This is a genomic window from Desulfopila sp. IMCC35008, from assembly GCF_010646885.2.
Taxonomy (GTDB): Bacteria; Desulfobacterota; Desulfobulbia; order Desulfobulbales; family Desulfocapsaceae; genus Desulfopila.
The window spans coordinates 1,305,172-1,362,842 of record NZ_CP050700.1 but is presented as its reverse complement, the minus strand read 5'-3'; the positions used below and the strand labels follow the sequence as shown (position 1 = coordinate 1,362,842).

51 protein-coding genes and 1 pseudogene (2 of these 52 only partly in view) are annotated in these 57,671 nt (G+C 47.3%); 22 read left to right on the top strand and 30 right to left on the bottom strand.

Annotated features, from left to right (window positions below; all coding sequences use genetic code 11):
* From GA520_RS06195 to trpB, 5 genes are all read left to right on the top strand, one after another.
* Nucleotides 1-1,617, top strand: the 3' portion of a protein-coding gene (locus tag GA520_RS06195) for a cache domain-containing protein (RefSeq protein WP_163339066.1). 339 nt of this gene lie to the left of the window's left edge; the window shows 1,617 of its 1,956 coding nt (coding positions 340-1,956); its start codon lies off the left edge, out of view; its stop codon occupies nt 1,615-1,617.
* Nucleotides 1,614-3,023: a sigma-54 dependent transcriptional regulator gene (locus tag GA520_RS06190; RefSeq protein ID WP_163339067.1), complete on the top strand. Its 1,410-nt coding sequence runs from the start codon at nt 1,614-1,616 to the stop codon at nt 3,021-3,023. The genes GA520_RS06195 and GA520_RS06190 overlap by 4 nt, the downstream gene beginning before the upstream one ends.
* 285 nt (nt 3,024-3,308) lie before the next feature.
* Nucleotides 3,309-3,920: an acetate uptake transporter family protein gene (locus GA520_RS06185; RefSeq protein ID WP_163339068.1), complete on the top strand. Its 612-nt coding sequence runs from the start codon at nt 3,309-3,311 to the stop codon at nt 3,918-3,920.
* Between the two features lie 405 nt (nt 3,921-4,325).
* A complete protein-coding gene (locus GA520_RS06180; RefSeq protein ID WP_163339069.1) occupies nt 4,326-4,859 on the top strand; it encodes a tetratricopeptide repeat protein in 534 nt (177 codons plus the stop codon).
* Nucleotides 4,860-5,387: 528 nt separating this feature from the next.
* Nucleotides 5,388-6,623: a tryptophan synthase subunit beta gene (gene trpB / locus GA520_RS06175; protein ID WP_163339070.1), complete on the top strand. Its 1,236-nt coding sequence runs from the start codon at nt 5,388-5,390 to the stop codon at nt 6,621-6,623.
* Nucleotides 6,624-6,730: 107 nt separating this feature from the next.
* Here the strand turns inward: trpB and GA520_RS06170 are convergent, their stop codons facing one another.
* From GA520_RS06170 to GA520_RS06155, 4 genes are all read right to left on the bottom strand, one after another.
* On the bottom strand, nt 6,731-7,972 hold the full coding sequence (locus GA520_RS06170; RefSeq protein WP_163339071.1) for an ABC transporter permease: 1,242 nt from the start codon (nt 7,970-7,972) through the stop codon (nt 6,731-6,733).
* A complete protein-coding gene (locus tag GA520_RS06165; RefSeq protein ID WP_163339072.1) occupies nt 7,954-8,646 on the bottom strand; it encodes an ABC transporter ATP-binding protein in 693 nt (230 codons plus the stop codon). Before GA520_RS06165 ends, GA520_RS06170 begins: the two co-directional genes overlap by 19 nt.
* Before the next feature lie 77 nt (nt 8,647-8,723).
* The gene (locus GA520_RS06160; protein WP_163339073.1) at nt 8,724-10,166 is read right to left on the bottom strand and encodes an efflux RND transporter periplasmic adaptor subunit; all 1,443 of its coding nucleotides are present in this window, start codon (nt 10,164-10,166) and stop codon (nt 8,724-8,726) included.
* Nucleotides 10,167-11,591, bottom strand: a complete 1,425-nt coding sequence (locus GA520_RS06155) for a TolC family protein (RefSeq protein ID WP_163339074.1) — start codon at nt 11,589-11,591, stop codon at nt 10,167-10,169. It lies immediately after the preceding gene.
* 296 nt (nt 11,592-11,887) lie between these two features.
* On the opposite strand from GA520_RS06155, the gene GA520_RS06150 reads away from it, so the two are divergent.
* Together GA520_RS06150 and GA520_RS06145 are read left to right on the top strand one after the other, a co-directional pair.
* Complete coding sequence (locus GA520_RS06150) at nt 11,888-12,301, top strand: hypothetical protein (RefSeq protein WP_163339075.1); 414 nt, start codon at nt 11,888-11,890, stop codon at nt 12,299-12,301.
* Between the two features lie 35 nt (nt 12,302-12,336).
* Nucleotides 12,337-14,877 (top strand): glycoside hydrolase domain-containing protein, encoded by a 2,541-nt coding sequence (locus tag GA520_RS06145; protein ID WP_163339076.1) that lies wholly within the window; start codon nt 12,337-12,339, stop codon nt 14,875-14,877.
* A 19-nt stretch (nt 14,878-14,896) separates the two neighbouring features.
* On the opposite strand, the gene GA520_RS06140 is transcribed toward GA520_RS06145, so the two are convergent.
* The 5 genes from GA520_RS06140 to GA520_RS06120 all read right to left on the bottom strand — a co-directional run bounded on the left by GA520_RS06140 (nt 14,897) and on the right by GA520_RS06120 (nt 20,508).
* Nucleotides 14,897-16,153, bottom strand: a complete 1,257-nt coding sequence (locus tag GA520_RS06140; protein ID WP_163339077.1) for a (Fe-S)-binding protein — start codon at nt 16,151-16,153, stop codon at nt 14,897-14,899.
* Nucleotides 16,150-17,571, bottom strand: coding sequence for an FAD-binding oxidoreductase (locus GA520_RS06135; RefSeq protein WP_163339078.1), 1,422 nt, complete (start codon nt 17,569-17,571; stop codon nt 16,150-16,152). The genes GA520_RS06140 and GA520_RS06135 overlap by 4 nt, the downstream gene beginning before the upstream one ends.
* A 243-nt stretch (nt 17,572-17,814) precedes the next feature.
* Nucleotides 17,815-18,669 (bottom strand): prephenate dehydratase, encoded by an 855-nt coding sequence (locus tag GA520_RS06130; RefSeq protein WP_163339079.1) that lies wholly within the window; start codon nt 18,667-18,669, stop codon nt 17,815-17,817.
* Nucleotides 18,670-18,691: 22 nt separating this feature from the next.
* The gene (locus GA520_RS06125; RefSeq protein WP_163339080.1) at nt 18,692-19,942 is read right to left on the bottom strand and encodes an NAD(P)/FAD-dependent oxidoreductase; all 1,251 of its coding nucleotides are present in this window, start codon (nt 19,940-19,942) and stop codon (nt 18,692-18,694) included.
* Nucleotides 19,939-20,508 (bottom strand): M48 family metallopeptidase, encoded by a 570-nt coding sequence (locus GA520_RS06120; RefSeq protein ID WP_163339081.1) that lies wholly within the window; start codon nt 20,506-20,508, stop codon nt 19,939-19,941. Before GA520_RS06120 ends, GA520_RS06125 begins: the two co-directional genes overlap by 4 nt.
* Before the next feature lie 175 nt (nt 20,509-20,683).
* Here GA520_RS06120 and GA520_RS06115 point away from each other — a divergent pair, with 175 nt between their 5' ends.
* Nucleotides 20,684-21,895: a sigma-70 family RNA polymerase sigma factor gene (locus tag GA520_RS06115; RefSeq protein ID WP_163339082.1), complete on the top strand. Its 1,212-nt coding sequence runs from the start codon at nt 20,684-20,686 to the stop codon at nt 21,893-21,895.
* Nucleotides 21,896-21,940: 45 nt separating this feature from the next.
* Nucleotides 21,941-23,524 (top strand): cation:proton antiporter family protein, encoded by a 1,584-nt coding sequence (locus GA520_RS06110; RefSeq protein WP_163339083.1) that lies wholly within the window; start codon nt 21,941-21,943, stop codon nt 23,522-23,524.
* A gap of 170 nt (nt 23,525-23,694) precedes the next feature.
* Here the strand turns inward: GA520_RS06110 and GA520_RS06105 are convergent, their stop codons facing one another.
* Nucleotides 23,695-24,180 (bottom strand): hypothetical protein, encoded by a 486-nt coding sequence (locus GA520_RS06105; RefSeq protein ID WP_163339084.1) that lies wholly within the window; start codon nt 24,178-24,180, stop codon nt 23,695-23,697.
* 460 nt (nt 24,181-24,640) lie between these two features.
* Here GA520_RS06105 and GA520_RS06100 point away from each other — a divergent pair.
* Nucleotides 24,641-25,960 (top strand): annotated as a pseudogene (locus GA520_RS06100) (anaerobic C4-dicarboxylate transporter).
* 198 nt (nt 25,961-26,158) lie between these two features.
* Here the strand turns inward: GA520_RS06100 and GA520_RS27095 are convergent.
* The 3 genes from GA520_RS27095 to GA520_RS06090 all read right to left on the bottom strand — a co-directional run bounded on the left by GA520_RS27095 (nt 26,159) and on the right by GA520_RS06090 (nt 31,536).
* A complete protein-coding gene (locus GA520_RS27095; protein ID WP_370362746.1) occupies nt 26,159-26,536 on the bottom strand; it encodes a PilZ domain-containing protein in 378 nt (125 codons plus the stop codon).
* A gap of 561 nt (nt 26,537-27,097) precedes the next feature.
* Nucleotides 27,098-30,676, bottom strand: a complete 3,579-nt coding sequence (locus GA520_RS06095) for a PAS domain-containing protein (RefSeq protein ID WP_163339086.1) — start codon at nt 30,674-30,676, stop codon at nt 27,098-27,100.
* 461 nt (nt 30,677-31,137) lie between these two features.
* Nucleotides 31,138-31,536 carry a site-specific integrase gene (locus GA520_RS06090; RefSeq protein ID WP_240910196.1) on the bottom strand — a complete coding sequence of 133 codons (399 nt, stop codon included), beginning with the start codon at nt 31,534-31,536 and terminating at the stop codon, nt 31,138-31,140.
* On the opposite strand from GA520_RS06090, the gene GA520_RS06085 reads away from it, so the two are divergent.
* Nucleotides 31,526-31,750 (top strand): hypothetical protein, encoded by a 225-nt coding sequence (locus tag GA520_RS06085; protein ID WP_240910197.1) that lies wholly within the window; start codon nt 31,526-31,528, stop codon nt 31,748-31,750. The genes GA520_RS06090 and GA520_RS06085 overlap by 11 nt on opposite strands.
* A 419-nt stretch (nt 31,751-32,169) precedes the next feature.
* On the opposite strand, the gene GA520_RS06080 is transcribed toward GA520_RS06085, so the two are convergent.
* From GA520_RS06080 to GA520_RS06070, 3 genes are all read right to left on the bottom strand, one after another.
* The gene (locus GA520_RS06080; RefSeq protein ID WP_163339087.1) at nt 32,170-32,433 is read right to left on the bottom strand and encodes a hypothetical protein; all 264 of its coding nucleotides are present in this window, start codon (nt 32,431-32,433) and stop codon (nt 32,170-32,172) included.
* Between the two features lie 411 nt (nt 32,434-32,844).
* Entirely contained in the window at nt 32,845-33,318 is a 474-nt protein-coding gene (locus GA520_RS06075) for a hypothetical protein (RefSeq protein WP_163339088.1), read from the bottom strand.
* Nucleotides 33,319-33,369: 51 nt separating this feature from the next.
* On the bottom strand, nt 33,370-33,663 hold the full coding sequence (locus GA520_RS06070; RefSeq protein WP_163339089.1) for a hypothetical protein: 294 nt from the start codon (nt 33,661-33,663) through the stop codon (nt 33,370-33,372).
* Between the two features lie 116 nt (nt 33,664-33,779).
* Here GA520_RS06070 and GA520_RS06065 point away from each other — a divergent pair, with 116 nt between their 5' ends.
* Nucleotides 33,780-34,058: a hypothetical protein gene (locus GA520_RS06065; protein WP_163339090.1), complete on the top strand. Its 279-nt coding sequence runs from the start codon at nt 33,780-33,782 to the stop codon at nt 34,056-34,058.
* On the opposite strand, the gene GA520_RS27090 is transcribed toward GA520_RS06065, so the two are convergent.
* Nucleotides 33,985-34,206, bottom strand: a complete 222-nt coding sequence (locus GA520_RS27090) for a diguanylate cyclase domain-containing protein (RefSeq protein ID WP_370362745.1) — start codon at nt 34,204-34,206, stop codon at nt 33,985-33,987. The two genes, GA520_RS06065 and GA520_RS27090, sit on opposite strands and share 74 nt — an antisense overlap.
* Nucleotides 34,207-34,704: 498 nt before the next feature.
* On the opposite strand from GA520_RS27090, the gene GA520_RS06060 reads away from it, so the two are divergent.
* Complete coding sequence (locus GA520_RS06060; RefSeq protein ID WP_163339091.1) at nt 34,705-35,154, top strand: pyridoxamine 5'-phosphate oxidase family protein; 450 nt, start codon at nt 34,705-34,707, stop codon at nt 35,152-35,154.
* Between the two features lie 492 nt (nt 35,155-35,646).
* Nucleotides 35,647-36,594: a CsgG/HfaB family protein gene (locus tag GA520_RS06055; RefSeq protein WP_163339092.1), complete on the top strand. Its 948-nt coding sequence runs from the start codon at nt 35,647-35,649 to the stop codon at nt 36,592-36,594.
* 140 nt (nt 36,595-36,734) lie between these two features.
* On the opposite strand, the gene GA520_RS06050 is transcribed toward GA520_RS06055, so the two are convergent.
* Nucleotides 36,735-37,082, bottom strand: coding sequence for a hypothetical protein (locus tag GA520_RS06050; RefSeq protein ID WP_163339093.1), 348 nt, complete (start codon nt 37,080-37,082; stop codon nt 36,735-36,737).
* Nucleotides 37,083-37,488: 406 nt separating this feature from the next.
* Here GA520_RS06050 and GA520_RS06045 point away from each other — a divergent pair, with 406 nt between their 5' ends.
* From GA520_RS06045 to GA520_RS06035, 3 genes are all read left to right on the top strand, one after another.
* Nucleotides 37,489-37,980, top strand: a complete 492-nt coding sequence (locus GA520_RS06045; RefSeq protein ID WP_163339094.1) for a hypothetical protein — start codon at nt 37,489-37,491, stop codon at nt 37,978-37,980.
* Nucleotides 37,981-38,284: 304 nt separating this feature from the next.
* On the top strand, nt 38,285-38,617 hold the full coding sequence (locus tag GA520_RS06040; RefSeq protein ID WP_163339095.1) for a hypothetical protein: 333 nt from the start codon (nt 38,285-38,287) through the stop codon (nt 38,615-38,617).
* Nucleotides 38,584-39,096 carry an ATP-binding protein gene (locus GA520_RS06035; RefSeq protein ID WP_205749323.1) on the top strand — a complete coding sequence of 171 codons (513 nt, stop codon included), beginning with the start codon at nt 38,584-38,586 and terminating at the stop codon, nt 39,094-39,096. Before GA520_RS06040 ends, GA520_RS06035 begins: the two co-directional genes overlap by 34 nt.
* Before the next feature lie 45 nt (nt 39,097-39,141).
* On the opposite strand, the gene GA520_RS06030 is transcribed toward GA520_RS06035, so the two are convergent.
* The 3 genes from GA520_RS06030 to GA520_RS06020 form a co-directional block, all read right to left on the bottom strand.
* A complete protein-coding gene (locus GA520_RS06030) occupies nt 39,142-39,588 on the bottom strand; it encodes a hypothetical protein (RefSeq protein WP_163339096.1) in 447 nt (148 codons plus the stop codon).
* Nucleotides 39,589-39,951: 363 nt separating this feature from the next.
* Entirely contained in the window at nt 39,952-40,524 is a 573-nt protein-coding gene (locus GA520_RS06025) for a TetR/AcrR family transcriptional regulator (RefSeq protein ID WP_163339097.1), read from the bottom strand.
* Nucleotides 40,525-40,694: 170 nt separating this feature from the next.
* A complete protein-coding gene (locus GA520_RS06020) occupies nt 40,695-41,120 on the bottom strand; it encodes a hypothetical protein (RefSeq protein ID WP_163339098.1) in 426 nt (141 codons plus the stop codon).
* A 131-nt stretch (nt 41,121-41,251) separates the two neighbouring features.
* Between GA520_RS06020 and GA520_RS06015 the strand changes: the two genes are divergently transcribed.
* From GA520_RS06015 to GA520_RS06005, 3 genes are all read left to right on the top strand, one after another.
* A complete protein-coding gene (locus GA520_RS06015; protein ID WP_163339099.1) occupies nt 41,252-42,211 on the top strand; it encodes a bile acid:sodium symporter in 960 nt (319 codons plus the stop codon).
* 4 nt (nt 42,212-42,215) lie between these two features.
* A complete protein-coding gene (locus GA520_RS06010; protein WP_163339100.1) occupies nt 42,216-43,076 on the top strand; it encodes a DUF2156 domain-containing protein in 861 nt (286 codons plus the stop codon).
* A gap of 198 nt (nt 43,077-43,274) precedes the next feature.
* Nucleotides 43,275-43,607, top strand: coding sequence for a hypothetical protein (locus GA520_RS06005; protein WP_163339101.1), 333 nt, complete (start codon nt 43,275-43,277; stop codon nt 43,605-43,607).
* Between the two features lie 200 nt (nt 43,608-43,807).
* Here GA520_RS06005 and GA520_RS06000 read toward each other — a convergent pair whose 3' ends face one another.
* The 5 genes from GA520_RS06000 to GA520_RS05980 form a co-directional block, all read right to left on the bottom strand.
* The gene (locus tag GA520_RS06000; protein WP_163339102.1) at nt 43,808-44,764 is read right to left on the bottom strand and encodes a succinylglutamate desuccinylase/aspartoacylase family protein; all 957 of its coding nucleotides are present in this window, start codon (nt 44,762-44,764) and stop codon (nt 43,808-43,810) included.
* Nucleotides 44,765-44,976: 212 nt separating this feature from the next.
* The gene (locus GA520_RS05995) at nt 44,977-45,177 is read right to left on the bottom strand and encodes a cold-shock protein (protein ID WP_163339103.1); all 201 of its coding nucleotides are present in this window, start codon (nt 45,175-45,177) and stop codon (nt 44,977-44,979) included.
* A gap of 213 nt (nt 45,178-45,390) precedes the next feature.
* The gene (locus GA520_RS05990; RefSeq protein ID WP_163339104.1) at nt 45,391-45,654 is read right to left on the bottom strand and encodes an RNA-binding protein; all 264 of its coding nucleotides are present in this window, start codon (nt 45,652-45,654) and stop codon (nt 45,391-45,393) included.
* Nucleotides 45,655-45,892: 238 nt separating this feature from the next.
* A complete protein-coding gene (locus GA520_RS05985) occupies nt 45,893-46,066 on the bottom strand; it encodes a hypothetical protein (protein ID WP_163339105.1) in 174 nt (57 codons plus the stop codon).
* Between the two features lie 395 nt (nt 46,067-46,461).
* Nucleotides 46,462-46,605 carry a hypothetical protein gene (locus tag GA520_RS05980; RefSeq protein ID WP_163339106.1) on the bottom strand — a complete coding sequence of 48 codons (144 nt, stop codon included), beginning with the start codon at nt 46,603-46,605 and terminating at the stop codon, nt 46,462-46,464.
* Between the two features lie 496 nt (nt 46,606-47,101).
* Here GA520_RS05980 and GA520_RS05975 point away from each other — a divergent pair, with 496 nt between their 5' ends.
* Nucleotides 47,102-47,470 carry a hypothetical protein gene (locus GA520_RS05975; RefSeq protein WP_163339107.1) on the top strand — a complete coding sequence of 123 codons (369 nt, stop codon included), beginning with the start codon at nt 47,102-47,104 and terminating at the stop codon, nt 47,468-47,470.
* 34 nt (nt 47,471-47,504) lie between these two features.
* On the opposite strand, the gene GA520_RS05970 is transcribed toward GA520_RS05975, so the two are convergent.
* Nucleotides 47,505-51,149 (bottom strand): DUF3683 domain-containing protein, encoded by a 3,645-nt coding sequence (locus GA520_RS05970; RefSeq protein ID WP_163339108.1) that lies wholly within the window; start codon nt 51,147-51,149, stop codon nt 47,505-47,507.
* A gap of 227 nt (nt 51,150-51,376) precedes the next feature.
* Between GA520_RS05970 and GA520_RS05965 the strand changes: the two genes are divergently transcribed.
* Nucleotides 51,377-51,997, top strand: a complete 621-nt coding sequence (locus tag GA520_RS05965; protein ID WP_163339164.1) for an RNA 3'-terminal phosphate cyclase — start codon at nt 51,377-51,379, stop codon at nt 51,995-51,997.
* On the opposite strand, the gene recD is transcribed toward GA520_RS05965, so the two are convergent.
* The 3 genes in view from recD to recC are tightly spaced (each overlapping or abutting the next) and all read right to left on the bottom strand, a layout consistent with a single transcriptional unit that may run on beyond the window.
* Complete coding sequence (gene recD / locus GA520_RS05960) at nt 51,987-53,645, bottom strand: exodeoxyribonuclease V subunit alpha (protein ID WP_163339109.1); 1,659 nt, start codon at nt 53,643-53,645, stop codon at nt 51,987-51,989. The genes GA520_RS05965 and recD overlap by 11 nt on opposite strands.
* The gene (gene recB, locus GA520_RS05955; RefSeq protein ID WP_163339110.1) at nt 53,635-57,207 is read right to left on the bottom strand and encodes an exodeoxyribonuclease V subunit beta; all 3,573 of its coding nucleotides are present in this window, start codon (nt 57,205-57,207) and stop codon (nt 53,635-53,637) included. Before recB ends, recD begins: the two co-directional genes overlap by 11 nt.
* Nucleotides 57,189-57,671, bottom strand: partial view of an exodeoxyribonuclease V subunit gamma gene (recC, locus tag GA520_RS05950; protein ID WP_163339111.1) — the final stretch only. Its footprint extends 2,640 nt past the window's final position; the window shows 483 of its 3,123 coding nt (coding positions 2,641-3,123); the start codon falls outside the window, past its right edge — the gene reads right to left on this strand; it ends in the stop codon at nt 57,189-57,191. The genes recB and recC overlap by 19 nt, the downstream gene beginning before the upstream one ends.

The following is a 57,671-nucleotide window of genomic DNA, read 5'->3' as shown; positions in this document are numbered from 1 at the left end:
CCTGACAACAAAGACTACTTCTGGATCAACGATACCCATCCGCGCATGATTATGCATCCATACCGCCCGGATCTTGAAGGAAAGGATGTCACCGATGAGAAAGACCCGGCAGGAAAGAAACTTTTCCAGGCCTTTCTGGCTACAGTCAAGGAGACCGGTGCCGGTTTTGTCAACTACCACTGGCAGTGGCAGGACGACCCGACAAGAATTTTTTCCAAAATCTCCTATGTCCAGGAATATGCCCCCTGGCACTGGATTATCGGCACCGGTGTTTATGTTGAGGATATTCATAGCCAGATAACCTCCATCACCAGGAACATGACCTTTATCTTCCTGGGAATACTTGCTGTCATAGCTCTCTTGTCCGTCTATATATTATGGCAGGGTGCTTCAGTGGAAAACAGACGCCGGGAGATAGAGATCTCGCTGATAAAAAGCGAAAACAGGTACAGGTTGCTCACTGAAACAGCCAGGGAAATGATCCTTGTCGTTGACGAAAACCTGAGAATCACCTTTGCCAATACCGCATTTTATAAAAAATGCGGCTATTCCATCCGGACTATCCAGTTTCGCCCCATATTCGACATCATACCAGACACTGACAAGCACACCCTTAAAAGCAGGCTTAGTGAAGAAAGCAGTGAAGAAAACGACTCATCCTTTCTTGAGCTCTCCTTTATCAAGGAAGACTCTGCCTCGCTCCCTATAGAGGCCACTTTTGCGGTTATGGATACCCCTGCGGGCCTCCGCTCCCTCCTCATGACAGCACGGGATATTTCAGATAAAAAGAAAGCTGAAGCTGAGGCCAAACTGAGGCAGGAGCAACTAATGCAAACGGATAAAATGGTTGCTCTCGGGACCCTGGTGGCCGGTGTCGCCCATGAGATCAATAATCCAATCTCATCGGTCATGCTGAACCTCCAGGTTTATGAACGATTCTGGGACAGCAGCCGTCCCGTTCTCGATGACTATCACCGTAAATTCGGCGATTTTGAAGTAGGTGGCATGACCTACCCCCAGCTCCGTGATCGCATGCCGAAACTTCTACACTTCTCCCAGGAGGGTGTGAGCCGGGTTCGACGTATCGTTGGCGACCTTAAGGAATTTGCCCGACAACGACCTTCCGAACAACAGGAAGCAGTAAACCTTAACGAGGTAGTACGCACCTCAGTCGGCCTGCTCTCCAGCCTTATTAATAAGGCAACATCCAGTTTTGAAGTGTGCTACGACGAAAACCTGCCGACCTTGCTCGGCAACAGCCAACGACTGGAACAGGTGGTTATCAACCTCATCATGAACGGCTGTCAGGCCCTTATGGACCGTGACCAGCTACTCAGCGTATCAACCTATTATATTGAGGAATCGGAAGAAATCATCCTTGAAGTCAGTGATCATGGCAAAGGTATGGAAGCCGATCTTCTCGAACGGATCAAGGATCCTTTTTTTACGACCAAACGAGAAAGCAGCGGAACAGGTCTGGGGCTCGCGATTTCCGATACAATTATACGGAACCATAGCGGTTGGCTCCATTTCAAGTCGACTCCAGGCAGTGGCACAACTGCTACCGTTCGATTACCGCGCTACAGACATGATGAAATTGCAGGAAGAATGATATGACTCAACAAACAATTCCCCACGACCCAATCCTGGTTATCGACGATGAAGAATCGATACTCCTCTCCATAGATACCATCCTGCAAATGTCAGGATACAACAATATACTCACATGCAGTGAAAGCAGGCAGGCCCTGGCCATTATCGAACAGCGATTACCAAGCACTATCCTGCTCGACCTTAATATGCCGCATATCAGCGGTGAAGAAATAATCGAAGGCATAGCCGCCCGACATCCCCACATCCCCATTATCGTCATTACCGGTAAAATTGACGCCGAAACAGCGGTGGAGTGTATGAAGACAGGGGCCTTTGATTATATTGTTAAACCTGTAGAGGAAGAGCGCCTGCTTGAGGCCGTTGAAAAAGCGCAGGCGGCCGTGCAAGCTGCATCAGGTGATCGCGGCAGCTATGAGGCGAATACAGTCAAACTCTTTCACCCAGAGTTGTTTGAGGAAATTATCACCCAGTGTAAAGAGATGATTGCCATCTTTGAATATATCGAGTCTGTCGGCAAAACAGATCAACCGGTGCTCATCCAGGGAGACACCGGTACCGGCAAAGAACTTATTGCCCGCTCTATTCATCGGGTCAGTGGGCGTAAAGGTGAGTTTGTGGCAGTTAATGTAGCTGGCCTTGATGACAATGTCTTTTCAGATACTCTCTTTGGCCATGTCAAGGGAGCTTACACCGGCGCTGAGGCCTCCAGGGCCGGACTCATTGAAAGGGCCTCCGGCGGCACACTCTTTCTTGACGAAATCGGGGATCTCAGCCCGGCATCACAGGTCAAGCTGCTACGCCTCCTGCAGGAAGGTGAATACATCCCTCTGGGCCAGGACAAGATCTCGTTTAGCAATGCCCGCATTGTCACTTCAACCCATGTCGAGTTATGGCAGCAACGACAAGAAGGAACCTTCCGCCAGGATCTTCATTACAGGCTGGCAACACACCGCATTCAGGTGCCGCCTCTCAATAAAAGAAAAGAGGATTTACCGCTTCTCATACACCATTTTGTAACCAGTGCCGCTGATGCTTTAAAAAAGCAGGCACCTTCACTGCCTCCTGAGTTGCTTCACCAGTTATCGACGTATCACTTCCCAGGCAATGTCCGGGAGCTCCAGGCTATGGTTTTCGATGCTGTTGCCCAACACAAGAACGGTACTCTTTCCATGGCCGTATTCCGCGAACATATGGCTCGCTCAAGATCCACCACAGAAGCAACACAAGATATTGATAATACAGGTCTCCCCTTTCGATACGCAGACCCCTTGCCAAGTATAAAACAGGCAACAACTATGCTCATTGAAGAAGCCTTGCGCCGGGCTGGCAACAACCAGTCCATCGCAGCCTCAATGCTGGGCATTTCCCAGCAAGCTCTTTCGAAGAGGTTAAAAAGCCAACATAAATAGGCACCTCAAGGGCCTACAATAAAAGTTGTAGCGACAATTTTGGTTGTGTCCACTATCTGGTTGTTAAATCGTTCTTTTGATATTAATCCGTCAATTACCACAACTTTAGTTGTAGCTCGTTACTCTCAAACAATAACATGTTTATTGATTTAATTTTAGTATGTTACGACCTTTTTATCTTCATGGCACAAACCTTGCTTTACCAATTGGCATAACCCATGTTCGTCCACCACTAACCAAACGAAAGAACAACCAACATTCCATTTTTAACCCAGGAGGAAGATAATGGCAGATTCGAAAGTAGCACTTGGAAATCCCGCGGTAGTCGGTCTTGCAGGTTTTGGTTTAACGACTCTGATACTCCAGTTTCACAATCTCGGACTGTGCGGCCTCGGCCCAATCGTAGCCCTCGGACTGATTTTTGGTGGTCTCGCCCAATTGATCGCAGGCTATCAGGAATTCAAGGTCGGAAATAACTTTGGTTACAGTGCTTTTGTTTCGTACGGTGCATTCTGGATAGCGCTCGCCATTATTCTTTTAATGAATAAATACGACGTTTATAAATCAAGCGGAACCGATGTTGGATATTTCCTCGTTGCCTGGACACTCTATACAGTTATCCTGTGGTTTGCCGCTCTGCGGATCCATGGAGCAATGGCTTCAACATTCACCCTGCTCTTAATTGGTTTTATCCTTCTTGATCTCGCCCATTTCGGTTATCCGGCGATGACCAAGGTTGCCGCTTATGTTCTTATCGCCTGTGCCTTAAACGCCTGGTACATGATGGCCCATGTCATCTATCTGCAGATCTTTGGCCGCGACGTTCTTCCTGTCGGTAAGCCATGGATCGACCCAAAACCGGTTCAGGAAGCCCAGCTGCAAACTGAAGCGAGCTGAGACACCTCGGTTAGCTTTCAGTAACAGGAAATCCCGAAAGAATGCTGCCCACCATTCTTTCGGGATTTTTTATTCCCAAAAAATATTTTCCCCGTTTTTCTGACAATAACACTCACCAAACAAATCCTTCCAGGAATTCTTTCTCACGGTAGTACCACCATACTCCCTGCTGTTTTGAGCACGGGAACAACATACGACAGCAATATAAACCACTGCACGACCATCGACTCGAAGGCGAGGTGTTTGAACCATCTCAGCTGGGGACACTAAAAACTTGCGTTTTCCAACCAATAGGTATATATACCTATTTCTATCATATTTAATTGAAAATCTGAACAGTTGGCTAACTAGCAGGATTGAAACGGAGCAACAACTTCATAACACCGCTACTCCGGAGAATGCACCTTGACCCAATCAATTATCTATCGAATCCTGCCGGCATTAGCATTCCTCCTTGTTGTCTTCATCGAAACATCTTTTGCCTCTAATACCTGTGATCCCCGACTCGTACATCGTGCCAAAACCGGTGATGTCAACGCCCAGAGTTATATTGCTCATATCTACAGCTCAGGGAAAACAGGAGAACAGGATTATAAAAAAGCGAGATACTGGTACCAGAAGGTAGCAACCCACAAGACAGCAGACGCCAAGATCAAGGGTCACGCCAACCTTTTGCTTGGACTGATGTACAACAGCGGTAAGGGGGGAACCCAGAACTATGAGCAGGCAATGAAATGCTTTCGCACCGCTGCAAAACAAGGGTACTATGACGCCCATATCTCCATCGGAAATATGTATGCCCAGGGACAGGGAGTGAAGAAGGATTACGAAAAAGCACTCTTTTGGTGGAAACTAGCCGCTGAGAATGGTCACCCCAAAGCTCCGAAACTGGTGTACCTGATGCAAAAAGAGATGGGTCAAACCAAAAAATCCGGCTAAAATTCTGCAGTTCCACAGGCATATTTTTTCACCATTCTTTTGATATGCATGATAGTGACTGGTTCTATTCATCTAATATCAGGTAAATTGTGCCATCCCTCCTTTCCCCTGTTCCCCATTTTCAACTCACCTGCCCCGAAGACAGATCAATAAATTCCCAGTTATGTGTTGCAGTATTCAGAACATACAATTATTTTCATGGTTTCTTGTATGAGGCACTTACTCTTTGATTCTCACATTACCGTTGTAAATTAATTATTGAGGTTGCCACGAGAATTACTTTCATCTCCCTTTGTGAGAGCACATATAACTGGTTCCAGGAGGTTGTCCAAGAATAGACATTTTTTCTCAGATCGAGGCATTTGAGAAATATATGCTCAGGTATATACCTGATATTCCAGGTGTTATTTTCACAAAATAACGAAGATCCAGGGAGAAAAGGTATTCCTGGACAGCCTCCTTGATTATCAATGATAATGGACACGCCATTATTATAATAACACGATCCTAAGCAGGAAAGAGGTTATCATGACAAAAGATTTTTCCAGGTACCCAGCTCAATATCCCGACTCCACAGGACATTTCGGCGATTACGGAGGATCTTATATTCCGCCGGAACTCCAGGAAGAAATGGATAAAATCACCGAAGCCTACCTCACCATAAGTAAGACACATCGCTTTATCGAGGAACTGCGCTCTATCCGTAAACACTATCAGGGACGACCAACCCCGGTATACCACGCAGACCGTCTTTCCCAAATGTGCGGTGGTGCCCAGATCTACCTGAAACGGGAAGACCTTAACCACACCGGCGCTCATAAACTGAATCATTGCATGGGTGAGGGATTGCTCGCCAAACATATGGGCAAAAAGAAATTAATTGCTGAAACAGGGGCCGGACAGCACGGTGTTGCCCTTGCTACCGCTGCCGCCTATTTTGGACTTGAGTGTGAAATCCACATGGGTGAGGTTGATATCGCCAAGGAAGCGCCCAATGTCATACGTATGAAACTCCTTGGAGCGACGGTGGTGCCTGTTTCATTTGGCTTAAAAACACTAAAGGAAGCTGTTGATTCTGCTTTCCAGGCCTATTTACAGGATCCGATCAATTCGATCTACTGCATCGGCTCGGTGGTTGGCCCGCATCCATTCCCCATGATGGTTCGTGACTTTCAGCATGTTGTCGGTGTTGAATCACGGGAACAATTCCTGGATATGACCGGTTGCCTGCCCGATGCGGTTTGCGCCTGTGTCGGAGGCGGAAGTAACGCGATGGGCATTTTTTCAGGTTTTATGAACGATCCGGTAAAACTCGTCGGCATTGAACCCGGTGGACGCTCTTTGAACCTCGGGGACCATGCGGCAACCGCTGCCTTTGGCAAACCAGGACTCATTCATGGTTTCAAGTGCTATCTGCTGCAGGATGAAAATGGTGAACCCGCGCCAGTTTACTCCATCGCCAGTGGACTGGATTATCCCGGTGTCGGTCCGGAGCACAGCGCCCTGAAGGATGAGGGCCGGATCAGCTATGAAATAATCAATGATATAGAGACTCTTGATGGTTTTTATACGTTAAGCAGGATTGAGGGAATTATCCCAGCCCTCGAAAGTGCCCATGCGGTAGCCTACTCCATGAAGCTGGCACAGGAGATGAAACACGGCTCTATCCTGATAAACCTGAGCGGCCGTGGTGATAAAGATCTCGACTTCGTCACGGAGACGTATGGCTTTAATATTGAGGAAGCGAAGAAGAGCCTCGTATAAAAAAGTTGTCTGACGACGTTACGTCACGCCCCCTACCTACTTTTCCGGATGAACTGAACATCTCTGCTCCTGCTCAGTTCATCCGGAATCTTTGCCTTAAGGGAACCTCAGGACTCTCTGAGGGCTACGGCCGGGTCAAGCCCGGCAGCACGCATTGCTGGATGCAGCCCGAAAACCAGGCCGGTCAGGACGGCTGCAAGTGGTGCAATAAACAGCGCAGTTGCAGAAAATGCCACTTCCCACCCCGCATACCTCTGGATTCCGTACGCAACAAGGAGCCCTCCCGCTGTTCCCCAGACCCCACCGGAAAGAGTCAAAAGTATAGAGTTCCAGAGGTAATACCAGACAATACGCATTCTGTCCGCACCCAAGGACATCCTTAAACCAATTTCCCTGGTCTGTTCGGAGATATTAGCAAGCATAACATTCATCACACCAATGCCGCCGACGAGCAATGAGAGTCCTGCTATAGCCCCCATTATGAGGGAGAAGAGACGCTGACTTTCACGCGCCTCACGCAGGAGGCTGACGGGAATTACCAACCGAAAATCTTCCACCTGCCTGTGGCGGGACAGGAGTTGCTTATAAACCGAGGAGCCCACCTTCAGCACCATATCCTCGCTGGCGTTTTGGAGAGTTATTACCAAGCCATCCAGCAGTCTTTGTCCTGAAACCACACGTCCATAACCCACGGCACTCTGCGGCATGAAAACACTCTTGTCAAAATCAAGCGCCGATAACCCGGTACCCTCTGTCAAAAGGCTCCCCCGTTCTTGTAATACACCAATGACGGGGCCTGCAAAATCACCGACTTTCAGAATCGCCCCTTGATGGAGCGAAAGATTTTTAGCTACAGTTGCACCAACAATGAAATAGGGTCTGGCCGTCTGCTCGTCATAGGAGGTAATAGGCCGTCCCCACTCGAAAAGCAGTTTTTCGGCAGTAAACCATTCCCAGGATACACCGAATAACGTAACAGACGCCGTGGCGGTATCGGATGCTACAACAACGTTGTCCTGCCTGATATAAGAACCTATTTTACCCCTGTCACCAAACCAGGAACGCAACCGGTCAGCATCTTCAAATGTTAATCCGATAGAGAGATTTGCGAGACTCTCTTGTTCCGACCTGGCTGCCGAAGTGGCATCTTCAATGCGCAAGGTATCAGTCCCAAGAGAGGAGATCTTGGCAAGTGCCTTTCGTTTGGCTCCTTCACTAATTGACAACATGGCGATGAGAGCAGTAACACCAATCCCAATCCCAAGGCTGGAAAGAAGCGAACGCAACGGTCGACGCCGCAACCCTTTTAACGCGTCAAGAATATCCAGTGTCAATTGCCTGTAATGCATCGGCCCTTTTCCACCAAACGTGATTTTCGCAAAACAAGTTGCGAGCTGCCAAACTGTATAGCGTCGTTATCGTGGGTAACCATGATAACACTTCTGCCCATTTCGGTCTGTTCTCTCAGCATTTTCAGAATTTTCTCAGCATTCATCGCATCCAGGCTCCCGGTCGGTTCATCGGCAAATATGATCTCCGGCTCCCTGGCCAGGGCCCTGGCAAAAACCACCCTCTGCATCTCCCCCCCGGAGAGGGTAGAGGGATACCTGTCCGTCAGATCTGAAAGCCCAACATATTCGAGCAACTCCAGACAACGGTCTGTAACAGCATCCTGATCGCACCACTCACCATAATGAAAAGGGAGCTTCACGTTCTCCAGCACGGTCTTGTCCGCCAGCAAATGAGGTGTCTGGTAAATAAAGCCAAAGGCTTTATTTCGCAATAGTGCAGCCTCCCTGTTTCCTAATGTCTCCAGACCGCGCCCATGAAAACAGACCGATCCTGTACTCGGTTTATCAAAACCGCTCAGCAGGTTCAAGAGCGTTGACTTTCCGGAACCGCTGGGCCCGGTAATAACAAGGAATGCCCCGGCCGATACCGATAATGTTACAGTATCGAGAGCCTGAACCTGTCTTTCACCAATAACAAAATGGCGACTTATTTTTTCTGCTGTCAGGATCATCTTTTCCAGCTGAAGAAATCCCGGGAATTGAGTATGCGGGATCGATAATAAATGGTCTTTTAGGGGTACGTGCTTTATCAGTAGAGTGTGGGATTAACAAGATCCCCTTCTTTCAGACCCGACAGGACCTCAACACGATCAACTCCGCGTGCACCAAGCTCCACCTGAATCAGCTCAACTGCCCCCTGGTAATGCCTTTCAACCATGGTTCTCCCTTCTTTCATCATCACTGCTCCTACCGGGACAGTCAATCCATCGACCACTGAGTGATAGGTTATTGCCGCAGTGGCGGACATGCCGACATGGATATTGTCACTCTTTTCAAGCAACTTGATTCGGGCGTAAAATCTGCGAATGTTGCTGTTCTTGCCATCGTCCTCGGCAAGCGAGGCAATCACCTCCACAACGCCGGAAAACCTGGTACCGGGAAAGGCGTCAAGTTCAACGCTGGCTGGCATCCCTTCCGCAATCTTGGCCACATCAATCTCCCGGATCTGTACTTCAACTATCAACTGAGAGGTATCTGGAACTTCCAGAAATGTCTGCCCCACCCAGACTGAATCACCAATCTGGATTTTTCTCCGTCCCGTTTCACGCGGCAGCACGGAGTAGAGTAGAATACCGTCAGCTGGAGCTTTAACTTCACAGTTTTCCAGGTCCTTTTCCGCTTTTTTTCTCACAGCCTCGCGGTTGGCGACATTTCGTCTGGACTTCTCTACCTGCACCCTCTTATTCTGGATCTTCAGCTCTGCTGTCACCTTAACCCGCTGCAATTCACTACTGGCACCATTGACCAGCAACTCCGCCTCGCGAATCATCTTGGGCCATTTATAGGTATCAAAATTGTATAATTCTTCCCTGGCCACGTTCAACTGCTCGCGGGCCGTCTCCAATTCGTCAGACGCCTTGTCCCGCTCCCGAAGAGAAGCATGTCCGCGCTTAAGAAGCACTTCCATATCTTCATAATTGCTTTTTGCCAATCGAAAGCCACGCTCGGCCTTCTTCACCCTCTGTTCCACCTGTTTTCTCTCAAGTGGACCGGCCCCTTCTTTGATGTTCTGGGCATCAATCCCGGCAATCTCAACTTTTCGCTCAGCTTCTTCTATCCGCCCTGCCTCCTCTTCCTGCTGCATTAGCAACAGCTTCTGGGCAGCAATCAGTGTCGCCTGGGCGTCACCACTGTCCCGCTCCGCCCTTGAGAGTTCATCGAGAAACGGTTTGGTATCAAACCTGGCCACTACATCACCCTCTTTGACAACACTTCCCTCCTTGATCATCCAGACTATTTTTGCCTGGTTACTGCTCACCTGTGATTTAATGGGCGAAATTTTGGCGGGCCGTACAATTCCCCGCTCGGTGATACCAACCTCAAATGATTCACGAACAACTTTTACAGGTGCAACTCCAGATTTTTCATTGGGTTCATCGGAGACGTTCATCATCACCAGGACAGAAACAACCACCAACCCGATGAGAGCCAACGACAACCAGCCGTACGTTTTTTGTAAATTAGCCAACATTTACAGTGTTTCCTCCTGACTGATCGACATGCGAAGCCAATCCGTATTGAGTATACCCATCACACTGGCGAGACTGATAGCCGCATTATTGTAGGAGACAAGCGAGCGCATTATGGAAAGTTCGGCATCCGAGTATGCGGCCTCCGCGTCGATCACATCGAGATTATCACTGAGCCCCTTTTCATAACGAATCTGGGCCAGCTCCAAAGCCAATTTGGCCTGTTCAAGACGACGAATACTCAATTGATGCTTTCTCTCCATCACCTGCAAATCGGCCAGTCCATCCCGTAATTCGCGGGAGATCTGTCGCCTTAACGCCTCCCCTTCCCTGCGCAGCTTTGACAACTCCATTTTTTTTCGTAACAACGCCGATTCCTCACTAAAGGTATCAAGCGATGACCTCATCTCAAGTTGCAGCGACCAGTTGGTCTCATCAAGTACGGCAGCATCTTCAATTGAATCACCCTCCCCCCTTTGCTCAACTGTAAAACTGAGCCCGACATCAGGCATCAGGTTGCGATCGACCTGGTATTTCTCTCGCTTCGAGATCTGGGTTCGCATTAAATACTCCTGCCAGTCGAGCCGGTTATCGAAAATAACCTCATCTACAGATTCGGTATCAGGTATGACGGGTATAATCTTCGATATTTCCTTCTGCCACGAAAGATCATCCTGCATGGATAGACGCAACAACTCCCGGAAATCATCAATTGCCCTTTCCCGCTGCCGGGTTCTCACCTGCAATTCGTTCTCCGCGGTGAGCATGGCGAGCTCCGCCCGGTACACATCCACCTTCGAGACAAGTCCGACTGATTGCCTTGAAGCAGCCGAATCCAGATGCTCCTTACTTCGATTCAGAGCTTCCCTGGATTTGATCAACAATTGATCCTCCAGCACCATTGTGTAATACTTTTTGGCAGTAGACATGATAAGTTGCTGCATCTGCTTGGCTGCAGACAGTTTTTTTTGCCGGTCCCTCAGCTCGGCGACATCCAGATCAGTCCGGTTATATTCTTTACCCCAGCGCCGGAACAATCCCTGAGACACCCGTACATAAGCCCGGGCCACATGACTGTTTTCAACTACGTAATTCGAGTCTTCATCCACCCTGTCACCCACCAGCCCGTAACTGATGGAAGCCCCTGTCTCGATCTCCTTTCGAAGTTCAAGTCCCAGTTTCTGGGAACCGGTCCCCTGGGTAAAACCGATGGACGTGAGCGGAACAATCTTGGTATCGAAAGTATGCTCGGCACTCTCAATATCCATCTGACTGAGCGTCATTGAATCACGTATATCATACGCGACATCACTTTGACGCAAGGCTGTATCTACAAAGTCGAGGAGTTCATGTTCTGTACCACTTTGCCCCGTTTCGGGGACAACTAACAAGACAACAACAGCTATAAGTAAAAGATATTTTTTCATAGTTTTGATCAGTATATTGACTTCTTCCGATAAACAGCATCAACCCGAAACAGGTAACAGTATTCCGCTGAAAAATAAAGGTGAAACCTGCACCGGTTCCTGAATATAGCGTAGAAAACAGACCAGCCTCAACCGTATCCTGATGAAAGCACCCCGATTATCATTGTTTCAGCCACCTGGATCATGGTATAAAACGTAACATACTAACACTACTACACGATTCTTTATAAACCGTACGAAGGAGTGTGTCGAAGAATTGGTATTTTGGCTCAGATCAAGACAATTGCAGAAAATCTTTGAAAAAGTTACTTACAGTCATCATCATGCTGGTTATTGTCTTTTTTTACCGGCAGGAATTGCAACAATACATCCACGCCTTCTTTTCGTCTGAAGAGGAACCTTTTGAATGGGTCCGCTTTAGAAGCGAGAATCTGTATCCACAACTGCCGACGATGGATTTCATGTCGGCGATAAATACATTACAGCACTTTGAACAGGACCTTGAGCACGAACTGGCAAAACTGGAAAAACAGGATGAGGCGGACTCACAAACCTCCCGAAGACGCCTGGAATGCGAACTTGCTGTGATCTACAGGCACACAGCCTCCCTGTACCTGCAGCAGGGAGACGATGAAAACTACATGGTCTTTCTACAGAAAACCCAGGACCAGGTTCAATTATGCAGTAACTTAAAGGATTCAGGAATGTAGTCAATAAGTCTTCCACTTTCCTGCTCAACAACTCAATGAGACATTTACGACAATTCCTCGCCTTCCATCGACTGGTTTTCCTTGTTCTCCTGGCTGTAAAACCAGCCAGTACCACGGAACTTGAGAAAATGACCTTCCGAATGGAGCAATCTTCCGATGAAGGTCAAATATGGATTGCACCGCCTGCCGAAAAAATATTCAGAGATGCCCCGGTTCCTTCCGACTCAGGTTCAGCCATCCGGATTTATTGTGCAAAAAACGAGTTCGAACCGTTCCAGGTTATCCTAAAGCCTTCTGCCTCAGGCAGTTTTATTGTCACCATGGGCACCTTCGGCTCCGGTATCAAGACAGAATTATCAGTCGTCAAATATGTCAACATCAGCACAGTTACCGACTATTTCGGCAGAACAGGGCTGAACCCTGACCCGCTATGGCCCATTGAGAACGGTGACAGCATCCCTGTCACTACAAACCAAAACACCTCTTTCTGGGTCAATGTTTACGTACCGAAGACAACCCCTGCCGGTGATTACACTACAACGATCACCATTGGTACGGTCTCGATCCCCATCCATCTTCACGTCTTCGACTTCATGCTGCCGGAAGAACTGCATGTCAAATCGCAGATGAACATCAACCACAACACTATCCTTACCCATTATGGTGTAGAAGGGACCAATGACGATTACTGGCTCTACGTCGACAAGATCAAACAATTTCTTATTGACCATCGACTTACCCCAAAATCTGTACTCTGGTCTGGTGGTATCACCTCAACCGGCGGCGGTCCTTATATCAATTATGATTGTAACGGAACCTTCACAGATAATGATGGGATATGGGGTTTTGAACAGCCTGCGGCACGATTTCTGGACGGCAGCGGCTTGATGTCAGGTCACTTTGAGTCACCGTTTAACGGTGATACCGGGTTTCCATCGTTTATGGCCGCAACGTTTCAAAATAATGACGCCTCGTCGGATCAGCGCCCATCCCCCTTCTGCGGACAAACACGAAGTGCGGGGGACTGGTATACCGCCAACAACCCGAACTCCGCCTACAACACGAAGTGGTTTGAATATATCACCGCCCTCCAGAATTATCTGCAAAGTCTCAATTACCTGGACGAAGCCTACTATTATATGGCCAATGAACCGCAGGATCAGGCAGATTACGATGCGGTAGCCTGGTATTCACAGGAGTTGAAAAATGTGGCTCCAAACCTCAAGCTGATGGTTTCGGAAGAGCCCAAACCAGAGATATACAACCACCCGGCCTTTAGCGGATCAAAGATCGATATCTGGCTGGCACACTTCGGTCTTCAATTTAATCCGGCAGTCTCCTGGGATCGGTTAACAAACCATAATGAGGAAAGCTGGATCTATTTCCTGCATGGTACCCGACTGCCGCGGTTCAACCCGATAACCATCGATCATCCGGGAATCGAGGGTAAACTTACAGGCTGGTTCCTCTGGAAATACCGGTTAAGCGGCATTGCCTACTACCAGTTTAACACCTGGACGCCCAATCCCTGGACAACACCGATGGACTATGGACAAAACGGGAATCGTTTCCTTATGTATCCGCCATCTGAGAACAGTTCACCTATCTCTTACGGTTCGAACAACCATCGTTTTGTCTCCTCTATCCGTCTTGAGATGTTGCGGGACGGACTTGAAGACTATGAGTATATGTACCTCTTGAACAACTCCCAGGCACCCTATCCCGGGGTGACAAACCAGGCGGATTCCCTGGCAGACAAGGTTATCGGGGATACAGTTGCCTATAGCCGGGACAGCGCATTTATCTATAACCTGCGTAAGGTTATAGGCCAGAAACTTGGCGGAGAGATTGCAACTATTCCCAACCTGACTCCATCCAGTGTTCATCCGCGCTCGGAAGGTGCACCGGAAGATTATTATATCAACTTCCAGAACCCGACCGGTGAACCTACCGCCACCCCCCTCATCGTCAATGGGAACACCTATATGAAGATTGGGAACAGTGAGTATAACACCACCGACGGGTATGGCTGGATACCAGCGGCGGAAGTACCGGATTCAGGCTTCTATGCCCACTGGGACCAATGGATCGACCCACAACCAAAGGAATTGCTGGGAAGTTCAGTTATAGACAGTTGGGGTCGCCACGACGTCTTTGAATTTGACCTGCCAAACGGTACCTATAACGTCACGGCTGTTGCCGGCTCACGGAGTACACCGCGATATCAGAACATCTCCATCGAAGGCGTGGTCTTCATGGAAGACGAGGAGACCAGCAACAGCTGGATAACCCGGACAAAACAGGTAACTGTCCGGGACAGGAAACTGACCATGGTTATGGGGAAATATGAGAAGATCGGCTATATCAACTATCTCGATATCGAAGCGGCAGAGGTTGCCGGAGATGTTGATTGCGACGGAGATGCCGATCTTCAGGATGTCATCGCCATACTCCGGATCACAACCGGTGAACAACCAGATATGAGCAACTGCACCAGCCTGCCGACAGATATAAACAGCGATTCACGCATCGGGATCGCAGAGGCAATATGGCTGCTGGACAATTTATCGCAATAACCCCTGACAAAAGGACAGCTTACCGCAACGCTTCCGCAACCAGATCCAGCAGATGAACAGCTTTTACCGGCAGACCGGCATGATTGATACTGTCCTGCAGCTGCATGATACAACCAGGGCAGCCGGTGACGATCTGCTCCGCACCGCTCTCTTTTAGACCGGGCATCTTGCGGGCTCCGATCTCCTTTGAGGTATCATAATGGTAGACTGAAAATGTGCCCCCCAGGCCGCAACAGGCAGAGCTATATTCCATCTCGACAAAATCGACATTGGGCAGGGAGCGCAATAATTCACGGGGTTCCCTGGTAATCCCCTGGACTTTCAAATGGCATGGATCGTGATAGGTAACCCGGGTACGTTGCTCCTTCTTTTCCATGGCGGTCAATGTCTCAAACAATCCCTGCTCTTTCAGGAAAACGCTGAAATCGACGACCTTGTTGGTGAAATCGTCATGATCACCTTTCATGGTGTGGTAATATTCCCCGATACCGCCGTTGCAGGAAGCACAGGCCGTAACGATATGACTCACCTCACGCTCCTTGAAGGCGGTCATGTTGGTATCGGAAAGCTCCTCCACCAAATCTCCGTTTCCGGATGAAAGAGCCGGAATACCGCAGCACTGCTGACCTTTTGGGGTATATACCGAAAAGCCCATACGATTGAGAATCTGAACCATCTTCTCACCGATCTCCGGATACATATAGGTGATTGCACAGCCGGCAAAAAAGCCGATAATCGGCTTATCCGGTTCCCCTTCGACGAACTCGGGGATCCGGTTAAACAGGTTCTTAAAAGCGATGGGGGGCACGGTCCGACCTTTCATGCCCGGCGCTTGAAACAGGCGCAACCGTAACCCGCTGGTTTCTGGTAGTTTTTTGAGGATCAGCGGGGAAAACATCGCCCCACCCTTGCTCAGCGTCTTCATCAGCGCCTTTGAGCCGATCACTGTCGAAACCCCTTTACCAATCCAGGAGAGACCCTGTTTATCTGCAAACTCCCTGCGTACAGCGCCCACTATCTCGTGAGTGGGAACTTTGTTCGGGCACTTGGAAACACAGGACCCGCACATCAAACACATGGACATGTCCTGTTGCAATCGTTCTTCCAGGCCGGTTTCACCATCGAGCAGTGCCGCTGCCAGGGTAATCTTACCACGTGCTACCGCACCTTCTTTTTTGGTTGCTATATAGGCCGGGCAGTGGGCCTGGCATACTCCACATTTGACGCACTCCCGGATAATCTCTTCAAAATCATGTAATGACTTATTCCTGCTCATTGTCCTGCCTGCCTTTCTGTTCCTGTCTCCGGATAGTGCTCAAGGAAAATCTTGCCTGGGTTCAGGATGTTGTTCGGATCCCAGACTTTTTTAATTCGCTGCATATAATCGATAGTGGTCCGGTCATACTCCATATTCATGAACCTGGCCTTGGAAGTGCCGATACCATGTTCGCCCGAAATAGCCCCTCGTAAGTCGACCGCCGCCTGAAATATCCTGGCCATGAGTTCTTCCACCTTTTCCTCCATGCCCTCGACAGCAAGGTCGACCATCGCGTTGACATGGATGTTTCCGTCCCCGGCATGACCGAAATTGACGATTGGGACACCATACTCTTCTGACAACGCTTCAAGGGCACGAATCATATCAGGCACCTTGGAGCGGGGTACAACAATATCCTCATTAAACTTGTCCGGGTTCACCTTCCTCAGACTCGGACTCACAATACGACGTACCTGCCAGATCTCTTCCGACTCTTCATGGGTTTCCGCAATACGGGTATCAAGAATGCCGAAAGGTTCGATAACAGATAGGATTTTAGCTGCCTGCCGGCCCAGAACATCCTGCTCGCCATCCACCTCGATGATAAGTATTGCTTTACACTCTTCGGCTATCGGGATTGTGGAGACATCGCGTATGCAGCCAATAGTTGCTGCATCCATAAATTCGAGAGTGGTCGGAATGATCTTGGCTCCCACAATGGCCGACACAGACTGGGCCGCACCATCAATAGTGGTAAACTGCACCAACATCGTTTTCTTGGCTTCCGGTTTTGGTAAAAGCTTGACAATAATCTTTGTCACAATACCAAGTGTCCCTTCCGACCCCACAAATAGTTTGGTCAGGTCATAGCCGACTACGTTCTTCAGGGTCTCGCCGCCTGTTGTCAGAACCTCGCCTGCGGGGGTCACAACCTCAAGACCCATTATGTAGTCCTTGGTTACTCCGTATTTTACACAGCGTGGTCCACCTGCACATTCTGCCACGTTACCGCCCATGGTACTAAACTCCTTTGAGGCGGGATCTGGAGGATAAAAGAGTCCCAGTTTTTCAACCTGCCTCTGCAGCTCTGCCGTGACAACACCCGGCTCCACAACCGCCACCAGGTTTTCCGTGTCGATATCAAGGATCGAATCCATCCGGGTTAAGACGAGAACAATCCCACCGTGAATCGGCAAAGTGCCACCGGTAAAACCGGAGCCGGCTCCCCGTGGTAACACGGGTATCCTGTTCTCGTTGGCAAGTTTCATAACATCACTCACCTGACCGGTGTTCTCCGCATAGACCACGATATCAGGCAGGTGTTTCTGCTGCGTGGCATCATATGAATGGGTTATCCTGTCTGCTGTGGAAACTGAGATATTCTGGACTCCCACTATCTTTTGAAGATTTTCAACTATTTGCGTTTGTATATTCATTTCTATTGATCACTTCCGGCTTGCATGACCGGTATCCGGCATTCTTCCCCGTAATATCTATTTATGCAGCTCGTTTCCAACTCCTCTTGCGAAAACCGAGCCACAGAACAGCTCAATCATCACTTCTTACGATAGTCACATGTCATCAGTACGCCATACTCAAAATACATTACCAGGACACCGGCAAGTTCTTGCCACTATCTGGTTGATCGACAGGCATATTTATGCCTGTAATTTGGAGAATCAGGAATGACCAAGAATCCTGAAGTTATGGACAGGATAGGTACCCAGCAGGACAACGCGTTTGGCAAAAAAATTGAGTTCCTCAAAGGCCAGCTGCAGTGATCTCTCATCAACATGGCCTTCTACATCAGCGTAAAAGCGGGCGACGTTAAAGTGTTCATCCACATACGATTCCAACTTCACCATCTGCACCCCGTTGGTGGCAAACCCTCCTAGTGCTTTATAAAGAGCGGCGGGGATGTTCCGAACCTCAAAGACAAAGCTTGTTATATAACGGTGCAGCCGTTCCCGCTCGGGGATATCGTTGTTTCTAGAAAAAACCAGAAATCGGGTAGTATTGTGGTTTGCATCCTGGATATCTCTTTCAAGAATTTCCAGACCATAAATCCCCGCTGCCAGCTCTGAGCCGATCGCCGCCTGGGTCGCATCCCCCCATTTTTTCACATCCGATGCCCCCTTGGCTGTATCTGCCACCACATGGCGGTCTAACCCATGCTTATCGATAAACAGTTTACATTGCGGAATGGCGTGCACATGGCTGTGAACATCGGTCAACTCTTCCATTTTGGCACCTGGCAGACCGAGCAGACAGTGACGAATCAGTTGAAAATGCTCACCGATAATAAAAAGGTCACCATTGGGAATGAGCCTGTGCACGTCGGCCACACGCCCTGCAAGTGTGTTGTCGACAGGGATCATCGCCAGGTCGGCTTCTTTGTTGCGAACGGCGCGAAACGCCGCGTCAAAAGAGACGCACGGCACTGTTTCCAACTCCGGGTATGCCTCCCGACAGGCGAGATCTGAATAGGCCCCTGCCATCCCCTGAAAGGCAATTGTCTTATATTTATTTTCCATTATTATTTTCCTTCAACATATATTACAGGACGCGGGCAGCAGCCTGCCCTGCAACCCAGCCGGTACTGAACGCCGCCTGCAGATTATAGCCGCCTGTATCGGCCTGAATGTCTAAAAGTTCACCGGCAATATATAACCCTTTCACACGTTTCGATTCCATAGTTTTCGGGTTCACTTCAGAAGTTTTTACTCCTCCCGCAGTTACGATCGCTTCTTCCCATGAGCCGTGCCCGATGATGTCAAAACGTAAATCCTTCAACCAGGTGCGCAGTCGCTTCCGCAGCTTAGCCGATAATTGACCTGCAATCTGCTCGGGAGCGATTTCCACCTCGCGCAGGCAATAGGGAACCATTTTCTGGGGCAACAATCCCCTCAGCACACTCTCCATCGGCTCTTTTGCTCGTGATTCGAGATCCCGCAACAGCCGCGCATCAAGTTTTCGATCATCAAGAGCTGGTTTCAAATCCAAATGAACCGCAACACGCTGTTTCTCCCGTATCGCATCCACCGCAAGAGTACTGAGTGTCAGGATTATAGGTCCGCCGATACCGGTTCCGGAAAATGTCAGCTCACCAAAAGCCTGGGCTTTACGACTCCCATTAATATAGAGTCTGGCCGAAATATTCCTCAGGTTCAGCTTGGCCAGCCCCCGAACCTGCTCTTTTGCCGTCTTGAGTGACACGAGGGCTGGCCTTGGAGCAATAACTGTATGCCCGCACTGTTCAGCAAGACGATATCCGTCTCCTGTTGAACCGGTCCGCGGATAGCTTCTGCCGCCCGTGGCGAGAATCACCTGCCGGGCAGAATATTCGCGTCCCCCTGCAACCACTCCACGAATTTCAGAATCATGAATCAATAACCGGGAAACCCTTTCACCTGTGTGAAATTCGACACCACAATCTTTCGCCCAATCAATAAGTACCCGTGCCACCGCCGGGGCATCATTAGCCGCAGGGAATATACGCCCCCCTCTCTCATGCTGGACAGGGAGCCCGCGAGACTGAAAAAAATCAACGAGTTCTCCTGAAAAGAACTGCTGAAAGGACTGGCGCAGGAATTTACCGGACTTTCCGAAGTGGGACATAAACTCAACAAGTTCTGCACTGTTCGAGAGGTTACACCTCCCTTTCCCGGTGATGCGGATCTTTCTGGCCGGAGTCTCCATTTTTTCCAGCAAAAGCACCTTACGACCCGAAGCTGCGGCTGTTCCGGCCGCCATAAGTCCTGCAGCACCGCCGCCAATAACAATCACTTGTCCACTTTCATCTTTCATATGGGTGCAATCCTGTATCGTTTCAATTCCGCAGCCCGTCGGGAGGCCCCGGGAAGAATGTTTTCAAGTGCTGTCCAAAAGCTGGGGGAGTGGTTTTTTATCCGGGTGTGGAGCAGCTCATGAAGCAATACATACTCAATCAGTGAATCCGGCAGCAGGATAAGCTGCCTGTTGAGACTTATATTGTCTCTGCCCGAACAACTCCCCCACCGTGTTTTCTGGTTACGAAACGTCACCTTGTTATAAGAAAATCCGTGAATAGCAGCCAGCTCGGCGAGTCGTGTTGAGAGCAACTGCTCGGCTGCGCCTTCATCAACCTTCACGGCCCGGCTTGCGGCCTTTTCCAGCTCAGCCTCAACTTCCTGCAGGTCATGAATTTTCTGTCTGATCCAATCGGCTTTCTCAAGAACAAACTGCTCCGCGTCCGTCATTGAAAACAGTGGTGGGACAGCCACACGTATCCCCTTGAAAGGGCGAATGGATATATTCATTCGTGTGGCCCGCCTGCTTTTTTCAAAGCGGACAGGGCCAATAGCGGCAATTTCTTTTGTAACGGATTGTGTCACCGAACTTCAAACTCCGGGGCTGGCTCAATATTATGCGCGATAAAACCATGCAATACACACGAACTTCTTTCTTGTCACTATTTTATTTTGGTTTCTCTGTCGATAACATATACAATCAACTAAAAAAGTTGATGCAGAAGTTTCATCATGAACAGAATTCCCATATTTCATCTATATGAAAGAACAAAAAGCGTACAAGCTTCCTGGTCTCAATGTCATAGATCTTCTTTACACAACCCCTTCAGGCATCCCTTTTAGCCGGAGAGTAAAAAGATTGCAGCTCGGTGGCCCCCTGGAAGCGAAAGTCCTGCACTGCCACGAGGAATCCGTGGCGGTGCCCTACCGGGAAATAGCGGACAATCTTCTCTCCAGGGAAGACGAGGAGGAACTGGCAAACGAAGTTCTCTACTATCGCCATAAATTTACCCGTTGTCTGATCAAATCGCGAGAATTCAGACAGGCGGCGCTCACTGTCATCCAGAATATTTACCTGTTCCAGAACCGGCACATTTTTTTTACCCCAGAGGAAAACCCAGCTCTGGAAAGGCAGCAGGCGCTAGAACTGTTTTCATCACCGGCGGCTGCACAGAATCTACCACTATCGAAGACACTTCGTCATTTGGTGCTCGCCCGGATCTGGAAGCGGATCATCGGCAATACCGACACGGATTTTTTTCATGATCCGGCTCTGCTGGAGCTTCACTCCGTTGTCGAAAACCTCAACTGCCTGCGTAATATCTATGTCCTGTTTTCAACCCGCCTTATCCGAAGACTTGCCAGAAGGGTCAATCCTCTCTATAAACAATCAATCACCTACGAAGATGCGCTGCAGATAGGCACCTTTGGCGTGGCCAAGGCCGCCTATCGTTACCACCAGTCCAGTGGCGTACGATTCTCCACCTACGCTGCGGACTGGGTCGCAAGGGAGATTCAACAACAGGCCTTAAGCGGTCGCCTTATCCGGATCTCCTCAAATGTAGTTGAGCAATATGCAAAAGCAAAGAAACTAAATGATGCAGGTCTCCTGGCCCACTATGGGCCAAGCTTAGCGGATGCCTCGACGATACTCGATGATAGCCGCGATTCGGGCCATGCTTCCGCACCAACCATTCCTCTTCATTATCCGGGGCCAGGAAACATTGTCGAAACACGGCAACAACACGAATTACTGGTAGCAGTGATCGACGCCAAACTGTCGCTGCGCAGTGCCAATATCCTGAAAAGAAGATACGGCCTCCCGCCGTTTGAGAACAATCCCCAATCCGCTGTCGAAATTGCCGAACTCTATGGTCTTACACGGGGCAGGGTCTATCAGCTGGAACAGGAAGCATTCAAGGTAATCAGGAAGGCCCTGCTGGCAGAAACCAGAGCCCCCCTCCCCCTTTGAATGAGCATTTTTTTTCTACCTTTATTTTAAGGAGAGCAACCGCAGATGGAAGCTATCTTTGTCATCGTTGCATTTCTGTTCGGATTTGCCGTACGCCAGGTAGGCCTGCCGCCGCTGGTTGGATTCCTGTGCGCCGGATTTTTCCTGAATTTGCTCGGTATCGAATCTACCGAAATCATCAGGCAATTGGCAGATATTGGCATTCTTCTTATGCTTTTCAGCATTGGCTTAAAGGTCAGGTTGAGTAAGCTGCTCGTACCACAGATTTGGGGAACTGCCGGTCTCCATATGATGACGATCACCTTATTCTTCGGACTCATTCTTTTCATAGCCGGATTATTGGGAATCCCCTATCTGACCGGTCTTTCGTTCTCGACCTATCTCATTCTCGCCTTTGCCCTCAGTTTTTCCAGTACAGTATTTGCTGTCAAGATTCTTGAAGAAAAAGGAGAGATGACGTCCAAACATGGCCGTATTGCTATTGGCATCCTGATCATGCAGGATCTGTTCGCAGTAATCTTCATTACCCTTTCAAGCGGTACGTTGCCTTCTCCATGGGCGCTTGCTCTTTTCCTCCTGCCGCTTCTGAGAAAGCCGCTGGTGGCTATCATGGATCGAAGCGGTCATGGAGAGTTGTTAGTGCTCCTGGCATGTATCCTGCCACTGGCCGGGGCCTACCTGTTTGAACTTGTAGGTTTAAAACCGGACCTGGGAGCACTTGTCTTCGGTGTGATGTTTGCCGGACATACGAAAACCGATGAGCTTGCAAAAGCGATGTTCGGCTTCAAGGACCTCTTCCTGGTCGGTTTTTTCCTGACTATAGGCATGTCCGAATTTCCTGTTTTTCCAATGATTCCCACCGCTTTTTTTCTCGTTCTGCTGGTCCTCGCGAAGGCAGCACTGTTCTATGTGCTGTTGACCCGACTGCAGCTTCGTGCAAGGACCTCGCTTTATACAACGATGACGCTTGCCAACTACAGTGAATTTGGTCTCATTGTCGGTGCCGTTGGGGTCAGCAGCGGCTGGCTGGGGAGCGAGTGGCTGGGGATTATCGCGGTTGCCTTGTCTATCTCAATGATTGCGCTCTCAATATTTTCTCCCCTTGTGCCGATTTGGTACGTGAAATTCAAGCCATTTCTCAAGTCGTTTGAAACCGATGAACGATTGCCGGAAGACCGGGAAATAGATATCGGTGAAGCAACGGTTGCCGTGTTCGGTGTCGGGCGAATCGGCACCGCTGCATATGATCAATTACGCGAACGATATGGCAAGGATGTTATCGGTATAGATTTCGACGAGGTGCGCGTGGCAAGACATCAGGCCCGGGGGCGGCAGGTCATCCAGGGCGATGCCAGTGACGATGACTTCTGGCGGCGGGGTTTTGCTGGAGACAAGCGGTTCAACCTGGTCCTGCTCGCAATGGGGCATGCATCCAATATCAAGGCAGTGAAAAAAATTAAAATACTCTCAAGCAATGAAATTGTAGGTGCTATTTGCGAATATGATGATCAGAAACCGGAACTTGAAAAGGCTGGCGTTGATTATGTTTTCAACGCATACGCTGAAGCGGGAGTCGGATTTTCCGACCATGTGTGTGGTCTGATCAAGGCCCGGGGAATACGCGTATGAAAAACGATAGCTCACCTCCATGATTCTCTCAGCCCGTACTTCACATGAGTATCTTGTTACTTCAGGAATTTTCTCAACTCTAAGGGATAATCAGAAGAGACTCACACAATAGTAACCTCTTTCACTCTCGAATTGGACCACATGCCGCTATATAAGGCGACCGCTTGTCTCTACATTGCGACAAGCAGAATCGATAAAACCATTCCTGCCAGAGCTGTGACAAGTCCCCGTTTAAACAGCCGGGTTCCCGGCCTGTACATCCAAAACGACGATATGGCTAGAAAGAGCAACATTCCTGCAAAGACTACATTAAACAGACTGCGTGCGTCTTTACTGGAAGCAATATGCAGGGTGTTGAGAGCTCTCAGGAGCACTGGTATTTCCTCATTCACATATGTCGCGAGACCGGTTTCCTTGTTATAAGACCCTTTCAAAAAACTGATGACTTTGTCATCCTGATCAACAAGAGTAATGCCTCTTAGATGCAGAGCTTTGCCAAGCTGATCGAACGTAAGGCCAGGTTCAACGTATTTTTGTACGTATGATTCGCTTTTAAGAAACCCCGTATCCCTGTAAGTCAGCACAATACCGCTAATACCGTAGATCACTGTCAATCCGATGACGAAAAAACCAATGTCGCGATGTAAAAATCTCATCCATTTATAAACTCATTTGTTAGTGACAGTTTCCATAATCTTCTCCATTTGCTTTTAGAAAAAAAAGCTTACGAAAGATACGAGAAGTCCAGCAAACTGTATGCCGTTATCAATTGCACTATTATACCCTTGATCTATTGAACTATTTTAACGCTTACCAGGTGTGAGCATCGTGCACGACCGGCTCAATTGATTCTTATGTATACAACCACTCTTCTTGACTGAAAAAAATATATACACCACACAGCGGTAGACTATTGAATTTATTCCTCAATCTGCAACATATGAAGCTTGCATATAGAATCAGGAGTGGTAGTTTTAGTGCCACATGCCGTTCCAGAATTGTCGTTCAAGACGCCTTGATCCAGGCAGAGATGAACGGCTGCCAGATATCGTTGATAAGCGTTCGGATACCATCCGTACTAACAATTTCTCACTGCTTCTATAAGGGAACAAGCCTATGTTTTGGGTACACCTTCTATTACTACTGGTGGTAATATTTATCGGTATCAGATACGGCGGAGTTGCTTTTGGACTACTAGGTGGCCTAGGTGTCTCTGTCCTTGTATTTGTTTTCGGAATTGCCCCGGGTACTCCGCCAGTCAGTGTGATGTTGATTATACTGGCTGTCGTTGCCGCATCAGCAACTCTTGAAGCCACGGGAGGACTCGACCTTTTAGTCAGGCATGCTGAGCGGTTCTTACGGCGATATCCTAACATGATCGTATATCTGGGTCCGATATGTACATATTCACTTACGGTCCTTGTTGGGACAGGACACTCCGTTTATCCACTCCTGCCAGTCATATATGACGTAGCATACAAGAAAGGAATTCGCCCGGAACGCCCCCTCGCGGTATCAACAATAGCGAGTCAGATGGGTATCACAGGCAGCCCAATAGCTGCCGCTGCAGCTGTGGTTTTGGCAACAGCGGCTGATAATCAGTTGGATATCGGACTGATTGACATACTTTAAATCACAATTCCAGCCACGTTCATCGGCGTAATGGCAGCAGCAACCTTCAGCCTCAAACGGGGAAAAGACCTTGACAAGGACCAGATATACCTCAAAAGAATGGAAGATCCTGAGTTCAGGCTGGAAGCATCAGGCGGTCATGAAATGGGCGAGACAACGGAGATAAAAAACACGGCAGCTCGGGGCCTGCTGGTTTTTCTTCTTGGTATTTTGAGTGTTATAATCCTTGCCCTCTTATCGAAAAAACTTCTGCCTGAAGGTGTCGGCATGTCCGTTGCCATTCAGTTTATGATGCTCTCTGTAGGGGCCATCATTCTTCTCTGCACAAACATCAAGCCCAAAGACATCAGCCACTCAAGTGTTTTTATCGCCGGAATGACTGCCGTTATCACAATTTTCGGTATCGCATGGCTCAGTGATACCATTATCGGATATCACAAAGAATATCTAGTGGGGCTGGTGAGCGGGATGGTGAATGTTTATCCATGGACGTTTGCAATTGCCATGTTTTTCGTTTCAATATTCCTTAAAAGCCAGGCAGCTGTGCTCACTATAATGATGCCTCTGGGCTTCTCACTGGGGATTGACCACGACGTACTTCTTGGTGTACTGCCGTCCTGCTATGCCTATTTTTTCTTTCCATTTTATCCCAGCGACCTTGCGGCCATCAGTTTTGATAGGTCCGGAACAACAGCGATCGGCAAGTACGTTCTCAACCATAGTTTTATGCTGCCCGGCTTTATCGGTGTTGGCACCGCAACGGTAATCGGCTATTGTCTCACAGTCTTTATATTTCCTGGTTAGAAGAACGATAATGTCGTGCGCTTTTCCGTTTCGTTAGGAGCTGGTTTGTCATGAGTAAACCAGCCCCGTCGTTTCCCCAGTTATAATCTCCGGCAACAGGCACTGGAAAAGTGGTTCCGACCACGAGGCAAGTTATGCCATCCAAAGCTGGCTTCTGAATCTAATTCCTTATGCCATGAGACTGGTAATAATACAAAATTACAGGGGAAGAGATCTGTTAATGCGATAATCCTTTTCGAAGACAATAGCGACACGGCCTGATTTTTCTCTACGAATCACCTTCCCTCGGAAAAGAAATTCAACCTCATCTTGGCCAAATAATTTTTGCTGATGTTGTACCCTAATGCCTATCCTTAAATTTGTATTATCTGGGATTTGGGTTGTGGAGCTGACCAAGGCTCCTCCGCAACTAAGATCATGAATAAATAGTTTATAAACAGAAGGGGGCCTTGTTGCGCTCTCACATGTGAAAGTTGCAGATTTCAATAAGGCGTAACGAGTGAATTTCCTATTTTCACGATTAGAACTAAGCACTGGCCTGAACTCCCAAATTGAACAGAAAATGTCTGAGGTCATATTAGGTGGCATGCTAAATTTTATCAATCTGGCGCAGCATGGTCAATGCCGCATTTTTTTGTCATAAAGCATATTGTGCGCAACCTGTTAGCATCACATTATATTGTTTTTTTCAAAAGATCGCATAATTGAACTTGGGCCAAACCAAATATCGATAAACCGGATTGTCAATCGGCCGGAGATATACCAGCTTTTCCTTGCCGCATTGTAAGCAGCAGCAGATATCGATGCAGAGTAAGCGAAGCATCATATCCTGAACCGTTAGTCCCGCAGTTTCCTGTGCATACTTTATGGATGTCTCCTGAGAGGCTACAGAGCCTATTCTCTGAACCGATTACTGAGGCAAATACTACCGAATAAAGCCATGTTTTTTGAAGTAAAAACTGAGGAAACAATGAAAATATAACAGCCATATATGAAAAGGAAAATAATATTTTGTTACGTATACAAGAACTATGTTGACCTGCGGTTAGAGTAAAAAACGCAGACCTTCGATGTGGCAATACTAATGGCCTGTCTCGATAGTCGCTGAAATTATCAGTGATGAAGGTTCTATGCTGATCATGTTTCTTCATCGAGCACCTTCCTGATAAGATCAGCAAGATCCTTTTTCGCCAGTGGCTTCATGGCAAACCCTTTAATTCCGTAAATTTTTGCCTTTTCTTCTGAAATCTGATTGCTGAAACCTGTGCAGAGAATGATCGGCAGTTTTGGTCGTAGCTGCAGTATACGACGTGCCAGGTCACTGCCAGTCATGCCTGGCATTGTCTGATCTGTGATGATCAAGTCGAAGCGGTCCGGTTGATTTTGTAAAATTCTCAGGGCTTGGATGCTGCTTGTCTCTACTGTCACCTTATAACCAAGGCGCTCAAGCATAGTCTTACCCATTTCCGCAAGCATCTCCTCATCGTCAATGAAAAGAATACGCTCATTACCAGGTTTGATTAATTCTAAAGGTGCCATTTCGGCAACTGGTGGAGTCATGCCTGCATAGATTGGAAGGTACACATAAAAAGTTGTGCCTTCGCTCGGTGAACTTTTACAGGAAATAAAACCGCCGGATTTTTTTGCTATGCCATGGATAATAGCAAGCCCCATCCCCGTTCCTTTACCTATCTCTTTGGTAGTAAAGAAAGGATCAAAAATTTTGTCCATGATTTCCGGCTTTATTCCTGGGCCTGTATCTCTTACTGAGATTTCTACAAAGGTGCCAGGCTGAACATGCGGTGCGTGGACTAACTCGGAAAGGGTAAATGATTTGTTTTTTAATGAAATATTGAGAGTGCCGCCTGTTTTTTCCATGGCGTGGAAAGCATTAGTGCATAGGTTGGTTAATATCTGATGGATCTGGGTTGGATCCGCCAGAGTCAGTCCCGCCTCTGGATCAATATCTTGCTGAAGGTCAATGGTCGTAGGTAATGAAGACCGTAGCATTTTCACAGCTTCTTTTATGATTAAAGCAGGTTGCAGGGGTACCTCCTCTGTCTCTGTTTGGTGACTAAAGGCGAGAATCTGCCTGACAAGCTCTTTCGCTCTTAGGCTTGCCTCGACAACTCTGTCCATATCACGTCTCATCGTCGATCCTGGAGGGCAATCCTCCTGCACCATCTCTGCATAACCAAGGATTGACCCGAGAATATTGTTGAAATCATGTGCAATTCCTCCTGCAAGTGTGCCAATGGCCTCCATTTTTTGGGCTTGCTGCAAATGGGTCGCCATTTCAGCAGCTTCTTGCTGTGCAGTTTTCCTGTCGATTAGAAGTTGAACATTCCTCATAAAAGCCAGCACCTGCTCTTCATCGTCCTTAAGATATTCAGTTTCTTTATTTGCAACCGCTACAACTGAAATAACTTTATCCTCTTTAATATAGGGCACGACCATTAATCGAGTTAGCTGGACGTGACCGCCAGGCACTCCTTTCTTGCCTGGAAGATCAGAACTCAAATCATTTATTGTTAAAATCTTTTTTTCTTTGACTGCTTCAGCCCATATGCCTGCCCTATCAATGGAAAAGTGAATCGTATTTGCTTTTGTTCGGCAATCTTCCATAGTCTCTTGAGACCAGGCATGTAAAATCATGTCATTTTCATTTTCATTAAGAAAACCATAAAATGCATATTGACTTTGTGTCATTTTTTGGACTTCTACCAAAACATGATCGCTGATTGTTTTTGTATCAGAGTCGGAAATTTTTGTTATGTTCCAGAGACTTTCAAGACGTTCTTTTAATCTGTTTGATTTTTCTTTTATTTGCCTGCGCTCTGTAACATCGACATGTGTTCCCACTATTCTCACTGCTTTGCCGTTATGATCAAAAATGGCAGTTGCCCTGGAAAGGATATCAACCCAATGGCCATCTTTGTGTTTCATTCTGAATTCCATTTCAAAACGATCTCGAACCTTATTAATAAGCTCCTGCTGCATCTCCCATGATCGCTTGACATCTACTGGTTCAGTGAGTTTTTCCCATACAGAAAAATCGTTTGGTAGTTCATCATTTCCATAGCCAAGCATGCTTTTCCAGCCAGGAGAATAATAAATTTTATTTGTAACAAGGTCCCAATCATAAATACCATCCCGAGAAGCGGTCATTGCCAATTCAAACCGTTGCTGACTTCTCTTAAGGGCCTCTTCCATCTCTTTGCGATCAGTTATGTCTGTTGCAAAACCAGACATTCTAATGGGCTCTCCATTTTTATCTTCTAATGTAGCAGCCTGTGCATTGATAATTCGCCAATCACCTGAAAATCCTTTTACCCTATATTCATGTTCATATCGTTTCCCACGTTCTAATGCTTTTAAAGTTACGTTTTCAGCTTCCTGTAAATCATCTGGATGAACACGTTCTTTCCATGCGTCAAACGTACCGGTAAATGTACCAGGCTCAAGTCCAAAAATCTTTTGCATCTGTTCATCCCAAACCACCTCATCCGTTTTGACATCCCATGTCCATGTCCCGGCTTTAGCAGCATCAAGGGACAAACGAAGTGCTTTATCTTTCTCCTCGAGTAAAGCTTGTGTTTTTTTCTGCTCAGTGATATCCAGCGCTATGGTGTTCCAGATAACTGCACCGTCGTCCTGTTGGAAGGGAAATCCACGGATGTAAAGCCATTTTACCCTGTCACCGGGCAACTGGATTCGGTGCTCCTGCTGCCACAGAGAAAGATTTTCAGCGGACGTCCTTATGGATTTCATGTAGCCTTCTAGATCATCCCTGTGGATTCGATCCCATAGCAGTTTGTTGTTGTTATAGGCGTCTTCCTGTGAAACTTCAAAGATATCCTCAACGCTTTTACTTATATAAAGCAGTTCATCGTTTCCATTTGGATCAAGTTTGTATTTGAGCACAAGTCCTGGTACATTTTCAGCCAGGGTTCGAAATTTCTGTTCGCTGACTGCTAGCTCCTCTTCGATCCTTTTTTGTTCGGTAATATCAACAACTGCTGTAATGAAATAAAGAGGAACGCCGTTACTGTCTCTTTGAAGTCTGGTATTGACATCCCCCCATACAATAGAACCATTTTTGTGAATATATCGTTTTGTAAATCGAACAAAATGTTTTTCGTCTGATATTACCGAATCCATAGTATTTTGAGAAAGCTCCAGGTCGCCTGGATGGGTAATATCTTGCCATTTGAAGTTTCGAAATTCATCCTGTGAATATCCCAACATTTGAGCTAAAGCATTATTCGCCTGCATTTCTCCGGAAATATAGGTTATGGTCTTTCCAATCGGCGAATGGTCAAACAGGTGTCTGAATTTCCCCTCGCTCTCACGAAGTGTTTCCTCTACTTTTTTCTGCTTGGTAATGTCTTGTGCCGATCCGAGCAGTTTTACCACCTTACCGTCGCTATCCAGTCTGGGCTTGCCAAAAGACCGGATATACCGTTCTTCGCCGGTGTCCTGGCGAAGAATGCGGTGTTCAATCTCGTAATTGGACCCTTCGGTGACGGCCCTGTCAAAAGCCAGTTCAATATCAGATCTGTCATCCGGATGAGCGATCGGGAGTAAGTCCGCTGATTTTAGATGACCGCCTGAGCATCCATGTATGCGGAGCCAATTGTCTGAAAAAGTCCAAACATCCGTGTCAATGTCCCATGCCCAGCCACCGACACCTGCCAGTTTTTCAGTCTCTTCCATAATTGCAAGTAGGGAATCTTTTTCGAAACCATCATCCCTGTTTTTATTCTCATTAGACATTGGTCTTTCCTGGTCTTTCCTACTATGAAGTCAGCGTTGAATCGTTATAATGACTTGTATTGTTGGTAAACTGATCAATCCCTCAGTATAGCACAGGTATTCATTAGAAAACAAACAACTATGGTTACTGCCTGACGTTATCTGGTAGAGCCAATTGGTGATATTATTTTGGAGTACGCCCGATTCCCGACACCATCTCCGAAATAAACGCGAGAAAGGAAGTGTAATAGTAACTTTCCACGTCGAAATTATGTCGGCTAATCAAGTTCCGTCTTAATAGCACTTGGTCGTTTAGCACAACCTTACCGACTCCAGTCCTAAACACCCCAGAGTGTAAGGATATTTGAGGTGTTTCCTGTTGACCACAGGGCGAGAAACAGCCCCCGCCCTGATACGATCACCTACCCATACAGTGTTTCGATCCACCTGATGGCCTCCTTATCGTTGACCTTGCTGAGATACCGCGGGGTTGTGGTGAGGTCGGCATGGCGAAGAATGACCTTGCTGACGATCTCAATAGGCATCCCTGACCGGGAAGCATATGTAGCAGCATGACGCCTGAGATCGTGAGGCTTCAACTCGATACCAACAAGCTGTCCAGCCTTCTTTACCATTGACCAGGCGGCGACATAAGAGATGGGAAAGATTCGGTCGTTCTGGTTAACGCCGGTGGCTTGGATATACTTACTTAACCTTCCCAGGATTTTTCGTGGAACATAAACCGTCTCTGTTATTCTCCCACTCTTGGGATTCTGAATTGCCAGTGAACACTCCTGAACATCGTCTGGCGTGAGATTCAATACCTCTCCGCCCCCTCCTCATGCCTCCCTTTGCCATAAGTTCCAGCATAAGGTGGTTACGCTTGTTTGTCGTCCGGAAGATAATCTCATCAATCGTGTCCTTATCAACGATCTGCCACTGACTGGGGGAGGACGCTTGAAGATCTTTTTGATGACTGTAGTATTGCAGGGATTGGCCAGGGACGGCAGATCTGTGTTGATGCTGAAGTTGTAAAAAGATGATAGGACAGAATAGCGATTTCTCTTCGTCGCCTGTTTGTTGTCCTTGGTCAAGGTCAGAAGGAAATCCAACACTTCTTCCTGGGATATGCTGGCTAATTCACGATCACAGAACCGAGCTGCAAACTTGAATAAGACTAAGTCACTGGTCTTGACCTAAATTTTTTTTTCGAGCTGGACTGGTGATACTGTAGATGGAAATCGATTGCCTGTGAGACTTTCATAATACACCTCCTGTGGTTGGGGTTCAGGGCATAAGTGCCTTGACCAATTATACCTCAGGAGGTGAATCACTTGAATGGCCCGGGCCACCTGCACAGGAACCATTTCAATTAAGCGTCCCTGGTCTCCGCTTTACACTGCCAAATGTAATCCTCCTATACGCGCAAAGACTACAACAGCCGCTGCTAGCTGCTACAGGTGCTGCTCCAGGAACGAGGCGGCAATCAGCAGAAGAGGCAGCACCAGATATCCAGGGCCATCGATAAAAAAGTTTTTTAATAGTGCCCCTCGGCTGTGACTCAGATATGAGAAGAAAAAACGCAGACTGTAGTTATTATTTCTTTTGGCTTGCCATAGATACAGGCTGAAAATAAAACCAAGAACAAAGAAGAGGATTCCTGCAAGCCTCTTCTGATTCAATAGTATAGATTGTTCCAGCAATACACCATCAAGCATTTTTACTTCGTCCTTCCCTTCAGAGAACCAAACAGTCAGCCCTGGATGTTTGGTTGGGTCAAGCGGTTAAAATAGTCACCCCTAAGGCTCAAAAAAATGTTTCTTTATATTCCATCATCATGAGAAAAGAACAATAAAATAGTACAACGTGAAAGAACACTTCGCGGCAATGGAATAATGTGCATAAAAAAGCACTGTACCGTTGCCAGCATCGTGCCTTTCGCTTGAGAGAGTTGCGAGAGTGTCTGGATAAAAGACGCGTGAACATGTACCGGTTTGAGTGGATCATTCCGTCATATCTTTTGCACCATCTTTCGTAAAATGGAGCAATTTTTGACCTTCTGGTTGAAAAAGGCAATATCCCACCATTCTTCCGACAATAACAACCTCTGTGAACAAGTTGCTGAACGTTCAGGGTCCGGTTTTGTGCAAAGGTATGGCTGGAAGAAAACCAAGCCCATTTTTCAGGTGAATTGCCTGAAATAAGAAAAAACAACCAACTACTATAAAGCCCATAGGCCAAATAACATAATACAATAAATTATTTACAATCGCCCTTTGACTTTCAGCCTTTTTATAAATGATACTTAATGCTTCTCCCTTCTGTGGTTTGGTGAACCAATGAGTTTTAGCTTTGCTTCTGAACTCATGGATTTTCCCCAAAGCATCCTCATATCGAATAAGAGGTCTTCCCCCCAGAACTGTAGTGGTAGCTGGATGTTCAATTACTCCGAAAATCTCAACTCCCATTAATCGAAAGTCCACGTAATAATAAAGTTTGCTGCAACCTGTGATTACCATCATAACGCCCACAAGAAGGTGAAATACTCGCAAGATGGTCGAGTTCATATTAAGTGATGAGAAGGTAAACTTTTTGTTCTTCATACTATCTCCACAAGTTAGATGGATAAACCATCTGAAAGTCTTACTTCAATTTCATGGACTGATAAGTTCGTAAGGGTATGCCTCCCATTCCAAGATTTGAGCTTGTATTTTTTCGTCAAGTTCTTCAAATTTCTCTTTCTTGAGCACATTTTGCCGAAATGTTGTCCACCAATTTACTAATTCAACCGGTCCCATTCGTTCTCTTGCTTTCATCATTGCTGTAGTTTTTAAGCGATCTATCCTTTGCTGCAAATCCGCCTGCAACCATCTTTTAAATAGCTGCTGCTCCTCGCTCCCCGGCTTGGTAACAACACAAGCGGCGAGTTTCCAATTGTCATAACTCATTTAGGCACCGAGCAAGATGATATTTTCTGATCTGCCTTAGTAGCGGTTAAGATTTTCCAACTGAGCTTTCTAACAAATAAATTGATCGCAATTTAAGACGATAAAAGTTAAAAAATTTGGCTCTTGATGCTGATGGTGACGGTAAAGAATGTCTTGCAGAAGTCATTCGTGCGTTGCAATTGATATCAGGACTAACGGGTGAAGAGAATAGTGATCAAACGTGCTCTGGAAAGAGAAATAATGACGGCGATAGTTTTACTGACTTTGATGATTTGATCTCTTTTTTTCGTGTGCCATACACGGTGTCGTTTGACACCATGGTTAGACCTTTGCCAGCTTTATTGTTAAACCTGGTTCTTTCTTTGCCTCATACATTGCCGCGTCTGCCTGTTTGACAAGTGAATTTGCATCATAGTCGTTTTCTGGCAAAAATATTGCGATTCCCATACTACACGAGATGCCTGAATCTTCAGTCCTTTTCCTAATCGTTTCACACAATTTATTACAAACCTGCTTAGCTTTTTCTACGCTGCTTTCCGGCAATATTAAACAAAATTCATTTCCACCATATCTGGCTGCAATATCTGTTTCCTTTTCACGATCCCTAACAGTAAAACCTTACTCCGACCTGCTCATCACATACCCTTCCACACATACCTGATCATAAGCGTTTTCCACCATATTACGACCCACACAAGATCGCCAGCCAGTTTCTTGGTAGAAACCAGACAGCTTCCTTTTTCATATTCACCGGTCAAATTTTATTTTTTACGTATTCCAACACTTGTTGATAGAGCACTATTTTCATCTCTGACTCAGAAGTAACATAGACTCAACGCACTTTTATAGACGCAACGCACTTTTGATTTCCTTCATTCCTGCAAAACTACTGTTCTCTTGCTTACTGTACCCTCCAAATACTCCATAACAAGTCCTTTATGGGGATAAAGTTGTCTGGTATGTATAAAAGAATACGGATTTTTACAAATAAACGAGGCGACACGTCTCATACCCTCGAAAAAAAGGAAACCAGTGCAAAAAATGCGAAGAGCTGACAAAGGTCTATCAGACCAGGAAACAAAAGACCTTCTTGTTCAGGGAGACTACGGTATTCTCTCTACTGTCGGTCCAGATGGACAGCCGTATGGTGTCCCTCTTAACTATGTGTACAAAAACGATGGCATCTATTTTCATTGTGCCACTATTGGACAGAAGCTCGACAACATCTCAGCTGAGAAACGTGTATCGTTCTGCGTCGTTGGCAATGTACAGGTCCTGCCGAAAGAGTTTTCGACCAGATATGAAAGTGCAATCGTCTTTGGCCCTGCACAAGAAATCTCAGGAAATGAGCGATTCGATGCCCTGATATGGTTGCTGGAAAAATACAGCCCGGATTTTCTCGAAACCGGACGGGAGTATATCAAAAAACACGATAAGGCCACCAAGGTAATCAAAATTACCATTGAGCAATTGAATGGGAAGGCTGCATAATAGCCTACCCTCTTCAAGAGATAGTATGATTTGCATCAATAAGCACATCTGTCTGATAATTATAGTGATGTGGGGCAACACTTCCAAATCGTGATATTGGGCTACAATCCGGACGAGCGGATTGCTTACAGAAATTGGAGAACTCTCAGCAAGAGACTTAAGCTGACCACCAATATTTGTATCAGGATGGATAATGATATCACCAAACCGACCCCCTTACCCGCATCATCACGGTGACATCCTGTCACGACACACGAATTAACAACCTGTTTTCAATAACAATAACAACCCTATCTCAGCAGCAATCATATGCGCATATATTCCTAACTGACCCCTAAATCGCACAACGAAGCCTCTCAATCACACCTCCTCTTCTGTAAATCTTCAGGGTAAATTCTTTGATTTATCATTTCAGGTAATGTAACTTTAAATTAAGCATTTACGAAATGACGGTTGCACATTTTCTATTAATAGCGATCTCTGGAGGAATATATGAACGTACAGGTCTTCCGAATTATTCTTGTCTGTGTTTTGATTGCAATTCAGAGTAAAAATGTGGTTGCGGCAGACACCATTCCCCCCCCTCCTGAAGGAAATTTACGGTACTCAATCACTGTCACAAAATTTAAGAACGAATCGAGCTGGCGTGGCCAATGGAACCTTGGTGATGGCTTTGAAACGATTATGACAAATGTTTTACAGCAGTCTGGCTGGTTTATCGTGCTAGGTGATTCCGGAATGAGAAAGGAAGCCATGGCAGAGCAGGACCTTGCAGCCAGTGGTCGAACCGCAAGTGGGAAAAAATCCGCCAAAATAGGAAGGATGACTCCTGCCCAATTGCTTGTTCGTGGTTCTGTTACTCACGTCCAGAATGACACCGCCAGTGGCGGTGGGGGATTAAATTTTGCAGGAATTTCTATAGGTGGTTCAGGTGGAAAAGCTGAAATTAATATAACCATTTACTTAGTTGACTCAGAAACTGGTCAGGTAAAAGCGTCAAAAGATATTGTCGGAACCTCAGGAAAAAAAGGATTTAAGATTGGCTACCATGGTTCGGATCTGGGTGGGCTTACCGGTAGTGCTGGTGGACAAAAGACAGATAATATGGGCAAGGCTGCTGAGGATGCAGTTGGGCAGGCAGTCCAGTTCCTGATCCAACAACTGGATTCTATTCCCTGGGAGGGGTCGGTTGTTTTAGTAAAAGACGGCAAGATTATCATCAACCGCGGATCGCGTGAAGGTATCACCATCGGAACCGAGTTCAAGGTTGGCGGGGTGGAAGAACTGGTCGACCCTGATACCGGAGAAGTACTAGACTCTGAAATGACTGAGGTCGGAACAATCAAGGTGAATAGGGTCAAAGAAAAAATAGCCTACTGCTCACCCATGTCCGGCGGCGAAAAGATCAAGAAAGGGATGACGATATTTACAATGAAATAAATACGGCATCATAATATACCTGCTCTGGGTTTCCGGCTTCCCTGCTGCCGGGAATCCAGAGTTCTCACTGTACATTATCCTCTCACTCAGCCTCCACGTATTACATCTAGCTTTTGTTCCCCCCCCGCAAGTAATGAAAATTAATCGGTTAAAATAACTGTATTGGCACGTTCAAGAGCACCGCGACGTGCCTTCATGTAGGCTTTTACTTCACCCATAACTTCCCGGGCAGCATCCTGTGCGAGGGTATGGGATGTATAGCTGCCGCTTCCATCGTGCACCAGAAGCTGCTTGAGCCTCTGGCCAGGGTTATTTGGGTCGCTACAGTCTCCATCCTGGATTTTATAAATAGATTCTATGGAGACAGTCAGAAATCCACTTTTACCATTACAATCAATGGTTTCAAAAACAACTTTATATGGCTCTGCATAACAACGCCCCATACCCGCAAGAGACATGAACAGTACCGCTAATATGATCTGTTTCACGGCTAAACCTCAATTGATTGGAATTATAAAGAATTAGTACACCACAACTTATTTTATAACAATCTTATACAACTATGCAATGCCCCTCCTGAGTATTGTTCTCAACTGCTCGTTCCAGGTGTGGGTCAAGTATTGGGTATTTGCCATGAATATCTTTTGAAAAACGTTTTTTTAACATCTCAAACGGTATGAATAAACCTCTCACATTTCTTACCGCTAATGAACGTCAGGACATCTGAAACTTTTCGACCGTTATATAACAGGCACGTATATGAACTGATCAAATAAGAATTTTTCATGGTGCTCTTTATTGAGGATGATATTCTGGTAGGGTAATTGCTATAAAAATAGCACAACCCTCAGTTCAAATACTATCAGAAGAAGAGAGACCGTAAGGAAGTTGTAAATGACGTTTGAATCAGACCAACATGATACAAAGCAACCAGTTAAATCTTCAATTAATAGACTCCATTCTAAAAATATCTTTTGGGCCGATATCTTTGTTACATCTAAACTTTTATCCATAGAATATCAACAACATACCTGTGGTAAAGATTTTCACATGTCTCAATCTCGACCAAAATATTTAATTTCAGAATGGAAACGTAATAGCTCCGGCATAATCCCTCTCTTTTTGTTGCTCTTGCTTTTTTCTCTTCCAAACTGCTTGGCCGCAGAGCACGACGTGTCTGGGGGCGATCGCAAACTCAAGATACTCACCTCCTTTTCTCCCACTTTTTACTCACCTTTCATTGACGCATACCAAAAAAACAATCCTCACGTCCAGCTAAAGATATTAAACAAAAAAACGACCTCGGCCATTACCGAGATAGAGAGAGGAAACTTACGTAATTTCGATTTGTTCTGGTCATCTTCTCCAGAAGCATTCGCAGTTTAGAAAAAGACAGGGAAACTCATTGAGTCAGGGTACAACCCTGACTATTTGCCCATAAACGGTTCAAGGGATCTATATGGCAATATCGACGGCTATTTTTATAATTTTGCACTCTCCAGTGTTGGTTTTATGTGGAATGAAAAAGTGCTTTAAAAAATGGTGCTGAAAAACCAACCAACCTGCAGGATCTGAAAGATTCCCGCTTTTACGGACAGCTCGCAATCTCAACCCCATCCAGGTCAGGAACCAATCACTTCATTGTAGAAAGCCTGCTTCAGGGAATGGGCTCGGAGGAGGGGTGGAGCGAATGGCCAAGATGATCAACCACCTGAAGACATTCACAAGATTCCAGCCGAACAGTCTTTCTACCGTCAATATACATGAGAGTATTGACAGGGCCATTGAACTACTCAGCGACAGACTGGAGGCAGGTGGCGTCTCTGTTTCACGTCAAGAAGATGGGAGCAATGCAATAGTATATGCCGACAATGCACGGCTCAAACAAGTTTTTGTCAATGTCTTGAGCAATGCCATTGACGCGGCAAAAGAGAACAGGCAGGCCCCCCGGAGGTTGCAATTGTCATTAACCAAAATGGTCACGAAACAATGGTGTCTGTTACAGACAACGGCTACGGTATAAACACAGAGCCAACAACAATGGTATTCGATCCTTTTTATACAACAAAAGAGGTCGGCAAAGGACTGGGGCTCGGCTTATCTATTGCCTATAATATAACTAAAAGATTCGGAGGCAGGATGACCGTGCAGAACGGAGAAAACGGCGGAGCCTGTTTTCCTATTATTGTCTCCGATTATGGCTTTTGTAGCCGTCTGGTCCCACTCCGTTGTGCTATTTGTGTTTTCGTCACAAGGTCTCTGGAAAGATTGCTCATTGACCATGGTCTGCCTCCCCTGCCGTTGGTTCCTGTATCTAGCTCCAAGGCTATCGTAGGCGCCGTGATCGGCATGGGTTTATTAAAAGGTGGCAGATTGATCAAATGGAAGGTGGTCGGTGGAATTACCTGCGGATGGGTAACAACGCCACTGATTGCAGGTGTTGTAAGCTTTGTCTGTCTCTTTATTGCCCAGAATGTATTTTTACAGCAAGTGTTTTTATAAAAACGTACATACCTCTGTACCTGCCAAAGGTACGATGACTCCAGCTTATTTCCCCGTACTCCAGAACCTTTTCCCCTCCTGCCTGCCAATATACGGCGCAGGGCGTACCGGCCTACGCACAGGTACAATCACATGACGCGGATAACAATTGGTCCTGTACCGGTCGCTGTAAATGAGCATTGAACCACCTGACTGGACATAGACAGTTTCGGAATCACACTTCCCCCGCGGATATGGATAAGCTGTTTCCCTGTTGATGATAATTATTGGCTGGTTATCCTGTTCTATCCGGCGACGCCTCTGCTCATATTCCCTGAGGTACGCCTGATTATCAATATGGCTGTTCCAGTTATCGTCCTCACCGGTTTCAGTTCCCGACTGGGAACTATCGATAATAGTCAGCTGTTCCCCTGCAAAAGACCAGGAAGACAGATTACAAAGGAATAGCACAAACAACACCAGTTGATAGAAATGAAATAATAAAGGTCTCATAAGCCCCCTCCTTTTCCTCAGATCCTCAATGCACCACTTCCTTCATATCCCTTCTGACGAATATAAGTATTTATGAATAAACTGCCAAAGTGGGTTTTACGCCTCCCCCCATTCTCCGGTTATCAGGAAATAGGTAATGAACACCGTGCCGGTTAAAAAAAGTGCCCTCCCCTTCAAAAAAGATGAGAGTTTGAATGAACACCACGATTGGGCCGATAGTCGTTCCATGAGTTTTTAATAAAAGAGCTCCTGACCGATATTTTAAATTAATGATCGTACATTTAATTCAAGTAAATTTTAAATGATTATCCACCTGACTCCTTCAAATACTCGATCAAACATGCCTCCATTACAACCCATAAGTTACAGCCGCAAAGCATCCCACGCCATGCGAAAAGCACTTTCTATATTTTCTTCAGTGGGCTCAAAAGATTTGCAATGATGGGGGTTGGCAAGTACGAGGATAGGATGAAACAGGAAGGCACCAAGAATATCAAGATCGACATCTTTTATGATTTTTTGTTCAATCCCTTTTTTGATTATTCGAATCAGCGGTGCATATGCCGTCTCAACCTGGACTCGATCAACCAGCTCACTGTAAGGAGAATTGGCAAACTGTTCAGCATAGCGGAATTCCTCCCGATTGGAGGAAACATAGGAGAAGGTGTTTCGCCACACTCTGTGCAAAATATCGTGAAGCGGCTTCTCTTCATCCAGACCGGCTAAAATTGCCACGCTCATGCTCATTTTAATTTCGATGTAGGTGGACACCAGCAGGTCCTCCTTGTTCTTAAAATATACATACAGTGTTGCCGGAGATACAGATGCCTCCTTAGCTATCTTGGAGACCGAACTTGAAGCAAAACCAATCTCATTCACTATTTTTAGTGTAGCCAGAAAGAGCGCTTCCTGTTTTTTATCATCACGTGTTCTCATACTCTCTATATTTAATGTTCATTCATTTATGTCAACCATTTTCTCAAATATATCCCCCGATATGACTATAAAAATTCGATCGTCGCAGATGCTCGTATCAGTCATGACTATCATGATGAACCACAAAGGGGGATCTAACAAGCACGAGGAATGGCACGCCAGGGTTTTTTTCAGGCGACCTTGTCAGCAGGCAACTCCATGGTTTCCCCACCTACAGTCAGTACGGTCCAGCCGCCATCCTTATCCTGGGCTTTCACCAGACACTCAAGCCGCTTTCCGCTTTTGAGGTCAACATAACATTCCCGGCTATGATCAAGGGTTACAACTGTCTGGAACTCCTTTGTTTCTGCAATATCACGAAACCTTTTCGATGCCTCCTCCATCTTCTGTATCTGCTCGTACATTGCAGGGTCGGCATCCTTAATAGATTCCTTGGCGGTTTCTATTTTATTTTTGAGTTCAACAATGGTCTTGATAACTTCTTCCATCTCGGCTTCTTTCCCGGCGGGAATAGAGGCAAGGATGCTTTTATGCAGCTCCATATCTTTTTCAAGGAATGAGATTTTCTGAAGTATTTGCTCAACCGTTTGGCTCATTTTTGTCTCCGTTAAAGTTTATACTTTTATTCAGGGACAAAATAATAGACGAATTAGCTCACGTAGACTACTGTTACCTCACTTTTTGTGAAAAAATTTCCCTCATTATCCTTCTTCAATTCGGTGAAGTTTTGCTGCAGAAACTTAAAAAAAACTGGTTCATGATTGGCCTTCTCGGCACAACCGCTGCAACGGTCGCTGATAGTTCCGGACTTCTGGTAATACCGGGCCTCTGGCTCAAAGAGCATAATGGTCCCGATAGTATTATTATACTTATCTTCTTTTTTTCCGGCCTGGCTCTCAATACCAGCCAAATCCGGGCGGGCTTCAAAGATTATATAGGAACAATTACCGCCCTCTTTTTAATATTTATCATCTCCCCACTACTCGCCTTGCTGTTTAGCATGCTCCCTCTCTCAACAGGCCTGCTGCTTGGACTCTTTCTGGTCGCTGTCATGCCTTGTACTCTCAGTAGCGGTGTAGTCATGACAGACGCGGCCGGTGGCAATATGGCCCATGCCCTGTTGATAACCATCGTCAGTAACAGTCTCGCAGTTGTAACCATACCGCTTTCTCTGGCCCTGCTGTTGTCATTTACCGGCGATACCCGGGTTATTGAAGTAGACCAGTTACCCATTATGATCAAGATAGCAACGCTGGTCTTATTGCCCCTGATTGTCGGAATACTGGTCAGAAACAGGATGACTGACACTGTTCGCCCATTACTGCCTTATACCTCAATACTCAACCAGGTCGGGATACTTATTGTAGTCTGGATGGCTACCTGCAAGGGGAGAGAGGCAATTGTTGATTCCCTTGATGCCATAGCCCCTGTTCTTGGTGTGACCTTTTTCTTCCATCTTGCCATTATGACCGCCGGACTCCTGCTTGTACGCGCTTTCACTATAGAAAAAGGACGGCGTGAAAGTGTGATCCTCATGGGAGGCCAGAAGACCCTGCCCCTCAGTCTGATCCTGCAGGTATCCCTTTTCCCTGAGTATGGTATTGCCCTCGTAGTCTGTGTACTCCACCACATTATCCATCTGGCCATGGATTCGTTTCTTGTTCAATATCTCAAGAAGAAGGAATAGAACTATGAATCTGATCCCGCCCTATCCTGCTTCGTCCTCCATTACCCTTGAACATCGTCCCTTCGTTCATGACCTGCTGCGAACTTTACCTGATGGTATCTCCGAATTCAGCTTCGCCAACCTGTACCTGTTTCGCCATAACCATAATTACAGGTTGACGACATTAGCCGATGGTAGTTTTGCTATCCTCGGCAAAGACAAGAACGCTCCATTTTTCATGATCCCTCAATCACTTCCGGATCAGTCAATACTCGCCCTGCTCTTTCTAGAGCATACAACGATGAAATGCGTATCCAAGAAGCAAAAAAAAAGCCTGGAGGCACTGGGCTATCGAACTATTGAGGACAGAGATAACTTCGATTACCTCTACCGGAGAGAGGATTTATCGGACCTGCGTGGACGAAGGTATCATAAGAAAAGAAACCTCATCAAGGCCTTTGTAAAAGCCCATGAGTTTACCGCCGAACCGTTATTAGACGAACACATTCCCGCTGCAATCGAAATACTTGATACCTGGCGCCGAGGCCAATCGGAAGATGGAGACTATACTGCTGCCAGGGAAGGTCTTGAGAAATCCTGGGAGCTTCAACTCTGCGGCGGCATCTATTTTGTTGGCAACAAACCCGTCGGCTACAGTCTTGGCGAAGAAATTGCTGACGGTTCGAGTTTTGTCATCCATTTTGAAAAAGGTGTTCCTGGTTACAAAGGTCTCTTCCAGTTCATCAACCAATCTTTTGCGGCAATCCTGCCAGAATTTTACCAGACCATCAACCGTGAACAGGATCTGGGTGATCCCGGTCTTCGCCAGGCAAAACACAGTTACAAACCAACTGGTTATGTTTATAAATATAGGGCCTTCGACTAACCCACCACCACACTGTTACATCAAATTGATACATTCCATCATTATTATCATAGTGACAGCCATTCTCAATGTATTACTATTTTGAAATATATTTCCGTTTTTTGAAGTCGTGATTTGCCAGGCCCACCCCTGATCTTTTCATGTTTTTTCAGTAAATTATCGACGTCTGTCGATCCAGGTACAAAGGTAGCCGTAGCAATGATGTTTCAACCACTTGATTATTACCAGCCGAGAACACTCCCCAAAACCGTAGAAGAAGTTGTTGAAATCCTCTACAAAGATCTGCTTTTACGAGACAGGGTTGTAATGTCCACCCTCTCCGAAGACGAGCTTGGTTCCACTGTTTATCTGGCCATGGCTAAAAGTATACGCAAAGAATTCGGACTCTATAACGGCAACGACCAACTCATTTCTTCATGCCAATCATATCTGGGCCGTGACTATGACCGTTATGAAGACCTCGCTATGGTTATTGTTAAGGAATTGTGGAAGAAAATACGAAAGTCCCACCACCTTCGCTTAGTCGGATAAAAGGCTGCATATAGATCCCCCCTTCTCCCCACCCCAAGTCCCCACAGATGTGGTGTGCTTTATTTACGTCTGCTTTTTTGGTACAAATCTATCTCTTGCCTGATGAGAACTGAATGTCTTGTACCGTAAGAGCTCCAGCACGTTTTCACGAAAGATCAGAGCAGCAGCAACAACTGTAGAAGCAGGAAATTCTATATAGTTCAGATGGGTACCCGTTCAATTCCCACCCGGAAAAGACCTGTACCCTGCCCGACATACTGGTTATGTGACCTTCCAAGGATAGTACAATGCAGGGGAGCCTCCACCCGATACGTTGTGGACAACAGAGGATCGATAATCTCGGCAAGTATATCACCCGCTTGCACTACATCTCCGAGACAGGCTTTAGCGATAAAAATCCCTTCTCTCTCAGAGCGTATCCAGCCACCTCCATAATACACACGCTGAAATTCAGGGTCAAACGGCGGCACTGCGGTCATTTCTATTGACCCAAGCAAGGCTTGAAGGGCCTCTACTCCCAGCAGTACCTTTTCTGGTTCAACACCTTGTGAACCGCCGATTTCCATCACGAGGGCCGGTATACCCGAAAGTGAGGAAGCCTCCCGAAGACTACCACGTGGTGGATTACTTTGAATAATCGATAGGCGGCTGAACCCTGAAGAAAGTACCTCATTCTGTTTTATCGACAGGTCAACACGAAGTTGCGGTAGATTTTCCCTGCCAGACGACCCTGTATGGACATCGATTACCGCATCGCAATGTGAAATCACTTCTGTAAAAAGAGTGTACGCCATTTGCTGACAGCACGTACCGTTCTGATCACCCGGAAAACTCCGGTTCAGATCCCCTACCCCATCAACATATCTTGTCTTGTGATGATATCCGTCCTGGTTAACAACGGGAACAGCTACAATGACACCGCAGAATATCTCCGGGTCAATCCCCTGCATCAATTGCCGGATTATCTCAATGCCATTGAGCTCATCGCCATGAAGGGCGGCTGTCAAACACAGAACCGGACCTGGGTTCCTGCCGTTTATAATTTCTACCGAGGTTGAATGACCGCCGATCTTGCCGAGGTCAAGCTGGATGGTGCAGCGTGTTGCGGGCCTGATGTGGGTATTGAGTAATTCAAAAGAACCGACATTGATGGTCACTACAGTGTATCCGGATACATATTCGGCTCCTTGCAGGAGTTATTAGGGGGGCAAGTATCTATTGCTGCATGGCAAGAGACAACAAAGGCAGCGCTACATAATTCCGCTCAAGTCAACGACCAAATCAGAACCACATCTGCACTGCCTTTTTTATTACGACGTACGTCGGGAGCAGGCAGATGAAAACTGCCAACCCCTGCGTGTATCAGTCGTTACTGCTGGACAACATTTGATGCTGCAGGTCCTTTCGGCCCTTCAACAACATCAAAGGAAACCCGGGCACCTTCGTCAAGACTTTTGAAACCACTGGACTGAATTGCGGTATGATGTACGAATACGTCATTCCCTCCATCCTGTGCGATAAAGCCAAAACCTTTTGCATCGTTAAACCATTTTACTGTTCCTTCTGCCATTACTATTACTCCTGGATGTGTTGTTTACTGTCGGCACCACACTATGTGATCCAACAAAGTGTTATATATTTATGGTAAATACGCTGAACCACCTTTTAGATTCGAAGCTCAAACGGGTGGTCCTGCGCGCTGCTCAACTTAATATGATTATTCTCAAATAATAAGAGGTATTGTTGTTCTTTTGAATGAGAAAAACACTCGATTGATTCGTCCTTATCTGCGACGCTTGCCTTTTTTCTTCGGCTTTGCCTCATTACAGACAAGGTCCCGGTTCTTGTAAGAACGCTTATTGAGGGACTCCATAGCCTGCTGCCCTCCGGAACGAGTAGACATTTCAACAAAGGCAAAGCCTTTTGATCTGCCAGTGAACTGGTCCTCTATCAGGTTTGCCTCTACTATTTCTCCAAATTCGGTAAACAGACTTTCCAATTCTTTTCTTGATATATCGTAAGGCAGGTTGCCAATAAATAGCTTCATCTTGCTTCTCCGAAGATGTGATCAGCAAGAATCTCTTGGGACAACTGAAATGAAAAGAGCTACAAGACAGGGCGTGAGTGACGCTGTGCGTGATCTGATTTATGTTTACCGTATAACCGGCACGAACAAGATATACTCTTTGCTGGCATTTACAAGTAAAAAACAACATCTCCTTGAGATTAATTTACAAGCCCCACGTAACACACTTTATAAAAGGTAAGGAGTCCCCTCTTGTGAATCACATGTCATTTTCACCAGCAACCTGTTTCTCATGTTTTTCTTCTATTCCTTTTTCCTGTTTACGGGAAAAAGGAAACATCCCATACTGATCGTTTTTTGACAGACAAGCGTATAATATTATGTCTTGATTACACATTACAGTTGCTACACCACATGGCATACCATTTGCCATCAGGGGAGCGCCACTCCCCGACTCCTCCAATATGCCCAATCCCTCCAACACGACTTTTTTGTAAGGTATCGCCTTACCTGAAAAAACGGATATCACCTATTGTTTCAGTCTCGTCATGCTGATAAGATTATTTCTATCAGCCTCCGGAGGGGGAAGCAGAATACACGATCTGTATTCCTAACTCAAAAAGTTAAGCTGTTTAGAATTCTTCATCACCGGTACTAGCGGTTATCGGACAGCTGTCGGTACTGAAAAAAAGGCCGAGAGAAACGTGACAACGATACGCCATATCAACCCATTCTCTCACCCGAAGCAGAGTCGATTCGACTCTGCTTTTTTTTTTTTAACGCATCACATCACAGGCCGACTTCACAGACTCCACATTTACTCATCAACTAAACGCCGATCAAATTGTAGATGAAATCCATAATCGGCTCATTCACGGTTAAAGACACCATCAACCAGACAAGAACCCCGTTATCATCACTCAGGTACTCATCATCAATCATGATGATGTCATCACTGGTGCTGTAAAACACCTCACCCTGGATACTGAAGATTGTGACAAGGTCGTAATGACCAACAACCCCAATATCTTTCGGCAGGAAGACGGTTCTTTACTTAGAAAATCAGGGCATATACAACCCTATAAAAGGAAATGAATCCCTCTTCACCCACCTTTATCCCAATTCGTTCTAATACTCCAGTCCCGGCAAACGTGGCCTGGTTGCGTCTTTTTTTGAGATCTATTTCCATTCATTTTGCAAAAGGTATTGAAAGCAGACCTCTTATACGCTAATTTCAAGTTTCGACATATTGGTCGAATTGGTCATACTGTTCTCACTATTTACGGGTATTACATCAAAGCGTTATCTGCAGTTTTCCCAGCCCAAACGGATTTACGCCCCGCTTCGTCCCCAACACGATCGGGCACACTCTTCCTCCAATCCCATCCGTCGGCCCTCGAAGGAACACAGGACCACTTGTTGTAAACACAGGCAATTGCCTCAATATATAATTTTAAAGGGTACAATCATGAAAAGACACACAAGGTTTATCACCGGAGCTCTCTCCCTTCTCTTCCTGTTCAGCTCTTCTGCTGCAGGATTTGCCTCGGGACTGCAAGTAACAAGTATCGGGCTGGAAAAGATGAATTACCAGGATAAAGAGCATGGCTGGTACCTGCTCAAGTGTACTGTTGAGAATGACACGGAGGAGTCAGGAACCGTCTCTGTCCAGCTTAGATCCCTCGACAAGTATGCATACTACCGTAAGGATTTTCAACTTTGGGGCCATATTGAGGCCGGAGCGAAAAGTGTTCTCAGTTTGAAAGGGTTTATGGACTACAAAACACTCCAGGATATTAAAAATTGGGAAGTGGAGAAAATCCACTTCCATGATTAGTAACCAAAGTACAGGGCTTGCCTGGAAGGTGACCTTAAAAAGTCACCTTCTCAGCGCGCGCTATTATTTCATCAAACTTACCTGCCCAGCCTTCACCTCCGACTGAGCGCGCCAGCAGGACCGTCATATGCTGCGGCATAGCGCCCAGATCCCTGTTGCGACCAAGTCCTGAGATACAGGAAGGACAGTTTGTCACCAGGGTGGCCTCCCCACTCACACCCTCCATGGCGTGTTCAATGGATTGCCTTTTTCTCTGCATCATTGCGTAGGAGATATCAGGTCGTGATATAGCCAGGGTCCCGGCTTCCGAACAGCAGTCCGGCACCAGCTCGCCCTTCCCAGCAACCCTCCGGAGCAGCTGCACACCTTCCCCGTCCAGGGAGTCGTGGCAGGGGGCATGATAGAGAAAGTTTTCGCCGTTATCAAACTTCATATCAAGGTCACTGTTTTCCAGGACATAGTAAGAGACGTCCTGGATATCACAACCAAATATTTCTTCAGCACCGACCTCTCCAATAGCCTCCCGGCACGTCCCGCAACTCACCACGAACTTATCAAACTGAAGGTGACCGAGCATCTCCCGTATCTGGCTAAGAATGATGGTATCACGTAACGTAACAACACCATGCATCTTCATTTTGGCGTTCACCCGTGCAGGGAAACCACAACAAAGAAACGGAGGCGGAATAATCACCCGGATACCACTTTTCACCAGCAGGTAAATAGCGGCCTTGCTTATCTCGGAATAAAGCCTCTCAGATCCACAACCGGGAAAATAGAACACTGTTTTCGTCGGCTGCTCCTCCGGATTAAACACCAAAGCTTCCCCGGTGTTGCATTTAGGCAGTTTCTCCCATAGTGTCTGTGACGACGGCGTCATCATCGGTGATTTGAGCATGGCCACATATTTCGACTTTCGTTGCTTAACCCTGTCCGGGGAGGCATCAAGCATCTTGACACCAAGCTGCTGCATCCTGCTACCCCAGTCCACCACCACTTTGCGAAACAGCGAATTAAAAGTCCCGCTTCGTGTTTTAAGGTAAAACAGCGAGAGCGAGGTCGCGGCCGCGGTGTGCTTGTAGCCCAGCTCACTCAGTATCTCTCTTTCAAGTACGGTGACCTCAGCTGTATCTATATCGACAGGGCATGGAGAAAAGCATTTACCGCACATTGTGCAATGGTCCGCCACTTCTTCCAGATTTTTCATCTGGTCAAAACGGGGTTGGTGGGAACGCTGGATATCATACAACAACGCCTCTACCAGTGAACCGATGACCATATTCTTGTTGCGGGGATGCATGAAGATATTTGAGCCAGGGAAATAGGTACAACATTTCGCCATACACTTTCCACAACGGACGCATTTGGAAATCTTCGCCGCAAGTTTCTCTAAAGAACCATGCTGCAGGATACGCGCCTCAAGCTCAAGAAGATCGAAAGAAGGGGTAAATACCTTATTGATGATCTGTGGATCCCTGAGCATGCCGGGATTCATTAATCCCTCCGGATCAACCTCCTGACGATACGCTTCGAGCTGTTGCAGTCTGTTTTCATCAAGGAATTTCATTTTGGTGATGCCTATGCCATGCTCACCGCTCACCACACCTCCAAGATCCACCGCCATCTGCATCACATCCTCGGCGGCCTTCTCGGCCCGTTTCATCATTTCCCGGTCGTTGGAGAAGACGGGAATGTTAACATGATTGTTGCCGTCACCTGCATGCATATGGGTGGCGATCACAATTCGTCTTGACCGGGTCTGCTCAAAAATCCGCTCGATTTGCGCCGAGACCCTGGCATACCCGCTTAACAGCTCGAGCAGGTCCGCCATCATCTGCCTGATATATGCCTCATACCTTATAGATTCCCGGGTCCTGAGGGCCAACTTCCCGAGGGCCTCACGGCACAGGTCTATGGCCTTCGGTATCTTGGCCTCGAGCCAGTCCGGATCTTCAATCGGTTCCGCCTTCCTTAGGTACTCCATGATACGATGGATACACAGTTCCTTATTATAGAGATCCTCGTTTATGTTGTACTCATCGACAAAACGAGTGAACTCAGCGAGGGCATGCAGGGGAAGTACAATATCCTCGTTGAGCTTGAAGGCGTTGGTCCTTGCAGAAATAGCTCCGAGCCGTTTACGATCACGCCAGAAACGCTCGGCCTCATCGCTATCCTGGGCGGTAAACAGTTCTGTGTTATCATATCCGGAAAGTAACTTCTCCAACCGCTCTTTACCGCGCATGACATGGGCGCTGGTATGACCGACCATATCAATCAGCAGAACCGCTTTGGGCCGATCGCTCCTGGCGGCCTTATATTTATATTTAATGGCCTTGATATATTCCTCATCAAAATGCTCAAGGGCCATCAGGGCTTCCTCACCCTCATCGACAAACTCTTTGGAGATTTCAACAATGACCTTGCTCGCCTCATCCATATCCTCGCCGAAAAATTCCAGGCAGAAGGTAATCTTTCTCTCATACGCTTCATAGAGGACAAACTCCGCAGAGGTGATAACACCATCCACACCCTCTTTCTGGAGGCCAGGTACACCATTCAACGCCTTATTGGTGATATCTTTCCAGAGTCCCTTTTTTCGGATGTCGTCACTCGCCAACTCGATAGTCCTGACCGGCTTACCTGCTGAATCGCTTACCTGAAAGAATACCTGGTCATCGGGCCTGATCTTGCGCATGGGGTGGTCGACACGCCGTACCGTCATCAACCCTTTTCCGGGCATGGCAATATTAAATGAGAGTAAATTGTCAATTGCCGTTCCCCAGAGAACCGCTGTCTTACCACCGGCGTTTTCCGCTATATTGCCACCGATGGTGGAAGCCCAGGCGCTGGTCGGATCGGTGGCAAAAACAAGCCCCTCTTTTGAGGCATGAGTCATGGCATCGGAGGTCACGACACCCGCCTCAACACGTAGAACCGGGACATCTTTTCCCGCATCACCTAAGTGACTGAACAATCTTTTTTCTACGGGGTATATCCTGGTCAGCTTCTCGGTATTGATGATGACGCAACCTGCACTTACTGGCACACAACCGCCAGTAAGCCCGGTTCCGCCACCACGGGGAATAACTGACAATCCCAGCGATTCAACGGCATAAAGCAGTGAACTCACCTGTTCCTCTGAAGAGGGACGCACGACAGCTACTGGCAAATAGAGCCGCCAATCTGTCGCATCCGTTGCATGGCTTATAAGGCTGAAAGGGTCGAACCAGACATTTTCCCTACCGACGATTTCCCCCAATTTGCGGCTGATGCGGTGTCGTTTAACAGCAACTCCTTCCAACTCCGACTTCAGCTCAAACAGCCTGTCCCGGCAGAGTTCCACTAACCGCAGTACCTTGGTCGAACGATTGGAACTATCCCGGTTCAATTTGGCCGCTTCAGCTATAATTGCAAGATCATCCTCAGCTGTTTTCACAAACTGCAGGCGACGGCTGGTAGAGTCAAGCAGCTGCTCATACAGGAATGGGTTCCGGCGGAGGATAAAAAGGTCCCCCATAAACCGCATCACCAGCCGTGCCGACCTCCCTGTAATTCGCTGATTGCGTAACTCTTCAAGGTCATCCCACACTTCGGGCCCAAAGAGGTGGTTGATAATCAGCCGGTCATCTGCCGAGGTAAAATTGTAGGGAATTTCCCGGTAATCTTCTTTCTGCATTGCAACTCTTTATTCTATGAAATGTTAAAAAGGACAAACATGGATGTTTGGAAGGAAACCACAAAAGAAACACCAATTAGCCGCTGATGCCAAGTTTTTTCTTGGAAAATAGGTTGAAAAAGTAATATCTCCGCCCTTCATCCGGCCTCAGTCAGGAAAGGACAGTTCATTAACCTTGTCATACCTTCCAGGACAATTTCAGCAAAGCCCAGGTCCATGGAGGGGGGATCGGTTCCCGGGGATTTACATTTTCACCGGGAGCCATCCACTCTGGCAATTACCACTGTGCTCTCGGTACCGCAGGTAGCTGCTCACTGGTCTTTCAGGCTGTTTTACCTGCACTTCTGGCAGCAGCGGGACCTTCAACAATAACCCTTGAGGGTGGCACCCATAACCCGACGGCACGGCTTTTTGATTTCCACCAGAAAACCTTCCTGCCGCTCCTGGCAAAAATGAGAGTGGAGACTGAGGCGGAGATGATACAGCCCGGCTTTTACCCGGCCGGAGGTGGCAAGATACAAATCTCAGTTACACCGGCGCAAAAACCAGCACCGCTTGAACTAACAACCCGTACCTTTAACCACATAGGGTGCAAGGCGGTCTGCGCCCAGCTCCCCGGCCATATAGCCATAAGGGAACTTAACATTGTGAGGGAAAAGTTTCAGGTCAGCGATGAACACCTTGATATCGTTCAACTCGGAAACATGGCCCAGGCTGGTACCGGTCGTTTCCTCACCGGTAACCCTACAAGTCACACCCTGACCAATATGGAAACGATAAAGAAATTTCTGGATGTATCGTTTCAGCTTAACAAGGTTAAGAGTGATATCTGGGAAATCAGGTTATAGATAGTTCACGCCCTAAAACTGCCTTTCCCTGCAGCATCTCCATCAAACCACTACTGCGCTCATAATCGCGGCAGAGGGAATCAACCAGAACCCGTTCATCCGCCTTCAGCCACAACCTTTCCCTGGCCCGGGTGACAGCAGTGTAGACAAGTTGCCTGTTCAGGACACGGTTGTCGGTCTCAGGCAAGACAACCAATACATCCCGAAACTCGGACCCCTGGCTTTTGTGAATGGTCATGGCGAATACTGTTTCAGAAGCGGGCAGCCTGTAAGGTGGACAGTAACGGTAAGCCCCGTTACCGAGGTCAAACCAGATATTGAGGGTATCGTTTTCGGGATCGGACAGGCAAATACCAATATCACCGTTAAACAAACCAAGGTTATAATCGTTTCTCGTCACCATAACCGGGCGTCCCGGATACCAATCCCCGGGGAGGCAATAATAGCCACTTGTTTTCAGGTACCCCTCAACCGCATTGTTGATAGCATTCAAGCCGCGGGCTCCGTGCCTGGTACCGCACAAAACCTGGAATTCCCCAAAGGAGCTGAAGATCTCATCCAGGGTGGTTGCCGGATAGGAACGAACACATTCCATATAATTCTTGTAGCGGGACCCGACAAAATCACGGAGAGGCTCCTGCAGGAAGCTGATATTATCAAACTCATCGCCATGTAACAGGTCAAAGCACCGGGTACCGTCTCCCCTGTTTATTGCCTTGGCTACTGTCCCAATCCCTGTTTCAAACCGATAGCTTTTCCTGAGTTCGATCGTGTTTTCAGGGAGGCCACGAATACAATCAGCCAGAACCGCCCCTGATTCCACGGAAGCAAGCTGATCTTTATCACCAAGAAGGATTAGCCTGGCACCCGGTTTCAAGGCATCGACAACCTTACTCATCATAGCCAGGTCAACCATGGATGCCTCATCGATGACAAGAACATCCAGGGGGAGCGGGTTATCATGGTTATGCATGAAACGCGGGGTGTTGCGGATCACCCCCAACAATCGGTGCAGCGTCATGGCATCGCGGGGGATATCCTTTGCAATATCTTTTCCTACTGGTAAATAAGGTAAGCTTGCTGTAATCGACTCCTGCAGCCGCATCGCCGCCTTACCGGTAGGTGCGGCAAGCCCGATCCTGGTCTGCTTGCCAAAAAGCTCCAGCATCAAGGCCAGGATGCGCACCACAGTGGTGGTTTTCCCCGTCCCGGGCCCCCCGGAAATCAGGCAAAGCGAGCGCTGCATGGCGAGGCGTGCCGCCTCTCTCTGATAGTCTTCCCCAGAACTGCTTCTCCCGAAATACTCGTCTAACAACACTTCAAGTTGCGGCCAATGGTGATGTTCTGCTGCAAGCATAAGCAGGTTCCCGGCCAGTTTCGACTCGTAGGAATAATACCTCTGCAAATACAATCGATCCCCCTGGACAACAAGCGGAGTGTCTGTGCCTTCTGAAACCAGATGGGATTCCATTACAAACATTTTGTCGGAGTCATCAAGGCGCAGGCAACTATGCCCACTCTCCAGAGCAGAGGACAAGAGTTCAACCAGTTCACAGAATCGCTTTCGTTCCTCCCCTTTAAAACCGGACCGTTCGGCCAGAAAACCAGCAAGATGAATATCGATAAAACGTAAATCTTCACCTTTCATCACCACCCCCCAGGAGTGTATCAAGCTGTTGAAGCTTGTTCTTATCGGGGTATGCGTAATAGACACCACTCCCCGGTGTTTCAGGCCTCATACCCCGAACAAACAGATACATGACACCCCCGAAATGAGTAGAATAGTCATACCCTTCCAGCACATTTTGCAGGTAGCGGTGCAACACCAGAGTATAAATCCAGTACTGTAACCCGTAGTTGTGAGATGCCATGGCCCGCACCAGCTTTTCTCCCTGGTAATCCCCCCTGTTGTCACCCAGATAATTTGTTTTATAATCGATCACATAGTATCTGCCGTCATGTTCACAGACAAGGTCGACAAAGCCGGTGAGGTAGCCACGCATTGATTTAGCGGCAAGCTGGATGACGCCGGGTTCGCCAGCAAGCACCTTATTAACCCGTTCGGTATCAAGTCGGTTCAGGTGGAAATAGAACGCCATTTCCTTTAACGCCCTTGATTGATCCAGTTCCGCCAATGAGAATGCAAGGTGTTCGTTTCCGGCTGTTAGAGGTGTATTCACCACATCGAGAAGCAACTGTTGAATAGTATTCGGCTCAACATCCTGTCCGTACCGGTGGCAAAGCGACTCAATAGCATCAAGAGAGAGCTCTGTACCAATCTCCTTGAATGAAATCAACTCCAGACTGTCGTGAATCAGATTCCCAAAACTTGCCCCCGCAGGCAGGCCCGGATGCAAAACTGCCCCACCATTCTCACCTTCCGGTTCCACACTATCGGCATCTGAACCATGATCCTCATGTTCACTTAACGCCGCCATGGCCGAGTAACTCGTCATCTGATAGTCCGTCTGCAGTGATCGACCCGTACCCACTTGAGGTGAAAGTTTCAGAGGAGAAGCTTCAAATCCTGCAGAACGATCGGCATCAAGCCTTACAGCGGACAGTACACGATATTCCCCGCCAGCCGCTTCAACAAACTGACGTACAATGGCTTCCTGTTCTTCCTGCTCCTTTTGTTTTCCATCAAAAAAAAGATAGCCAAGGGATGAACGTGAAGTGTCCGCACTCCCCTTACTCGTCTTCTGGCAATTAGCCATCATAATATAGCACCTGACCTGGGCACGGGTCACCGCCACATACAACAGACGTAACTCTTCGGCCAACTCCTCTTCGAGAGCCTGTTCATGACGCTCCCTGAAGCGGTCCGAGCCGAGATCGACAACCAGCCTCTCATTCTCATGACAGGTTATAAGCTCCCGCTCACTTTCCAGGCGAGCATTCCGGTACCAAAGATAGGGACAAAAGACGACCGGATACTGCAGTCCCTTGGCACTATGCATGGTAATGATCCGCACCGCATCTTCGTCACTTTCCAGGCGCAACTCCGTATCTTCGCTGCTCCGCTCATCGGCAATACAGGATTCAAGCCTCAAGAGTGTTTGAGCCGGACCGAGGTTGTCCTCGGTTTCCACTTCCTGGATCAATTCAAGAAGGTGGTGGACATTGGCGATACGTCTTTCGCCAAGTGGTGTTGCGGACAGGTGAAGCAGGACGTTCTCCTCTCGCAGAAGCGACTGCATCATGATCAGGAACCCCTTTTCCTGCCACATGCGGTTATACAGGAGAAACCGATTCAACCAATCCTCAAAAATCGATTCATCGGACCAGATTCCAGACAAGTCGTGTCCGTTTAAACCGAACCAGGAAATGGTCATGGCTGATTTGAGCAGAAAGGTGTTACCTGGTTCGGCAAGCGAAGTGAGCAGCCTATACAACTCCTTCCCTTCACGGCTGTCATAGACCGATTGCTTGCTTGCAACAACCGCGGGTACCCCTGCCTCAGCAAAGGCCTTCAGATAATCCTGGGCATGCCTGTTTGAACGGACAAGTACTGCAATATCTAGAGGTTGCAATATCCTCGACGCATCCTGACCATTCTTTATCTGTCGATAGGTCACAGGTGTATTCGGGTCAAGCAAAGAAAGTATCTCAGCAATAGTTTCCTGCCGAAGCCTGTCTGCCGCAACACCGGGAAACCACTTTTTCCTCTTCTCAGCTGCCCCTAGCTGCCAGCAGGCCATCACACCGAGCGGTCTACCATCCCGTAGTAATTCACCATCGTCACTGGTTCGTGCAGGTTCCACAGCATCAAACCCCAAGCGATCCTCACTATAGGCAAAGACCTTGTCACGCCAGCTAAAAAGATCATTCACCACCTTGACCAGATCGGGATGGGAACGGTAATTATGCCGCAGGGTCAATCGAAGGGATGCTTCATTTTTAGCCTGAAAATATGAGTGGATGTCAGCGCCGCGAAACTTGTAGATTGCCTGTTTCGGATCACCAATCAGGTAGAGAAAATGGTTTCCCAGGCCAAAAATCGTTGAGAATATAGACCATTGAGCAGAATCAGTATCCTGGAATTCGTCAATAAATGCCGCCCCGTAACGATGAGAAAGCAAACGCTGTAAGTCACCCCGGTCCTTCTTTAAGGCAAGATCAAGCCGCCGGATAAGATCATCAAACGACATCAAACCGAGGTTCTGCAACCGTTCTTCAAGCTGGTCCTGTATAACGCCCAGAAGCTCCTTCCGAAAACCGATAACAAGAAGTCTCCATGCCGCTAAAAATGAGGTGGCCAGCGCATCCGGCAATTCCAGCTCCCTTAAAAGGAGTTGAGGTTCCTCCGTTATTTTTAGCGTTGCAGCTGTTACCAGCGGCAGCACTCCATCGACACTGAGGAATTCTATCTTCCCGGTTGGTGTCATTGTCCTGCCACGAAGATAGTTATCTAATTCCAGCCATATCTCATCTATCTTCTCTTCGGTGTTAAGTGCCCCTTTGAACTTCTTTGCAGCAATCGCAAGGTTAAAAGACTCACGGAGTTGTGCACCATGTTCGAGGTACCAATACTGAAGATTTGCAAAAGCACCGGCAAAATCGTCAGCCAGTTCACCAATGCTGCCCGTTGCAGGCTCCACCAGGTCATATACCGAACCGGCCGCCTTGATACTCTGCTGCAACTGTTCCGGGGTCGAACACTGGGCGAGGATGGCCCCGCAGGATTGATGGTCCATGGCGTAGACATGACGCCGCCAGAAATCCTCCACTATCTGCTGACGGATATGATTGATATCCCCCTGTAGTTCGACATCAAAAAGCTGGCCGCACTCCAGGGCCTGCTCCTGCAACATACGCTGGCAAAATGAATGAATGGTAAAAATTTCAGCCCTGTCGATGTCGAGCAGGGCACTTTGCAGAAGCCTTATATACTTTTCCTCATCATCCACCGTGGCCAGCCAGGCTGTCATGGTTTTATCCTTACCGGTTTCTTCTGTTCCAGCTAACAGATCACGAGCTTCCACCAGCCTCTGCCTGATTCGGCTTCGCAATTCCTCGGTTGCAGCCCGGGTAAAGGTCACCACCAGGATCTGATCTATGGGAATTTCCTCTTCACAGACAGCCCGCAACACCAACATGGCTATAGCATAGGTCTTTCCGGTCCCGGCACTGGCTTCCACCAGGGTTATCCCCCTTTGCAGTGGACTTGCAGCACAATCCAGGTAGATGCTCACAGGCAGTTCCTCCATACCGGTTCCAGGATAGCGTGGCATAACCTTACAAATTCTGAATCAAACACATCTACCGGATCACACCCCTCAAGCAGGAACAGCAGCTCCTGGTCATAGCCGCTTCTAATTATATCGTTCAGCTTGGCGATGGCCCCCTCTTCCAATCCTTTACCTTTCTCAAAGCTGTCAAGAGCTGCAAAGCCGAGATCAAGAAAAAGTTTACTCGGTTCCCGGCAGCCATCTACGAAAACTGTTACAAACTGTTCGAGATCCTGTGAGAATGGCGGCTCCTCCTTAAACTCCACATGCCTGTCAGAGCCAAGCACTACGGTGGAAATCGCCTGGCCTGTGATACGTGCATAGAGCAGATGATGCAGCCAGCCATTGAGGCAGTCCTTAGGTCTGAGTTTGGCGTGTCTGTAGATAAAAATACCGTGCTCGTAGAGATTGCCCAGCAGACCGTGTAGGTGAAGAGAATCGAT

What these genes read in the sequence shown, in the direction of transcription:
- GA520_RS06040 (WP_163339095.1), top strand. Translation starts at nt 38,285, where the DNA reads ATGGCCAAGATGATCAACCACCTGAAGACATTCACAAGATTCCAGCCG.
- GA520_RS06030 (WP_163339096.1), bottom strand. Translation starts at nt 39,588, where the DNA reads ATGAGACCTTTATTATTTCATTTCTATCAACTGGTGTTGTTTGTGCTA.
- GA520_RS06135 (WP_163339078.1), bottom strand. Translation starts at nt 17,571, where the DNA reads ATGAATATACAAACGCAAATAGTTGAAAATCTTCAAAAGATAGTGGGA.
- GA520_RS06110 (WP_163339083.1), top strand. Translation starts at nt 21,941, where the DNA reads ATGGAAGCTATCTTTGTCATCGTTGCATTTCTGTTCGGATTTGCCGTA.
- GA520_RS06025 (WP_163339097.1), bottom strand. Translation starts at nt 40,524, where the DNA reads ATGAGAACACGTGATGATAAAAAACAGGAAGCGCTCTTTCTGGCTACA.
- GA520_RS06020 (WP_163339098.1), bottom strand. Translation starts at nt 41,120, where the DNA reads ATGAGCCAAACGGTTGAGCAAATACTTCAGAAAATCTCATTCCTTGAA.
- GA520_RS05970 (WP_163339108.1), bottom strand. Translation starts at nt 51,149, where the DNA reads ATGCAGAAAGAAGATTACCGGGAAATTCCCTACAATTTTACCTCGGCA.
- GA520_RS06035 (WP_205749323.1), top strand. Translation starts at nt 38,584, where the DNA reads ATGGTGTCTGTTACAGACAACGGCTACGGTATAAACACAGAGCCAACA.
- GA520_RS06075 (WP_163339088.1), bottom strand. Translation starts at nt 33,318, where the DNA reads ATGAAGAACAAAAAGTTTACCTTCTCATCACTTAATATGAACTCGACC.
- GA520_RS06160 (WP_163339073.1), bottom strand. Translation starts at nt 10,166, where the DNA reads ATGTTGGCTAATTTACAAAAAACGTACGGCTGGTTGTCGTTGGCTCTC.
- GA520_RS06165 (WP_163339072.1), bottom strand. Translation starts at nt 8,646, where the DNA reads ATGATCCTGACAGCAGAAAAAATAAGTCGCCATTTTGTTATTGGTGAA.
- GA520_RS06055 (WP_163339092.1), top strand. Translation starts at nt 35,647, where the DNA reads ATGAACGTACAGGTCTTCCGAATTATTCTTGTCTGTGTTTTGATTGCA.
- GA520_RS06005 (WP_163339101.1), top strand. Translation starts at nt 43,275, where the DNA reads ATGATGTTTCAACCACTTGATTATTACCAGCCGAGAACACTCCCCAAA.
- GA520_RS27095 (WP_370362746.1), bottom strand. Translation starts at nt 26,536, where the DNA reads ATGACCTCAGACATTTTCTGTTCAATTTGGGAGTTCAGGCCAGTGCTT.
- GA520_RS06095 (WP_163339086.1), bottom strand. Translation starts at nt 30,676, where the DNA reads ATGGAAGAGACTGAAAAACTGGCAGGTGTCGGTGGCTGGGCATGGGAC.
- GA520_RS05990 (WP_163339104.1), bottom strand. Translation starts at nt 45,654, where the DNA reads ATGAAGCTATTTATTGGCAACCTGCCTTACGATATATCAAGAAAAGAA.
- GA520_RS06125 (WP_163339080.1), bottom strand. Translation starts at nt 19,942, where the DNA reads ATGAAAGATGAAAGTGGACAAGTGATTGTTATTGGCGGCGGTGCTGCA.
- GA520_RS06105 (WP_163339084.1), bottom strand. Translation starts at nt 24,180, where the DNA reads ATGAGATTTTTACATCGCGACATTGGTTTTTTCGTCATCGGATTGACA.
- GA520_RS06155 (WP_163339074.1), bottom strand. Translation starts at nt 11,591, where the DNA reads ATGAAAAAATATCTTTTACTTATAGCTGTTGTTGTCTTGTTAGTTGTC.
- recD (WP_163339109.1), bottom strand. Translation starts at nt 53,645, where the DNA reads ATGAAAGGTGAAGATTTACGTTTTATCGATATTCATCTTGCTGGTTTT.
- GA520_RS05995 (WP_163339103.1), bottom strand. Translation starts at nt 45,177, where the DNA reads ATGGCAGAAGGAACAGTAAAATGGTTTAACGATGCAAAAGGTTTTGGC.
- GA520_RS06130 (WP_163339079.1), bottom strand. Translation starts at nt 18,669, where the DNA reads ATGGAAAATAAATATAAGACAATTGCCTTTCAGGGGATGGCAGGGGCC.
- GA520_RS06045 (WP_163339094.1), top strand. Translation starts at nt 37,489, where the DNA reads ATGACGTTTGAATCAGACCAACATGATACAAAGCAACCAGTTAAATCT.
- recB (WP_163339110.1), bottom strand. Translation starts at nt 57,207, where the DNA reads ATGGAGGAACTGCCTGTGAGCATCTACCTGGATTGTGCTGCAAGTCCA.
- GA520_RS06190 (WP_163339067.1), top strand. Translation starts at nt 1,614, where the DNA reads ATGACTCAACAAACAATTCCCCACGACCCAATCCTGGTTATCGACGAT.
- trpB (WP_163339070.1), top strand. Translation starts at nt 5,388, where the DNA reads ATGACAAAAGATTTTTCCAGGTACCCAGCTCAATATCCCGACTCCACA.
- GA520_RS05975 (WP_163339107.1), top strand. Translation starts at nt 47,102, where the DNA reads ATGAAAAGACACACAAGGTTTATCACCGGAGCTCTCTCCCTTCTCTTC.
- GA520_RS06170 (WP_163339071.1), bottom strand. Translation starts at nt 7,972, where the DNA reads ATGCATTACAGGCAATTGACACTGGATATTCTTGACGCGTTAAAAGGG.
- GA520_RS06080 (WP_163339087.1), bottom strand. Translation starts at nt 32,433, where the DNA reads ATGCTTGATGGTGTATTGCTGGAACAATCTATACTATTGAATCAGAAG.
- GA520_RS06010 (WP_163339100.1), top strand. Translation starts at nt 42,216, where the DNA reads ATGAATCTGATCCCGCCCTATCCTGCTTCGTCCTCCATTACCCTTGAA.
- GA520_RS06060 (WP_163339091.1), top strand. Translation starts at nt 34,705, where the DNA reads ATGCGAAGAGCTGACAAAGGTCTATCAGACCAGGAAACAAAAGACCTT.
- GA520_RS06185 (WP_163339068.1), top strand. Translation starts at nt 3,309, where the DNA reads ATGGCAGATTCGAAAGTAGCACTTGGAAATCCCGCGGTAGTCGGTCTT.
- GA520_RS06145 (WP_163339076.1), top strand. Translation starts at nt 12,337, where the DNA reads ATGAGACATTTACGACAATTCCTCGCCTTCCATCGACTGGTTTTCCTT.
- GA520_RS06070 (WP_163339089.1), bottom strand. Translation starts at nt 33,663, where the DNA reads ATGAGTTATGACAATTGGAAACTCGCCGCTTGTGTTGTTACCAAGCCG.
- GA520_RS05985 (WP_163339105.1), bottom strand. Translation starts at nt 46,066, where the DNA reads ATGGCAAATGGTATGCCATGTGGTGTAGCAACTGTAATGTGTAATCAA.
- GA520_RS06140 (WP_163339077.1), bottom strand. Translation starts at nt 16,153, where the DNA reads ATGAGCAGGAATAAGTCATTACATGATTTTGAAGAGATTATCCGGGAG.
- GA520_RS06115 (WP_163339082.1), top strand. Translation starts at nt 20,684, where the DNA reads ATGAAAGAACAAAAAGCGTACAAGCTTCCTGGTCTCAATGTCATAGAT.